This window comes from Natrinema pallidum DSM 3751 (genome assembly GCF_000337615.1).
Classification (GTDB): Archaea; Halobacteriota; Halobacteria; order Halobacteriales; family Natrialbaceae; genus Natrinema; species Natrinema pallidum.
This window is the reverse complement of record NZ_AOII01000032.1, coordinates 57165-114835: the sequence shown is the minus strand read 5'-3', so window position 1 is coordinate 114835 and position 57671 is coordinate 57165. Positions and strand designations below refer to the sequence as shown.

The following is a 57671-nucleotide window of genomic DNA, read 5'->3' as shown; positions in this document are numbered from 1 at the left end:
ACGAGCGAGCGCCGCACTCGGTTGCGCGAGTACGCGATGGTCGCCGTCCTCGCTCACTCGACGGTCCGCGGCGCGGAGCTGTTCCGGGTCCCGGAGGACGACCGTCGTACGGGTGCGACCTGGGACGACGTCGACTTCTACACCGGGACGATCCGCGTGCTGGGGAAGTCCCAGCGCCTCGAAGACGTACCGCTTCCCGCCCGTGCGCGGACGCCGTTGCGGCGCTATCGAGTCGTGCTCGATCCGCCGTCGAACGACTGGCCGCTGTTTCCGACGGGGCATGCGCCGTCGATCGCCGCGCGAGTCCGGTCGGTGCTGGACGATCGCGGCCACGACGAGCGCGAGATCGAGGCGCTGCTCGAGGACGCGACGGCGATGGAACTCGCACGCGAGCGGTCGATCGCCCCGCCGGCGATCACTACCGAGGGCGCGCGGTCGATCCTGAAGCGACTCTGCGAGGCAGCCGTCGTCGATGTCGACGGGAACTACCTGACGCCGCGGGGTGTCCGCCGAGAGCACGACGACGTGTACCGACGCGAAGCGACGGCGTCGAAACCGACCTTGCGGGCGTCGGTCCTCGAGCAATCGATCGTGGTACAGGAAACGCAGCGGTCGCCCGAGACGGACGCGAAGCGGCGCGACGAGCAGTCGAAGACGGAGTAAACGCGCGGGCTGTCCAGGTGACGGTCGATCCTCCGACGACGCTCAGACGACGAGGAGCCACAGGACCACCGTCAGGACGAGCGTCAACAGCAGGACGGTGGTCCCGATGCCGGTCCGGAGGTGGATCGTCGACGGGCGGCCGCCGTCGGTCGGCTGCCGTTCGTCGACGGCGACCAGCCAGTCGGGCAACTGCCCCGCCGCCGCGTCGACGGCGAGAACGGGGTTGTTCCCGATCCAGTAACAGCGTTTGACCGCACCGACGACGGTCCGGTCGACGGCGGCGTAGGTTCCGGTGACGCCGAGCATCGTCCAGCGACTGACGGCGTAGGTCGCAGGGTAGACGACCATCGCCGGATCGCCGAGGTCGAGTTTCGAGAGCGGCTTCCGGACGACGACGAAGGTGGCGGCCGCGACGCCGGTCAGTACCCCCGCCGTCTGCAGGTGGCCCGAACTGTAGGGGTGGAGATGGCTGTGCCCGCCGTAATACTCGAACTCGAGGCCGTGGATCGTCGGCGCGAGGTCGGCCAGTCCCTGCCACCAGACGCCGAAGAGGAGACAGGCCCCGCCTAGCCCGAGCATCGCGACGGTCTGGCCGGGTTTGGCGTCCGCGACCTCGAGATCGCTCTCGCCGTGGAAGAAGACGTAGTAGCCGAGCTTGATAAAGGACAGCAGCGTCCCGATCGCGCCGAGCCAGAGCAGCCAGTACAGCGCCTGATACTCAGGCTGGCCGTAGTAGTGGGGGTCGGCTGCATCGAAGAGCATCCCTTTGCTGACGTACCCGTTGAAGCCCGGAATCGCGGTGATCGAGAGTGCGCCGAACCCGAACCCGATCGCGGTCAGTGGCATCTCGCGCCAGAGGCCGCCCAACTTGTACAAGTCCTCCTCGCCGGTGCGATAGATGACGACGCCGACGGCCATGAACAGCAGGCTCTTGAACAGCACGTTGTTGAACAGGTGGCTCATCGCGCCGGCGGCGGCGAGATCCGACCCCATCGTGGCCATACCGATCCCGGCGACGATATAGCCCAGTTGGGCCTGAATGTGATAGGAGAGGAGCGCCCGCATGTCGTGTTGCAACAGGGCAAAGGTCGCGCCGTAGACGGCCATCAGCCCGCCCATGTACGCGATGTAAATGCCCAGATCGCTCCCGGCATCGACCGGGAACGCCCGGTAGAGGACGAACGCGCTCGTCTTCGTCGTGTACACCGAGAGGAAGACGGAGGCCGCGATGTGGGGTCGCGGGTAGGTGTCGGGGAGCCAGGTGTGGACCCCGATAAATGCGACGTTGACCCCCATCCCCAGCACCGCGAGCAGCGCCGGAATCCCGTTTGCGATCCCGGCCCCGTCGTAGACGAAGGTACCGGTCTGGACGTAGTGAACCGCGACCGCCATCATCACGAGCACGCCGCCGGTGCCGTGGAACAGCGCGTATCGGAAGCCAGCCCGAACCGCCTCGCCGCCGTAGTGCCAGACCACGAGCGTGCTGGTGACGGCCATCAACTCCCACATGAACAGGAGCACGAGCCAGTCGCCGGCGAAGGCCGCCCCGATCGACGAGGAGACGTAGACGAGCGCGAACGCGACCAGCGTCTTACTGGCCTCGCTCGAGTAGGCGTAGATGACGCTACAGACCCCGAGGAAGCCGAGGCCCAGCCCGACCATTCGGGAGAAGTCGTCGACGTAGAACGGGACGACATCGAACCCGAGAAAGGTCCCGGCCAGATGCTGGCCCTCGGGTGCGACCAGCGAGATCGCAAGCACGGCTGCGAGACTGAGCGCGCCGACGGCGAAGCCGGCGATCCGCGGCAGGACGAGCACGAGCAGCGCCGCAGCGAAGACGATGAGCGGCGGGTAGACCATCGACAGGAACTCGAGTGCCATCAGGTGGACACCTCCGTCACGAGTCGGTCGAACGGAACGGCAGTCAACTCCTCGAAGGGCAGTCCGAAGACGCCCCCGACGATCTGTCTCGCCAGGTCGAGGAAGACGGCGTAGTCGGGGCCGACACCGAGGACGACCGCGCCGGTCGCGATCACGGCGATGGGCGCGAGCATCAGCCACGTGGTCTCGGTACTCGGCGACCGACGCGGCCAGCCGTCGGCCGGCGGCCCGCCGGTCAGGTGATCGTCGAAATCGCCGTGGTGGTCGACGGAACTGACTTGCTCTCCGCCGGGAACCTCGGCGTCACTCGGGTATTCGTCGACGGCGTACTCGTCGGTCCCGTCCTCGTCCGCGTCGGCTCGCTCCGGATCGGATCGGTCGGCTTCGCCATCGGTCGGCTGCCCGCCGTCGGCGGCGACGTCCGCGTCGGACCGGTCGGCGTACGATTCGACCAGCCCGCCCCGCGGGAACTCGAGGAGGGGTTTGGCGTCGTGGCGATCCTCGCTCTCGAAGAACGCGGTGTAGACGACCGGCCAGAAGTACGCGACGTTGAGGACGGCCGAGAGCAACAGTGCGGCGGCGAACAGCCAGTATTCGCCGCCCATGGAGCCGGCACCGAGCAGCATGTAGAACTTGCTGACGAAGCCGGCGACCGGCGGGAGACCGGCCATGCCGGCCGCACCGACCGTGAAAGCGGTCATCGTTAGCGGCATCCGCTTGCCGATGCCGGCCATCTCGCTGATGTAGTCGGTGTGGGTCTCGACGTGGATCGATCCCGCACAGAAGAACAGCGTGAGCTTCGCGAACGCGTGGGCGGGAATGTGAAACAGCGCGCCGACCATCGCGTACGGATGCAGCATCGAGAGCCCGAGCACGATGTAGGACAGCTGTGCCGTCGTCGAGTACGCCAGCCGGCGCTTGAGGTGGTCCTTCCGCATCGCGATGATGCTCGCCGCGGTCAGCGTGAACGCGGCGACGATGGCAACGGGGATGTTCAATCCGACGGTGCCGATGCCGGGAACGTCAAGCGGTAGGTCGTGAATCAGCCCGGGACCGTAGACCTCGAGAATGACCCGGGCGATGCCGAACGCACCGGATTTGACGACCGCCACGGCGTGGAGCAATCCGGAAACGGGCGTCGGGGCGACCATCGCGTCGGCGAGCCAGGAGTGAAGCGGCATCAAGGCGGCCTTGACGCCGAAGCCGGCGATGAGCAGGAAGAAGGCGGCCTGCGCGTAGACCGGCTCGGCCTGTGCGGCCGCGGCGAGCGCGTCCATCCCGCCCGCTTCGAAGGCGAGCGTCGGCCCGCTGCGGACCAGACTCGTCAACCAGTAGATCATGGCGGTCCCGGCGAGCAGAAAGACGCCGCCGCCGAAGAAGGTGTACGTGATGTACTTTCGGCCGGCGATTCGCGCCTCGGAGTCCTCGTTGTGGGCGACTAGCGGGTACGTGACAAGCGAGAGCAGTTCGTAGAAGACGAAGATCGTCACCAGATTCGCCGCAAAGGCGATCCCGACGGCGGCTGAAAGGCTGGCCGCGAAGGAGGCGAAAAAGCGCGTCTGGGAGTGCTCGTCGAGCCCGCGCATGTAGCCGATGGCGTAAAAGGACGTGAAGATCCAGAGGAAACTCGCGAGGAGGGCAAAGAAGATTCCCAGGGGATCGGCTCGAAGGGCGAAATCGATACCCGAGAGGAACTGAATCCCGGTGCTCTCTCGGAGGCTCCACGCGAAGACGGTCCCGTCCATAACCGCGGGAAGCATGCTGACGATGATTCCGAACTTCGCGAGGGCGGCGACGACCGACCAGCCTTCGCGGAGGTTCGGACGACGATGCGACGCGACGATCAGGACGATGGCGACCGCTGACACCAACACGGCGGCGAGCGGTCGAATATCTGCAACCATTAGTTGATCACCTCGGTGAGGAACGGATCGAGTAGTTCGGCGATCGTTCCCCCCGCGAAGCCGAGGGCAACGGCGCCGAGCGCGGCGAGGACGACGATCGCGACCATGCCGGTCGAAACGGGAGCCTCCGATCGGTCGCCGCGAATGGCGGCGATGGCGGCTCCGGGTTCGTCACGTGCGGGTTCGGCAGCGGAATCGTCGGGTCCGGCATCACCGCCGTCCGTCGCGACCGGGGCCGGCGCGTGTGGCCGTTCGGCCGTCGCGGACGGCGTGAAGTACATCTTCTCGAGCAGGCGAGCGGCGTAGGCGAGGGTGAGCATGGTACTGAGGAAGATCACGGCGGCGACGGGCCACAGTTCGGACTGGACGGCACCGAGCGCGATGTACCACTTGCCGACGAAACCGACGCCCGGCGGGACGCCGACGAGCGAGAGCAAGAGCACGGCGATCGCGCCGGCGGCGATCGGTCGCGATTTGGCGAGGCCGGCATACTCGTCGACGGTGCGGGCGTCGTAACTCCGCGCGACGAGTGCAACCCCCAGGAAGAGACCGGCCTTCACCAGACCGTGACCGACGAGATGGATCGCGGCACCGATGAAAGCCGTTTCGGAGCGCCCGGCGATGACGACGCCGTAGGCGGCGATCACGAGTCCGAACTGCGAGACCGACGAGTACGCGAGCATCCGCTTGACCTCGGTCTGGATGACAGCCAGTATCGTTCCTGCGAGGACGCTCACGCAGCCGATGGTGAGGACGACCGCAGCCGCGTTCGGCATCGCGGTGAGGTACTCGACGCCGAAGACGGTCACGATCAGCCGGCCGAACGCGTACGCGGAGGCAGTTGAGACGAGCGCGGCGATCAGCGGCGTCACGCCGTCGGGAGCCTGCTGGTAGGCGCTCGGTTGCCAGGTGTGCAGCGGCCACTGAGCGACCTTCACGGCGAAGCCGACGACGATGAACGCGACGCCGGTATGGATCAGCGTCTGACTCTCCGCGGCGGGAATCGCGTCGGCGAGTTCGAGCATGTTCAGCGTCCCCGTCGCCATGAAGACGAACGCGACGCCGATCAGGTACATCGACGCGGCGATCGTGCCCAGGATCAGGTACTTCAGGGAGGCGACCGCCGCTTCGGGACCGTCGCCGCTGGCGACCAGCGCGTAGGTCGCCAGGCTCGTGATCTCGAGGAAGACGAACAGGTTGAACACGTCGCCGGTCAGCGAGATGCCGAGCAGCCCGGCGGTCAGCAGCAGGTAGGCGGTGTAGAACGTGTTTCCGCGCGGGCCGCCCCGGCGCGTGTACGCGAGGACGCCGGTGGCGACGGCGGTCACGAGCAGGACGATCAGCATCGAGAACTGATCGGCGACGAGTTCGATCCCAAACTCGCGGGAGTAGCCGCCGAGCGTGTGGGTGACGTCCGCGCCGCGAGTGTAGACGATGCTCGCGAGAGCGGTCGCCCCGATGAAGAGCGCGCTCGTCGTGAGTGTGGCGACAGTCCAGCCCGTTCGGTCGAGCCACAGGCCCAGCGCGATCGGGAGCGTCGCCGCGAGGATCGGTACGGCGATCAGCAGCGGAAGGAGCAGATCGACGCTACTCATCGGCACGCACCTCCCGAAGCGTGTCCTCGCGGAGCGTCCCGTACTCCGCGTAGATGCGGATGATCAGCGCCAGTCCGACCGCCGTCAGCGCGATCCCGACGACGATAGCGGTCAGCACGATCACCTGGGGCAGCGGGCTCGCAACCATGACGTTCAGGGGAACGCCGCCTTCGGGGACGATCGGTGCCGACGCACCCTCGGTGTCGATATAGGCCATCGAGATAAAAAACAGGAAGATAGCCGTCTGGAAGAGGTTCACCCCGATCAGTTTCTTCACGAGGTTCTCGCTGGCGATCACCATGTAGATCCCGATACCCAGCAGAACGAACACCAGCACGTACGTATAGTGGCTAAAGAGGTACTCAATCATCGTCACTCACCCCCTCATCCGCCGACTCGCCGCGCTCGTTGCGCTCGTTGCGGCCGCCGGTCCCGCTCGGTCGCTCGGGCGAGAACCCGGCCGCCATCGTAAAGAAGAGACTAATGATGGTTCCCGTGACGATCAGCGAGATGCCGCCGATCTCGATGGCCTCGAGTCCCCACTTCGGCTTGATGTGGAACACCTCCTTGAGCATGGTGAACTCGAGGAAGTGCCCGCCCAGTGCGATCATCGCGAGGCCGATAGCCCCGAAGATGACGACGCCGCCGGTGATGATACCGACGAGGAAGGAATTACGGAGCCACCGGCGGGTCGGCTCGATGCCGAACGCGAAGGCGAGCATGAGGACGGTGACGCCGACGACGGTCCCTCCCTGGAACCCCCCGCCGGGGGCGTCGCCCCCATGGAAGGTCATGAACAGCCCGTACGTGAGCGTAAACGGTGCGATTATCTTGACGGCGGTCATGATCACCTGACTCTCGGTGTAGGTATCGTCGACGGATTGCGACATTAGGCGAACACCTCGCGTTTCAGGACGAGCAGGGTCGAGACGCCGGCGGCGAAGACGACAACCGCCTCGCCGAAGGTGTCGAACCCACGGTAGGCGGCGAGCACGGCTGTGACCGCGTTCTTGACGCCAGTTTCGTGATACGTCTCTGTGATGTAGTGTTGGGTGACCTCGAGATTCGACCAGACGGGCGTGTCCGTGCCACCGACTGCGTACATTTCGGGCAGAACGACGCTACAGAGCAGGAGTACGAACGCACCGACGACGACGACCGCCGGGACGTGAATCCGTTCGCTAAGCCGGTCGGTCGACGGGCGCGTCGTCCGTGCGATCGTCAGCAACAGCAACAGCGTCGTGACGCCGGCCCCGATGGCGGCCTCGGTCATCGCCACGTCGGGAGCCAACAGGAACGTATAGAGGATCGCCATGCCGAGGCTGTAGGCCCCGAAGACGATGATCACGGACAGAATATCGCGAAACAGCACCGTCGCGAGGGCCGTCGCGAGAATAAACGCCACGAGGGTGTACGCGAACAGACTCATCGCGACTCACCGTCCGTTTCGGCGTCGCGATCGGTTTCGTCCCCGTCTTCGCCCTCCTCGGCGAGGACCGGCGCGACCCCCGTCTCGGCCGCCGATCGGGAGATCGCGTGGGCCGCCGTCGGATTCGTGATGAACACGAAAAACAGCAGGAGGACAGTGTAGACCGCCGCGTGCTGCCAGCCGAACGCGACCGCGACGCCGGCGAGCGCAAAGCCCGCCCCGAGCGTGTCGGTCTGGGAGGCGGTGTGGGCCCGCGAGTAGACGTCCGGCAGACGGATAACGCCGACCGTCGAGACGAACGTAAAGAGCACGCCCAACCCCAGCAGGGCGACGATCACCCAAAAGCGGAGCGTCTCGATCACAGCACACCACCTCGCTCGACGGTGAACTTCGAGATGGCGATCGACATCAGGAAGTTCAACAGGGCATAGATCAGCGCCACGTCGAGGAACCACGACTGGTCGAGCCCCGCCGCGAGCAGGGCGAGGATGACGACCGTGTTCGTCCCCAGTACGTTGACTGCCAGCAGGCGGTCCTGCGTCGTCGGCCCGACGACGGCGCGATAGAACATCATGATCGCGAGAATGACGAACAGCGCCGCCGCAGCGAGGAACACGTCCTTGAGCGGGACCGGCATCACAGCTCGTCACCCCCGACGATTTCGGCGTCGTCGCGTTCGCGCGGCGAGGCGATCGCCGCCGACTTGCGGCCGTAAAAGACGAAGCGAATCCCTCGCTCGAGGCCGCCGTCGAAGAGGTCGTCGCGGGCACCCGGGATCAGCGTGTGGACGAGCAGTTGCTGGTTGTTGGCTCGGACTGTTAGCGTCCCCGGCGTGAGCGTGATGCTGTTCGCCAGCGCGGTCAGCGGCAGGCCGCTTCGGACGCGGGAGTTGACCCGCGTTAGCGTCGGCTCGATCGGCATCGACGGCCGGAGGATGACGAGCGAGACCGCGATATTGGCCTTGACGATCTCCCAGAGTAGATACGGGATGTAGAGGGCAAACCGGACGACTCGGAGCGGCGACTGCACGCGATCGAGCGGGACGGTAAACGTCACCTGCGCGAGCGAGACGGCGACGATACCGGCGACCGCCGCGCCGGTAACGAGATCGAACCAGTAGGTCGGATCCCCGAGGAGGAGATAGAATCCGTAGGAGATCAGAAAGGTCGCGAACAGGCGGTCGAAGCCCTCCGCACCACCGTCGAGACGGCCGCGTCGGGCCGGCCGATCGACGGGCGCTTCGTCGTAGGCCAGCCCGATGCGATCGAGTTCGCGCTCGAGGGGCTGGAGCAGCTGTGCGGTGACGCCGGGCTGATACTCGGGATCGAGGACGACGCGATCGATCCCGTGTTCGTCGGCGTAGGCGTCGAAGATTTCGGCGTAGTCGCGGGGGCCGAACAGGTACTCGTCGGCACCGAGCGTTGTCGTCTCGATCGTCACGTCGGCCCCGCCGGCGTCTTCTTCGACCCAGTTTTGTGCCCGCGAGAGCAGCCTCTCGGCGTCATCGCTGTACCGATCGCTCTCCGGGACATCGGCGTCGTATGGCATCGCGACGACGAGATGACACTCGAGCGAGTCGGCTGCCTCGAGACCGGACTGGACGGCGTAGCCAACCGTCTGTCGAACGGTCACCGTGTCCGACAGCGGAACGAGCAGGCGTTCAACCGCCACGGCGTCTCCCCCCTGGCGACCGTCGTTGGATACTCATGACTCTCGTTGTTAGTCGAACCAAGCGGTAGCCGTAGGAAAACGATTTCGTTATTCAGTAGCAACCGTCCGTTCCGACGGGTATATCCCAGTTATTCGTGATATTTATCCTGCGTGCTTCCCGAGCCGTCGGGAGGAGTGGCGCTCGTGGCCGCCGCGGGACGATCGGTAGTTTTACAATTGCAGTTTCAGTAGGGAAAACTGACTTGCATGACGACGACTGAAACCGTTCACGATCGGATCGGGACCGCACGCGACGAGCTCACAACTGGCCAGTTGCTGGCCGTCTTCGCGTTCGTCGCAGCACTGACGTTCGTGCTGCTGTTCCTCCAGGAGCCGCTGGCCCACGACTCGATGCACAACTTCCGACACGCCGTCGGCGTCACCTGTCACTGATGCTCGTCGACTATCTCGAGCGGGGCGTGCTCGCCGGGGTAATCGCGGGACTCGCGTACGGCCTTTACATGGCGCTGGTCGCGAACCCGTTGCTCGGCTACATGGAGACGGTCGCCGAGGGTGGCGAGCACGGTGACCACGCTTCCGCCGGCGAGCACGCCCATGCCGCCGGCGAGCACGCACACGAGGCGGGTGAGCACGCCCACGCCGTCAGCGAAGCGACGACCGCCGCCGTGAGCATCGGCGGCGGCGTCCTCTGGGGAATCCTCCTCGGTGGCGTCTTCGCGCTCGCCTTCTACTTCCTCGAGCCGGCGCTGCCCGGCCGCGGGCGGGTCAAGACCTACGTGCTTGCCGGAGCCGGCTTTCTCGCCGTTTCCCTCGCCCCGTGGCTGGTGCTGCCGCCGACGACGCCGGGTGCCGAACAGGCGTTCGATCCCACGTTCCGGAGCGCACTCTACGCAGGCATGATGGCCGTCGGCGCGGTCGTCGCCGCCGGATCGATCTACGGCTACCGGCGCGTTTCGGCTCGGAGCCGGCCGATCGGAGTCGTGACGGCTGCAGTCCCGATCGTGGCGCTCGTCGCGATCACCGCGGTCGCAGCGCCGACGATCGTCGAGATCGGCGCGATGCCGGCGGAGTTAGTCGCCGCGTTCCGCGGGATAACCGTGCTGAGTCAGGCCGCGCTCTGGGCGCTCGTCGCCGGCTGTTTCGGCTGGCTCCAGACGCGAGCCGGCGTACGACCGGCCGCGGAGCGACGCGACGACCTACTCACGAGTCCATGAAGGATCGAACCGAAGAACACCGCGACCGCCTCGACGCGCACGTTTTCGTCTGTACCAACGACCGCGACGGCGAGTACGCGAGCTGTGGCGCGGTCGGTGCCGAGGAGACGGTCACGGCGGTTAAAGACTGGCTGCGGGAGCGCGACGCCTTCTGGACCGCGGTCTCCGTCAGCGAAACCTCGTGTCTCGGGTTGTGCAGCGAGGGTGGAACCGCGATTTCGATCCAGCCGCGAAACACGTGGTACTCGGACGTGACACCCGAGACCGTTCCCGACCTGCTCGAGTCGGAGTTCGGTCCGGACGCGGACCGAGTTCGCGACGAGGGGTAACCGGCGGCGAGGGGCGGCGGTGGCCGGTCGGACCCGGCCTCGAGCGCTTCGGGACGTTTACCTGTCGCCCGCCCCCATGTCCCGGCAATGACGCTGTACTCGCGGGTTCGCCCCCTCGCGTTCAAGCTGCCGGCCGAGACGGCCCACGAGCTGGGCAAACGGACGCTCCGGGCGGCCCAGTCGACGTGGCCGACGCGAACGGCATTAGCCTACGCCTACGGATACGACGATCCGGCCCTCGAAGTCGACCTGTTCGGCACGACGTTTCCGAACCCGGTCGGCGTCGCCGCCGGTTTCGATAAGAACGCCGAAGTGACCCACGCGCTCGCGGCGCTTGGCTTCGGCTTCGTCGAGATCGGCACCGTCACGCCGTATCCGCAGGCGGGCAACGATCGCCCTCGACTCTTCCGGCTGCGCGAGGATGAGGCGATGATCAACCGAATGGGGTTCAACGGCCAGGGGATGGACCGCGTCAAATCCCGGCTCGAAGCCGACGGCACGCCAACTATGCCGCTCGGAGTCAACGTCGGGAAGATGAACTCCTCGAGCGAGCGGGAGGCGATCGAGGACTACCGGCGTGTTTTCGATCGGCTCTCGCCGTTCGCCGACTACGTCGTCGTGAACGTCTCCTGCCCGAACACGCCCGACGAGTTCGACGAGGGATCGCCCGAGCATCTGCGGGCGATCTTCGAGACGCTCGAGGCGGAAAACGACCGAAACGTGCCGATCCTGGTCAAGATCGGCCCCGACGAACCCGCGGAATCCGTATTCGATCTCGTGGACATCGTCCAGGAGTTCGACCTCGACGGCATCGTCGCGACGAACACCTCGACGAGCCGCGAGGGGCTCACGTCCCCCCGACGGGAGGAATGGGGCGGACTCAGCGGAAAGCCACTCGCGGACCCCTCGACGGCCGTTATTCGGTCGCTCGCGGACTACACCGACGGGGACCTCCCGATTATCGGCGTCGGCGGGGTCGACTCGGCCGAAAGCGCCTACGAAAAGATCCGCGCCGGTGCCTCCCTGGTCCAGTTGTATACCGGGTTCGTCTACCAGGGCCCGTCGACCGCGACGCGGATCAACCGGGGGCTGGCAGCGCTGCTCGAGCGCGACGGCTTCTCGTCGGTCGAGGACGCGGTCGGTGCGGGCCTCGAGTGAGCGGCCCCGCCGTCGAATCTCGTGTCCGCGTAGCGCCGTCAATCGAAGTGGAACTCCTCGACGCGACGGACCGCGTAGGCTGCCGAGAGCAGGCCGACGATCGCTGCGAGCGTACACGACGCCATCGTTCCGCCGATGCGGACGACGGCCTGCGACGGGCCGATGGCCGACGCGATCGCGCCGGCGATGATAGAGCTGTGGGCGGCGAGCGTCGGCATCGCGACGAGGAAGACGACCAGCGAGTAGGCCGAAAACGCCAGCGTGCTCGGGACGATCGCCTCGGTGCTCCGGGAGACGCTGACCTCCTCGAAACGGGGGAATAGCGCGCCGATCCCGGTGGCGATCGGACCCGCGAAAACGGTGAGTACGAGCGCACTCACGGCAAGCGTGACGACTGCCCCCATCGAGTGGGGACTCGCTATCCCGAGTCCGACAACCGTCACGAGAGTCACCGGCCCCACGAGGAGCACACCGGCCACGACGTGTCCGACGACGAGCGCTCTGCCGGGGGCCCTACTCAGGAGCGTCGCCGGGAGGGCGGCCCCTTCGTTCCCGACAACGTTGAGCGCGAAGAGCGCGCCGGCGATCCAGGGACCGAAGCAGACGATCCAGATCGGGAGCCCCCGGCCGATCGTTCCCGTCTGGACGGCGTTCATAATCGGGTTGATCAACAGAAAGAGTGGGTAGAAGGCGAACGTCAGCGTGATCGGGGCCCGCCGCGCCCGCTTCCAATCCGCTGTCGCGACACCCAGTACCGGCTGTGGAAGGAGTCCCGAAAGTCGACTCGCCGTGGACGACGATCCGGGCTCCGCTTTGTGCTCGATGTGAACGCCGTCGGCGTACCAAATCCCGGCCGCGAGTCGCGGCAACGCGGCGGCGTTCACCAACAGGAACGCGCCACTCGCGAGCAGCGCTCCGGCACTCCGACCGATCGACGCCGCCGACACCGAGCCGACGAGCGCGAGGTCGCCGTACCAGCCGATCGGCGTCGACTCGAGGAGCCGAGACAGCGGCTCGAGCACGGACGCGAACGAGTGCGTGAAGATGACGCCGAAGTAGGCGATCACGAGCAGCCCGAACACGACCGACCGGAGTCGGGTCAGCAGTGTCGATCGAACGCCGGCGTTTCTGATGACAAGCGAGACGAGGAAGCCAGTCGTAAGCGCCGTCGCCAGCGTCGTGCAACCGGTGAGAAAGAAGGGTGGTGCCGACAGCACCGATCCGGTCCCCGCAGCGAACAGGAGTGACCCACCCACGGCGATCAGGATGGCAGGAGCTCCCCAGACGACGCATTCTGCCAGCAGCAGGCCGGCAAGCAGCTCCCGGTGAGAGACGGTCGTCAGATAGCCCTCGAGGCGGTCCGGGCGGAGCGCCGTCGCGTACGCCCGATAACCGCCGAAGCCGGCGACGAACAGCCATGCGTAGACGAATCCGAGCCGGGTCAGCGACAGCGGCGTTTCGATCTCTCCGGACGCGACCCGCGAACCGAAGAGGTAGATCCCGAACAGCCCACCGAGTCCCAGCGGGATCAAGAACAGAACCGAAATCCAGATCCCGATCAACTGGGCCGTGTTTCCGGACAGGACCCGCCAGCGGCGACTGAGTTCGAGGCGGCCGATCGTAACGACGTGTTCTCGCGTGCCCATCGTCACTGTACCGCCGCGCCGTGATCAGTCGTGACCGCGAGGAAGACGTCCTCGAGCGTCGAGTCGGACTCGCTCTCGACCTGCCGAGTCAGGGCCTCGGGAGCCCCCTCGGCGACGATTCGGCCGTCGGAGAGCACACCGACCGTATCGGCGAGCTCCTCGACGACAGGGAGGATGTGCGTCGAGAGGAAGACGGTGTGACCCTCGGCGGCCATCTCCGCGATGGCGTCCATGACCGTTCGGGCGGCTCGCGGGTCGAGTCCGCTCGTCGGCTCGTCGAGGAAGAGCACGTCGGGTTCGTGCAACAGCGCCTGGACGAGTCCGATCTTCTGGCGCATCCCCTTGGAGTACTCGTCGATCCGTTTCCCGGCATCGCCGTCCAGGTCGAAGCGCTCGAGCCACGCGTCGATCCGCTGCTTCGCCGACGAAGCGGGGATATCGCGAAGCCGTGCGAAGTACTCGAGCTGTTCGTATCCGGTCAGTTCGTCGAACACGGGCGGGTCCTCGGGCAGGTAGCCGATCGCGTCGCGGACCCCGTCGCGGTCGGTCACGGGGATGCCCACGATCCTCGCCTCGCCCGCGGACGGCCGAGTGAGGGTCGTCAGCATCCGCATCGTGGTCGTCTTGCCCGCTCCGTTCGGGCCGAGAAAGCCGTAGACGGTCCCCCGCTCGACGGCGAAGTCGACGCTCTCGACGGCGAGCGTGTTGCCGAATCGTTTCCGTAAATCGGTTGCCTCGATCGCTAACTGGGTGGCGGACATCGGGTTATCTCCGTCGTGTTATGGAACTCGTTACTCGTCGAATCGGTCCGCATGTCGTCGACGACGATCCGATCAGCCCGGCTCTGGATCGTCGATCGCGTCGTCGAGTCCGTGGTGTTCCGCGGGGCCGACGACCTCGTCGGTCCGCTCCTCGCCTCGCAGTTCTCGCGTGCGCGGTCCCTCTCGTTGGGGTTCGACGACGGAGTCCGCCTCGCCGCCGGTGACCGAAAGAAACACCGACCGGAGCTGTTCGGTCTTGTCCGTTTCGTGCGTTTCGTCGTCCTCGTCGGCCTCGGTTCGTTCGTTACTCATGACTGCCGTTCCCTACTGGGACCGGAGGGTCGGGGTGTGAATATAAACCGGCTGCCACTTTCACGACCTGAAAACGCGCGTGGGCGACGGTTCCCGAACGGGCCGACACCCCGAGACTTGCCGACGGATTCCGTAAACGGAACGCCGTCCGCGGCCGATGAGCAGCGACGAGACGCCCGTTCAGTCGACGTCGACGCGCGTTCCGTACCCGGACTCGCCGACGACCGTCCCGTCCTCGGCCACGACGTCACCGCGGACGACCGTCGCGATCGCTTTGCCGGTAAACGTCTCACCCTCGAACGGCGTCACGCAGTTTTTCGAGTGCAGTTCCGTGCGGTCCGCGAGCGTCCACTCCCGGTCGGGGTCGACGATCGTGAAATCGGCGTCGGTCCCGACCTGGAGCGATCCTTTCTGCGGGTACATCCCCCAGACCTGGGCCGGCCGCGTCGAGTGGCGTCGCACCCACTCCTCGAGCGTGAGCCGTCCTTGATCGACGAACGAGAGCATGACCGGAATCTCGGTCTCGAGGCCGACGAACCCCGAGATCGCGTCCCAGGTGTTGCCGAAGGGGTCGTCGACTTTCTTCTCCGTCGGGGTGTGGGGCGCGTGATCGGTCGCGATACAGTCGATCGCACCCTGATCGATGCCGACATCCCAGAGCGTTTCGCGTTCCTCGGCGTCCCGGATCGGCGGCTGAACGCGCGCGACGTTGCCCTTCTCACGCATGACGTCCTCGGTGAACCAGAGGTAGTGGGGGGTCGTCTCGGCGGTGACGTCGACACCCTGGTCCTTGCCGCGGGCGACGGCCTCGGCGGCCGACCCGGAGGAGACGTGGAACATGTGGATTTTCGCGTCCGTCTCCTCGGCAAAGGTGATCATCCGCTCGACGGCCTCCTGCTCGGCGATTACGGGCCGCGAGTGGGAGTGATCGATCGGCTCGTTTCTCCCGTCGGCTTTGAACCGCTTCGTGTAGTGCTCGATGATCTCGCCGTTCTCCTCGTGGAAACCCAGCCGCTTGCCCGTCTCGCCGATTCGCTCCATCGCCTCAAGGATCTCGCCGTCGTTCGGCGGCGGTACGTCGCCGACGGTCGACCCGAGGAAGATTTTGAACCCGAGCGCGCCGGTTTCGTCGATCTCGGGGATCAGATCGAGGTTCTCCGAGGTGACGACGGCGTAGCTCTGGAAGTCGACGTGAGCCGACGCCTCGCCGCGCTCGAATTTGAGCTCGAGATGGTCGGGCCGGTCGATCACCGGGTCCGTGTTCGGCATCCCGACGACGGTCGTCACACCGCCGGCCGCCGCCGCGCGCGTCGCGGACTCCCAGTCTTCCTTGTACTCGAGACCGGGTTCGCGGTTGTGAATGTGACAGTCGACGATGCCGGGAACCAGCACGTTCCCCTCGGCGTCGAGGACGCGGTCGGCCTCGGGAAGCCGATCGCTCCGACCGACGGCGACGATGGTGTCGTCCTCGACGGCGACGCCCGCGTCGGGTGTCCGTCCCGCGGGCGTGACGACGGTACAGTTGCGTACGACGAGGTCCACGGTCATTACCGTGGGGTTGCCGAGGACCGCGCATATAGCTTCCCCAAACGGACCGCTCCATGGTAGCCCTCGCAGCCGGAACGTGTCCGCGTGGTCCGCGTCCGGTTTGCGAGTGTCGGATGTGAGACCGCTCCGAGTTCCCTCAGTCGGTCGATTCGGACGGCAACTGCTCCCGATAGGCGGCTCTGACCGACGCCGGGGCGCGATAGTCACGCCGTTCCGCGAGGGCCGTCGCAACGATCAACAACGCGAGTAACACGGCGGCTATCGACTTCGAATCGGTCGGATCGACCCGGTCCCACGTGCGGTGGAGCCAGAAGAGATCCGTCAGTACGGACGTTCGATGGAGTTCGGACAGTCGCTCCGCAGCTATCGGACTGATCCAGTGAACGTCGGGGAGCATCGCCCACCCTCCCCCTAGTAGAATCACCGTTCGCGGATACCGGTCGGTCGGAACGAGATACGTGACGACCAGCGTCGTCATCGCCGCTCCGAACGCGAAATGGCCGATGGCGATCGACATCTATCGGAGGTGTCGGCCGTCGGACGGATACGTTTTGCCGATCGGCGTCGACATCGGGGCCGTAAGCGATCATTTCTCCTCGAGCAAGCACCCGCACGACGGCGGTACGAGTGCGATACTAAACAGCGGGGGACTGGTCGTGAGTGGCAATGGACTCGAACGCGATCCGTGACAGCACGGTCCTCGTGACTGGCGGTGCGGGCTTCATCGGGAGTCACCTCGTCGAGGCTCTGGTCCCCCACAACGAAGTCAGAGTGCTCGACGACTTCACGACCGGCGATCGCGCCCACCTGCCCGACGACGTAACCGTCGTCGAAGGCGACGTTCGTGACCCGATCGCCCTCCAGAAGGCAGCCCGCGGCGTCGAGGTGATCTTCCATCACGCCGCGCTCGTCAGCGTCACCCAAAGCGTCGACGACCCCCGCCGGAGCAACCGGACGAACCTCGAGGCGAGCCTGTTAGTCCTCGAGCAGGCCCGCCAGGAGGACGCGCGGGTCGTCGTCGCCTCGAGCGCGGCCGTGTACGGCCACCCCGAAACGCTGCCGGTGCCGGAGACGGCATCGACGACGCCGACATCACCGTACGGCGTCCAGAAGCTCGCGGTCGACCAGTACGCTCGCCTCTACGAGGACCTGTACGGGCTCGAGACCGTCGCGCTGCGGTATTTCAACGTCTACGGACCGCGACAGCGCGGGCCCTACAGCGGGGTGATTTCGACGTTCCTCGAGCAGGCGCGGGCGGACGAGCCGATCACGGTCGAGGGCGACGGTCGACAGAGTCGCGATTTCGTCCACGTCAGCGACGTCGTCCGAGCGAACCTGCGGGCGGCCACGACCGACGCGATCGGTGAGGCGTACAACATCGGGACGGGGCAGCGAACGACGATTCTGGACCTCGCCGAGACGATACGGACGGTCACGGGCTCCGACTCGACGATCGTTCACCGCGAGCCCCGCTCCGGCGATATCAGACACAGTGGCGCGGATACGTCGAAAGCGACCCACCAACTCGGGTTCGACGCCACGGTCGGTATCGAATCGGGTATCCGGTCGCTGGTCGGCGACGATCGATCCGACCCGGCCGACGCGGCGACCGAAATCGCCCTCGAGTCAAACCGAAGCGACGGGTCGTATCGCTGACACGGGCGACCGGTACGCTCGTGGCCGGCGGTCGCGCTCGACTGGGTCGCAGTACTTACGCGTCTCGTCCGTTGCCGACGGGCGACGCGCAAACACCGACGCAAGCGGCACCGGACCGGCGAGTCGCTCGGTCGTGTCCAATCGGGAGAGAATCACGCCAACGTTTTTTTACCGGCTAAATCCGGAGTGAATCCGCGCTAACCGTTCCAAACGTCCGGTTGCGTTTATTCAGTCTGTCGAGCAAAGGCCGCCTATACCATGCCCGGCGAGTGTTACAGCAGTCGGTCCTTGCATCGTGCCGGCGTTCCGCCGCCGCGCGAGGCTGCCCGTTTCGGATCGACGGCGGAAACCGACACGTTGGTTGCGTTGAACTCACGGGTGTCGTGAGATACCGGAAACACGCTAACAGAATATGTATTATAAAAAACAATTTGTGGACCGATCACGACGGTACAGGACATGAATCACGTGACGATAGACTGTTCACAGCCATGAGCAGCCGACGACGGGGTTCCATGCTCCGCGACGCATACTGGTCGTCGTGCGGTGGTGCAGTCGCGTCCACGATCGCCGCGAGTTCGTGGGCCGGGGTTCTCCCGGGAGTGGGTCGGCCGCTCCAACTGGATGGGGATGCCCATCTCGCGGCCATAGCCGGTATGATCGCGCTCGCAGTGCTCGGGGGAATACTCGTCGCTCGCAACCGATACGAGGAGCCGACCTCGGCGGCGGCGGACTCGGAGCCGAGCCGCGAGGAGTTCGTAACCGACCGGGAGCGGGTACAGCAACTCCTTCGGGAAAACGGGGGGCGGATGAAACAGTCGCAGATCGTCGATTCGGTCGACTGGTCGAAAGCCAAGGTCAGCCGCCTGCTCGCCGATCTCGAGGACGACGGCCGGATTACGAAACTGCGGCTCGGACGGGAGAACCTGGTCTGTCTCCCGGATCACGAACCGACGGCGTCGAAGTCACCCGAACAGGTGAACGACTAGCGTCGGCACCGGTCCGACTACCCTTGGGGCGAGATCGACCGACGGCGGTCCGGCATCCGGCGGTCGGCAGGAGGCGAAAACGAGGGCGCGGCCGTTCCTATCAGCAATCGTTGGTTTCCGCTCGCGAAGAGGCCGATGGTGGGCCGTAGTATTCGATTTCGGAGCGTAATGGTTCTGCTGGTTTATCCGCCGAAGGAACGACGGGATGGATGCCTTCACGGCAACTATGAACGCACGCAATCAGTTACTCGTCGTACTTACCGCGCTGATGGTCGTCAGCTCTGGCGGGGCGATGGTGGCAGCCGCAACGGGCGGTGACACCGTCGAACAGGGCGACAACGTCAGCGAGGACGAGTACGAGGAGACAGACATCGAATCGGCGGACGAATCAGTAGCCGAGAGCGAGAACCGATCGGACACGGCGATCGGACTGCAGGACAACGCGTCCGAGGACGGTGAGATCGAGCCGGATACCGAATCCGACGATCAGCAGGCCGCGTACGTGACGTTTAACGACCAGGAGATCGACAACGATACGGTCGTCGTCGAGAACGCCACGCTCGCGAGCGGCGGCTTCGTGGCGATCCACGACAGCAGCCTCCTCGTCGGCAACGTCGTCGATAGCGTGATCGGCGTCTCGACGTACCTCGAGGCAGGCACGCACGAGAACATCGAAATCACGCTCGACGAGCCGCTCGAGGAAGACGAGACCCTGATCGCGATGCCGCATCGCGACACGAACGACAACGAGACGTACGACTTCGTCGAGACCGAAGGACAGGCAGACGGGCCATACCTCACGGCCGATAACGAACCGGTGACCGACGATGCGGAGATCACCGTCGATGGCGTGGAGGACGAAGCGCCCGTCGACGAGGAACCAGTCGACAACGAGACCGACGAGGAACCGGTCGAAGAAGAGCCGGTTGACGAGGAGCCGGTCGACAACGAGACCGATGACGAACTCCCCGTCGAAGAGGAGCCAGTCGACGAGGAGCCGATCGACAACGAGACCGATGACGAACTCCCCGTCGAAGAGGAGCCAGTCGACGAGGAGCCGATCGACAACGAGACCGACGACGAGCCGGTCATAGAAGAGCCGGTTGACGAGGAGCCGATCGACAACGAGACCGACGAGGAACCGGTCGAAGAAGAGCCGGTTGACGAGGAGCCGGTCGACAACGAGACCGACGACGAGCCGGTCATAGAAGAGCCGGTTGACGAGGAGCCGATGGATCAGCTGCCCGTCGATGCCGATGACCGTCCGGTCTTCGTCACGGTCGAGAACCTCACGGTCGAGGACCTAAACGCCGAGAACACGTCCGTTTATGTTCTCGTCCTAAGTGACGATATCGATACCGACAACCTGCCGGACGAGATCGACAACATCACCGAGGAGCCAATCGATAACGAGACCGACGACGAAATTGACGAGGAGGAAGCTGACGACGAACTGCTCGACAACGAGACCGACGACGAAGCTGATGACGAAACCGACGACGGACTATTCGACAACGAGACCGACGACGAAGCTGATGACGAAACCGACGACGACGAAACTGACGACGGACTGTTCGACGACGAGACTGACAACGAAACTGATGACGACGAAGCTGATGACGACGACGTGACGGCCGAGTCCTTCGAGGTGAGTGATCTCGAGGCCCCCGAGAGTGCCACGGTCGGTGAGACCATCACGGTGACGGCGACCGTCGAGAACCCGAGCGACGAGGAACGCACCGAGACCGTCCAGTTCCGGCTCGAGGGTGACCTGGTCGCCGAGCAGAACGTGACCCTCGACAGCGGCGAGAGTGACGATGTCGAGTTCGAGGTCGAGACGAGCGCGCTGCAGGCAGGGTCGTACATCCACATGATCCTCGCCGATCAGTCCGGTGAAGTCGCGATACTCGAACTGACTGAAGAGATCGACACTGACGAGGATGACGTGGACAGTATCGATGACGAAACCGACGACGAACTCAACGAGACGGACGAGACCGATGAGGACGATCTCGACGACACGGACGAGATCGATGACGACAACGAGACGAACGACACCGACGACGGCTTGACGGCCTAACCGAGGAGACTCCAACGGACAGCGCGTCTTTTCGCGCCGTCGCAGGCGATACGGCGGCGGTGTGCGTCGACCGGTAGTCTATTTCTTCGCCGCTCGTGCTGCTCCTCGAGTGCCGCGGCAGTTCTCACGGGACGCGAACACAGCTGTGAGGCTCACCCGAGCAATCGGTAGAGACTGCTCGCGGCGACGGCAAGGAAGACGAGTACGCTCGAGAGCACGGGATCGACGCTCGAGATGACGGGGAGATCGAGTCCTGCCAGCGCGATGATGGCGAGGCCGAACACGCAGAGTCCGAGGTGGAACTGTAAGACCCGCGAGTGATCGGTGGTGTGGCCGTCGACGTACCGCAGGACTCCCTCGAAGTGACGGCCGGACTGAATCGTCTTCGCGTCGGAATCGTACTCGATGACGGCGTCCTCCTCGAGTTGGGGCAGATGCGTTTGTTGGAGGGAAACGTAGACGCTCTTGTAGAGGTTGTTCGGCACGGGCGTCGTATCGGATTCGGTGGCGGCGATCTCGGTTGCGACATCGGAGACATCGATCTGCCCACCCTCTTCCGCAAGCAGTTGTACGATCGCGCGTCGTCTGTCGTTGCCGAGGATGTGAAACACGTCGCTCTCCTCGAGCGGATCAGTTCTGTCCGTTTGGACTGACATCGATCAGGGAAAAGGGACGGGTGTGTTCGAGGGGCAATCCACCGCCTGTGACCATGTCTCCCCAGTTCACTCACCACTAACTTTAACTTTTGCAGGTTACGTAGTCGGTCGGTGCGAGCCGCGAGCACGAGTGGCGCGGCCGTCCGGGTAGGGAGCGGATACAGTCCGCGACGGCGCTCTCTCGAGAGCGGTGTCTCCCGCGGCTGGAGACGGACGTCGCTGGAACGAGCGAGGAGCGTGGACGATCGAGACCAGCAGCCGTGCTACCGGGTCAGTGTCGATGAGATGGAGCAAAAGACCGGATCAATCGGCGTCGGAACGTCGGCACCAAACGGCCGATAGCGGTGGTCAATCACCCGGGAGGTGCCCGCCGGACTGCATCTCCCGATACGTCGTACAGGACGGACAGCCGTGAACGATGTCGCCGTTGTCACCGAAAACGCGAGCGAACTGCTGTGTGACGTGTGTCCCGCAGTTTCGACAGCGGGCACCGGCTGTCGACGATTCCATGGGCTTCCAGTCGTGTTGTGTGGCGTTCATGGGTTGTGGGGGTGTGTACTCGGACGAGTCGCGCTCGAGCGGGCTGCCGGTCGGGACCGATCCGTGTCGCCCGTGGTCCCGGCGGCCGGCGCTGTCGCCGATCCGTCGCGATACCCGTCCGGGCATCATCGAACCAAGGGGAGCAAACGCGAATAAAGGACACAGACCGTTCACCCTGAACGCGGGCTCGAGAACCGAGAAAGCACTTCTTTATGCCCGGTACAAGGGCTCATACCCCTCGAAACGCGCGTTCGAGAAATCGATCGACAAGTCGTATCAACCCCAGTTCAGCCGTGTTAGGCGGCAGTCGGCTCTCAAACAGGGATTGATCCGTCCAGGGACCGGCCGAAAGTCGTAGTTTCCCGATCGAAATACGATTTTACGTCGTGCAGCCGAATGGCGACAGGGGATAAGGTACATCGTTATAAAATACCACTATCGCTTACCGATTTTCGTGCCGGAATGTAATGGTGGAATCCCCGACAGTGGTGGCCCGACCGCCGCCCGTCTCGTATCGTCACCTCTCGCGCAGAGCGAACGGACCCTGCCCGTCCTGGACGGGTGACCACGACTATGTCAACGCAAGCGAGTAACACGCGATCGGAGTCGACTGCCGACCACGCGGCCCAGCTCGACGTCCTCGGGGACGACTGTGCCCGGACGATCCTCATCGCGACGAGCGAGGGCCCGAAGACGGCGAAGGAACTGACCAAACGAACGGATAGCTCCTCGGCGACCGTCTACCGACGAATCAACAATCTCCTCGAGAGCGACCTCATTGCGGAGTGCGTGCGGTTCGATGACGACGGCTCACATACGACCGCCTACGAGGCGACCGTCGATGTCCTCCGCGTCCGGATCGACGCCGACGGGATCGATGTTGCAGTGTCGGACGCCGACGAGTAATCCGCGACGGATCGAGGTGACGTCGCTCGGCCCGTAAACGTACGCCGGTCGATCACGCTACGGTGTCGCTCGAGCGCGGCGACGATCCGATGGACAACACAGCGCGAACGGTCGTCGAACGAGTACTTTCGCTCGAGTAAGCCCGTTTAAATCCAAACGGTGACGCCTGTATGATACGGATAACAAATATCTACTCAGTAGAACGGTCAGTGTGATTGAGCAATGCACGATCTGACCGGCTTCCAGCGCGATCTGTTGTACGTGATCGCAGGTGCTGACCGACCGTCGGGCCAGACCGTTAAAGACGAAGTCGAGAAGTACTACAGTTCGGAGATCAATCACGGGCGGCTGTATCCGAACCTGGACACGCTCGTCAACAAGGAGTTGGTCGAGAAGGGACAACTCGACAGACGAACGAACTACTACGCGATCACCGAATCCGGTCGACAGCGGATTCAGGAGCGCCGGGAGTGGGAATCACAGTACGTCGACTTCTAGGTGCTCGAGTGCGATCGGAGCGGTCCAGCGCCGGCCCGACGGAGCGCCCTGCTCGTCGTCCAACCTCGAGCCGAGCAGCAGCCGGTTGCGATCGGTAGCACGGCCATAACAAAGAACCGGAAAGTGGTTGGATCCGACGAGAATGCCACGCGTACTGTTCGTGCGGAGATCAAACGCCAACCAGCGGCCGGTGGATCGTCGATGAGCCACGAAACGAGTCCCTGGACTCGGTTCGGAGTCGTTCGTCGCTATCCCGTCGACCTCGCGGTCGTCTCGATCGGTGCGGTCATCGCCTACGTGCTGGTGACGGTGGTGGCGAGCGAGAGCAGCCTCCGGCTGTTCGTAACCGTTCCGCTCGCCCTGTTTCTCCCGGGCTATGCGCTCGTCTCGGTCCTCTTTCCGGCCGACAAGCGGGAGGCACGCGAGACAGCAGCGACGGCCGCCGAGCGCCGACCACGTGGGATCGACGGGACCGAACGCGTGGGGCTGGCGTTCGTCCTTTCGCTAGCGGTCGTGCCCCTGATCATCTTGCTGCTGCCGCTCCTTGGACTCGGACTGACGACGACATCGATCGCCGCAGCTCTCGGGTTCGGAACGGTCGCCGTCGCACAGATCGGCGTCGTCCGGCGACTTCGGGTGCCGGACGGCGACCGGTTTACCGTGTCACCGCTCGCGAGTTTCGTGACGAGTCGTGGCGACGGACCGACCGCGACGGCGTCGTCGATACTGCTCGTGCTGGCGATCGGGACGGCGGTCAGCGCATTGCTCGTCGCGTTCCTGCTTCCCGTAGCGGCGGGCGGGTTCACCGAACTCGCGCTCTACAGCGAGGACGAGGACGGCGAAGTCGTCGCCGGCGAACTCCCCGACGAGATCGAGCCCGGCGAGTCGATTCCGCTGACGATCGCCATCGAGAACCAGGAGGGTGCCGAGCGGGACTACACGGCCGTCGTTCAGCAACAGACCCTCGAGGACGGGACGGTCGTCGACCGGACGGAGGTACGCCGGATCGACGCGACCGTCTCGGACGGGGCGACGGGGACCGGGGAGCGGACGATAACGCCGACGGCGGCGGCGGGCGAAACGGTTCGAATCAGCGTCTTGCTCTACGAGGGCGAACCGCCGGCGACGACGACGAACGGGAACGCCGACGAAGAGACCCACTTCTGGGTCACGGTGACCGAGGAGTGAACCGCGTTTCGGGATTGGCACCCGTAGCGGAGCCGCGAGCGTCCCGTCGGAACCGGGTCCGGACTCGAGGGGGGATGAGTGGGTCGCCGGTCCTCGGCTCGAGCGCGGGGACAGTGACTGAGGGGGAAAAGCAGGTCACGACGAGCGGGGACGACGGTATCGTCCCGACAACGAGAGGGTGACGGCTACCGCGTGGAGAGCGGACACTGACGTTGGTTAACGGCTCGGACGCCCGATCGGGAGATCGAGTCCCGGGCGACGCGAGACGTACTGTGCTGCCGAGAGCCCGAGAACGACGACGCAGACTCCCAGTGCGACGACCGGTGCGATGGACGTCGTTAGCGGGCCGATCGCGAGCGCGGAGAGCGCGAACGCGACGAGGCCGACCGTCGCGACGGCCGCGTAGAGCCGGTGCCACGACCGCCGGTCCTCGAGATGCCGGTCGAGGTAGGGTTCGAAACGGTCCCCGCTCGGCAGGAGTTCGATCTCGTGGCCGTCCGGGTCCCAGTCGACGATGCCGTGATCCTCGAGCATCGGCAGGTGGGTCTGGTACAGCGAAATGTAGACCCGCCGGCGCTGTGTACGGGTCACGTCGTCGGGGTCGGCGTCGTTCTCCCAGGCAGCCACCTGCTCGACGAGCGGTGCGAGATCGCAGGTCCCGCCCTGTCGGTTCAGGTACTGGACCGTTCGCCGTCTGCGCGCATTGCTGAACACGTCGAACAGTTTCGCTTGCGTGAGTTCGCTGTCAGCCATGTGTACCCTCCTCGTATCGGATCGGATCCCGGTCCCGTCTGACGGGTGGAGTCGGATTCCTCACAGCACACGATGCCAGACTGTGCCACTTTACTATCGCTCTGCTACCCGCCCGAAATGGTATTGTACCAGTTAGCGGCCGTGACTGACGCCTTATTCGACGGTTCGCGGATCGACGCCGGTTCGAGCGGCCGGTCGCGATCCCACGGAGCCGGGGTCCGCCGACCGTCGATTGGCCGTCTCGTCGACGCTGTAGTTCAGGGCTACGAGGCCTGCAGGCCGGGGATAACAAAGCCTCGTTACCGGCTGTTTGAGCACGATTGCCCACGCGGGTATCGATTCACTATGACAGGAATACGCGACCGATCACGATCTCGAGTAGCGGATCGAACGGACACGGCGCTGCGCTGCCGTCACGTTCGCTCGAGCGACGGCTGGGGCGGCCCCCGTTCGAACGGAGGGGAGCAGCGATGAGCGAAGCAGTACACGACATCGTCAGCGGGGACGGGTGTACGATCGACGACGGGGCAACGGTCGGCTACGGTGAGTTCGAGGAGCCGACACGGTTCGGTGACGGGGCGACGGTCAGAACGGGCTCGATCGTCTACGGCGACGTGACGATCGGCGACGAGTTCGCGACGGGCCACGACGTCCTGATTCGCGAAGGGACGACGATCGGCGACGACGTACTCGTCGGGACCAAGACGGTCATCGACGGACGGACGACGATCGGCTCACACGTCAGACTGCAGACGAACGTCTACGTGCCGACCGAGACGACGATCGGCGACAACGTCTTCGTCGGCCCGGGAGCCGTGCTGACCAACGACGAGTACCCCGTTCGAACCGACGACGGGCTCGAGGGACCGACGATCGAGGACGGCGCGTCGATTGGCGCGAACGCGACGGTGTTGCCGGGCGTGACGATCGGCGAGAACGCCTTCGTCGCGGCCGGGGCCGTCGTCACGGCTGACGTGCCGGCGGAGTGCCTGGCCGTCGGGACGCCGGCGAGCGTTCGGGAACTACCGGCACCGCTCGAGGGGGGCAACCGGCTCGCATGACCGACACCGAACCCAACCCCGAGGGCGATGCGAGCGTCGAAGCGGCCACCAGCGTCGGCGCGGGGACGGAAGCGGTCGATGCCGAGCCCGAACTCGACCGCGACGGCGCGTCGACGCCGGTTCCGATCGCCGACCCCGAACTCAGCGCCGACGCCATCGAGCGCGTCGCGTCGATCCTCGAAGCGGGGCGACTCGCCGACGGCCCCGAAGTCAGGGCCTTCGAGGAGGAGTTCGCGGACTACTGCGGGACCGCTGCTGCGGTCGCGACCGCCAACGGAACCACCGCCCTCCACGCGGCGCTCGAGGCGATCGGACTCGAAGCGGGCGACGCGGTGATCACCTCGCCGTTTTCCTTCGTGGCGAGCGCAAACGCGATTCGGCTGGCGGGCGGGACGCCCGTTTTCGCCGATATCGATCCCGAGACGTACACCCTGGACCCGGCGGACGTGGAACGCGTCCTCAACGAGCGGAACGATATCGTCGGGCTCCTTCCCGTTCACCTCTACGGGCTCCCCGCGGACATGCCGGCGCTGTGCGAGCTGGCCGCTGCACACGACCTGTTCGTCGTCGAGGATGCCTGTCAGGCCCACGGGGCGAAGATCGACGGCCGGCGCGTCGGCGAGTTCGGCGATGCCGCGTGTTTCTCGTTTTATCCGACGAAGAACATGACTACCGGCGAGGGTGGCATGATCGTCACCGACCGCGACGACATCGCCGCGCGGGCGGCGAGCTACGTCAACCACGGTCGGGAGACGGACGGGACCGGCGGCTACGAACACGTCGCCCTCGGCCACAACTACCGGCTGACGAGCGTGGCGGCGGCGATCGGTCGCACCCAACTCGAGCGCCTCCCGGCATGTAACCGCGCCAGACGCGAACACGCGGCGTACTACGACGACCGGCTCGCCGATCTCCCCCTCCAGACGCCGACGGAACCGGCGAACGCCCGGCACGTCTACCACCAGTATACGGTTCGGACCGACGATCGGGACGCCCTCGAGTCGACCCTCAGCGATCGGGAGGTCCAGACCGGCGTCTACTACGAGACGCCCATCCACCGCCAGCCGGCCTACGAAACGGTCAGCACGGCCGCCGCGTCGTTACCGCAGGCGGAACGGGCCGCCGCCGATGTCCTGTCCCTGCCCGTCCATCCCGGGCTGACCGAGCGCGACCGACGGACCGTCGCTGAAGCAGTACGCGATCACTTCACCACCCAATGAGTACGGACCACCGAACGAACGCGACGAGGGAGGAACCGATCCGGGCCGGCGTCGTCGGCGTCGGCTCCATGGGCGAAAACCACGCGCGCGTCTACGGCGAACTCGCCGGCGTCGAACTCGCCGGCGTCACCGACCGCGACGACGACATCGCTGCGGAAATGGCAACGCGATACGGAACCGAGGCGCTCGCGCTCGAGACGCTGTGTGACCGCTGCGATGTCGTGACGGTCGCCGTCCCGACGCCCGCCCATTACGAGACGGTGTCGACCTGTCTCGAGGCGGGTGTCCACGTGCTGGTCGAGAAGCCGATCGCGGAGACCGTCGAGCAGGGCTACGCGCTGGCCGAGCAGGCCCGCGAGGCGGGGTTGGTCCTCCAGGTCGGCCACATCGAACGGTTCAACCCGGCAGTGCAGACGGTCGCGGAACTGATCAACGATCTGGACGTGATCAGCGTCGAGGCCGAACGCCTCGGACCGCCGATCGATCGGACGGCCCCGGGCAACGTGGTCTTCGACCTGATGGTCCACGACGTCGATATCGTCGGCTCGCTGCTCGACGACACACCACACTCGCTGGCCGCGATGGGGACCGACAACGGGCAGTACGCCACCGCGACCATCGAGTACGACGACGTCATCGCGACGGTGACGGCGAGCCGCCTCACGCAGAAGAAGGTCCGAGCGCTTACCGTCACCGCCCGCGAGTGTCTCGTCGAGGTCGACTACCTCGAGCAGTCGGTGTTGATCCACCGCGATTCCTATCCCGAGTACGTCGCGGACGACGGCCAGCCCCGCTACCGCCACGAGAGCGTCGTCGAGCGACCCCACGTCGACAGCGGCGAACCGCTTCGCAACGAACTCGAGTCGTTCATCGAGGCCGTTCGCACCGGGTCGACGCCGACAGTCACCGCCGAAGACGGGATCGCGGCCCTCGAGACGGTCAAAGTGATCGATCGGCTCGCGACGGGACCGTCGGAAGGGACGGACGACACCCCGCCGAAAGAACGTGAGGTGGAGGTCTGATGGCGGAGCGGTCGATCGACGGGGAGCCGACGCGCCGAGCCGGGAGTCCTGGCGGGCGGGCGACCGGCGGGCTCTACGGCTCGAGTCACCCGCCGGAGCGACAGCGCGATCGGGTGACCAGCGGCGAGGTACCGGTCGCCGTCTACGGGCTCGGCAAGATGGGGCTCCCGCTCGCGGCGGTGTTCGCCGAGACGACGGGCAACGTGACCGGTGTCGATGTCGACCCCGCAGTCGTCGACACGATCGCCGGCGGCGGGAACCACGTCGTCGGCGAACCCGGTCTCGACGACCTCGTCGCCGCCCAGGTCGACGCCGGCCGGCTCGAGGCGACGACCGACGGCGAGGCGGCGGCCGCCGCGGCGCGGATTCACGTCGTCATCGTCCCGACGCTGCTGGACGACGAGAACGAGCCGGACCTGACGACCGTCGAGTCGGTCGCCGACGATATCGCGGCTGGACTCGCCCCTGGAGACCTGGTGATCGCCGAGTCGACGCTGCCGCCGGGGACCTGCCGCGACGTCCTCCAGCCCCACCTCGCGAGCGAGAGCGGGCTTGCGCCCGACGAGTTCGGACTCGCGTTCTGTCCGGAACGCACGTCCTCGGGGACGGCGCTGCGGGACATCCGCGGCCAGTACCCCAAGGTCGTCGGCGGCGTCGACGCCGAGAGCACTCGGGCCGCAGCGATCGTCTACGACGAACTCTCGGACAACGACGTCCACCCGGTTTCGGACGCGACGACCGCGGAAGCGGTCAAAGTGTTCGAAGGACTCTACCGTGACGTAAACGTCGGCCTGGCGAACGAACTCGGCCGTCTCGCGGACGAGTTCGGGATTTCCGTTCGCGAGGCGATCGACACGGCAAACGACTTGCCCATGTGTCAGTTGCACGATCCCGGTCCGGGCGTCGGCGGGCACTGTATTCCGTACTATCCGCACTTCCTGCTCGGCCGAACCGACGAGCCGCTGGCCGTGACTGGAACTGCTCGCCGCGTCAACGACGAGATGCCGTCGGTCGTCGCCGACCGCCTCGAGCGGGAACTCGAGCGGGCCGGGACGGCCCTCGCGGACGCGTCGGTCGTCGTCCTCGGGCTCACGTACCGCCCCGGCGTCGAGGAGACCCGTGCCTCGCCCGCGCTGGGTCTCATCGACGCCCTCGACGAGCGCGGTGCGGACGTTGCCGGCGTCGACCCGCTCGTCGATCCGGCCGACTACGGCGCGCGACCGGTCGCGATCGACGGGCTGGCCGCGGAGTCGTTCGACGCCGCCGTGATCGTCACGCCCCACGCGGCGTTCGATCGGATCGACTGGGATGCACTCGAGCCGATGACGGTCGTCGACGGCCGGGACGCGGTCGACCTCTCGGAGACGGCTCATCGGGAGTACGACCTGGCTGGCTCGAGCGACGGACGGCCGCCGAGCGGAGCGCGCGGCGACTCGGGGAGCCACCGTGAAGCGTCGCGGGCGACGCCGGGCGGAGAGAACGATGTATAAGGGGCACCGGATCGGCGTCGTCGTCACGGCATACGACGAGGCGTCGTTCGTCGGCCGCGTCATCGAGACGGTGCCCGACTTCGTCGACCGGATCTACGCCGTCGACGACCGATCGCCCGACGACAGTTGGGCGGTCATCAGGCGGGTCGCCGAGCGGGTCAACGAGGACGCCGAGGGCGAACCACTGCCGGACGTCGCGGTGGCCGACGGCGGCGACGACCGGCGCGTCGTCCCGATCCGCCACGAGGAGAACCGCGGTTACGGCGCGGCGGTCAAGACGGGCTACCGCCGCGCCGCCGAGGACGGGATGGACGTCGTCGCCGTGATGAACGGCGACGGGCAGATGGACCCCGCCATCCTCGATCGGATCGTCGACCCAGTCGTCACCGGCGAGGTCGAGTACGCCAAGGGCAACCGGCTGCTCCGGCCCGAGGATCGCGATGGCATGTCGACGTTTCGCTTCGTCGGCAACGCCATGCTCACCGGCCTCTCGAAGTTCGCCTCGGGCTACTGGTCGATCGGCGACCCCCAGAACGGCTACACCGCTATCTCGCGGACCGCGATCGAGGACCTCGATCTCGAGGCGATCACCGATCAGTACGGGTTCCTCAATCACCTGTTGACACACCTCAACGTGGCCGGCTTCCGCGTCGCGGACGTCCCCATGTCGGCCGTCTACGGCGAGGAGGAGAGCAGCATCGAGTACGTGTCGTTCGTGCGGTTCGTCTCCCTCCTCTTGCTCCGGAGCTTCTGCTGGCGGCTCGCGAACCGGTACGTGATCCGGTCGTTCAATCCGGCCGTCGTCTACTACGGTGCCGGCACGATCGGCCTGGCCGGCGGCCTGACCGGGCTCGTCGGCTCGGCCGTTCGGACGGCTCGAGGCAAGGACGGCGTCACGGGGGCGATCGCCGCGAGCATCGCCGCGCTACTCGGACTCCTCGCGCTCGGTACCGCCATCCGACTCGACGCCGAGGCGAACGCGGACCTCGAGCGCCCGTGTCCCGAGCGGGCGATGGCGAACCGGGAGCGGGAGCGAGACGGGCGAGCGCCGGCACGGGACGGCTCGAGGTAACCGCGCCGGGCGACGCGGCTTTCGATGCGGAACGCGGGCGCGCTCGTGGTCGGCTCTCGGGGCGAGACCCGCGGGCCGACCACGAACCGGCCGGCAGCTACTCGATCGAATACGTCACGATGTCCTCGCTCTCACAGGCGGGACAACGGGTCGTTCCGTCCGAGACGTTCGTCCCGCAGTCGCGGCACTCGTGGACGACCGTAACCGACGGGGCGTTGTCGCCGCTCTCGCGGGGAGCATCGGGGGAGTCAGTCGCGGACTCAGTCCCGGAGAGCAGGTGATCGAGGAGTGTGGAGAGGCTCATAGAACAGGGAGCGTATCGGCTCTTTTCCGGAGATGAATAAAAGTGTTTTGTGTAACCTTATAGGACACTATCGTTCGTGAAGAACCAGGACTGAGAGTCGAGACACGTCACATCGACCGCGAACGAGGCTGCAGGACGCGCTTGGTCGACCGGTCGAGTCGCTTCAGTTCCCCGCGGGACTGCGCTACGTCGACGAGCAGTTCGGTGAGGTTGACGAGGTCGGCCGTGTACTCGCGTCGCCGCGCTCGCCAGCGGTCGCTCGCACCGTCGTCGGCGAGGATCTCGAGGGAACGCGTCCGAACCGCGTCGTACTCGTCGAACTGTTCGGCCAGGCCGGCGCGCTCGAGTTCCCGGAACTCGCCGTACTCGTGGTCGTCGGTCCCACGGTAGCGAAAGGCGGGCGTTCCGAGCAGGGCGGCTTCGTTGACCATCGTTCCGGTGTCGGCGACCAGCAGCGAGGCCTCGGCCATGGCGTCGTGGATCAACGCGGGGTGGAGGTCATAGGACCGAGCGGGGAGGTCCCGGAGGGTCATCTCGTCGCCCTCGTCGGAGACGAAGACGGTCGCCACCTCGCTCAGCCGTTCGACTAGATCCCGTCGCTGTTCGGGACGGAACCCCTCGAGATCGGCGTCGTGGAGCGCGTCGAGCGCGTTGAATCGGACGATGACGTACGGTTCGTCCGGATCGACGTCGAGGTACTCGCGAACGTCGTCGTTCGCCTCGAAAACGTCGGGGTGGAGATAGGCACATTCCTTGAAGCCGTCGAAGGTATAGTGTGCGTCGCCGAGATCGCGACGCGTCACGGCCGGGGAGATGATACAGTCGGCGAACGGTCGCGACACGGTGTGGTTGAAATCGCCGGGTTCGTCGTCGAGGACGAGAACGACCGGTGTCCGCGAAACCGTGCCGGCGTAGGCGGCGTAGGGACCCCGACCGAAGACGACATCCGGATCGAACCGGATCGCTTCGATCCCGATCGTCAGGAACTGGCCACCCAGTTCGCGGGCGAACCCTACCCGCGAGTAGCCTTCGGTTTCGTGGTCGCCGTACACTCGGTAGGGCATGTCGAAATAGTCGAGTAGATCGGTCGTACAGGCGTACTCCCGAGTCAACACGAGCACGTCGTGTCCCGCCCGCTCGAGGCGGTCGACGGCGTGTCGATACAGGTGCACGTGTGCGGGCGTATTGGCCAAGACGAGGAGCCGCATCGACGCCGACTACCGGGCCTCGACCCTTTGTAATAGCATCGCTACGGGGACAGTCGGTCCGAAGTCACCGTCTACGGACGGTTCGTCTAGCTGTACGTGAAGAAAACTCGCGTGCCTGCACGGATAACAAAGCGGCCCCGCTGCGTCGAGTCGGCCACCGAGATGCACGTCCTCACGCTCACCACGAACGCCGACGCTCCCTTCATGACCCAGCAGCTGGCGGCGCTTGAGGAGCGGGGCGTTTCCGGGACCACGATATCGGTGGCCGGCGAGGTCGATGCCGACACCGATCGGTCGCCGGCGGATTACGTGCGGACCGTTCCGCGGGTCCTCCGAGAGGCCCGAAACGGCTACGACCTGATCCACGCCCACTACGGGCTGACGGCACCGATGGCGCTCGCACAGTTCCGGCAGCCGGTCGTCCTCTCGCTGTGGGGATCGGACGTGTACGGACCCGCCGCCCCCGTCAGCCGGCTCTCCGCGCCGTTCTGCGACGCGGTCGTCGTCATGTCCGAGGGGATGCGCACCGCCCTGGGCCGCGAGTGTACGGTGATCCCCGACGGGGTCGACCTCGAGAAGTTCCGGCCGGAGCCACAGGACCGAGCGAAAAAACGGGTCGGCTGGGACGACGACGCGGACGCGTATGAGATATTGTTTCCGTACTCGCCCGCACGCGGAGTGAAAAATTATTCTCGCGCAGAGCGCGTCGTGACCGTCGTCGACAACCTCCTCGAGCGCCGGGTGCGGCTCCGAACCGTCTACGGCGTCGACCACGACGCCGTGTCGGACTACATGAACGCCGCCGACGCGCTCCTGTTGACCTCCGACAGCGAGGGGTCACCGAACTCGGTGAAGGAGGCCCTGGCCTGCAACCTCCCCGTCGTCGCCGTCGATGTCGGCGACGTTCGGGAGCGCCTGGCCGGCGTCACCCCCTCGCACGTCGCAGCGACCGACGAGGACCTGATCCGCGGGTTGATCGACGTCCTCGAGCGCGGGGAGCGATCGAACGGCCGCGAGGCCGCCCGCGAGGTGAGCATCGACCGGACCGCGGACCGACTGCTCGCGGTCTACGAGCGGGTCGCCGGCACGACGAGCGAGACCGAGGCCGGCGGCGAGACGCGACACACGGGGGGAGCCGCGGGCCGAATCGAGTGAGTGCCCGAACGGGATCGCGTGGTACGGACGGTCGAAAGCGTCTGCCGAGACCGATCGGCCGACCCGCACTTCGATCGAACGCGATCGACTACCCGACTGCCGTTCGATACCACGCCATGGTCTCGGGCAGGTGGGCCTCGAGCGGCCGGTACTCGTACCCCAGTTCCTCGCTGGCTTTCTTCGAACTGTAGAACAGCCGCCGGGTTGCGAGGCGGGCCATGTCCCGATCGAACGGAAACACGCGCCGATCGGCGACGGCGTCGACGACCTCGGCGACGGGGCCAGCGGCGTGGATCGCCGTCGCAGGAACGCGGATTCGAGCGGGCGAGCCGTCGACGGCGTTGGCGATCCGGGAGACGGCGCTGTCGTAGGTGAGGTTCTCGCCGCCGAGGATGTAGTGATCGCCGCTGGTTCCGCGGTCGTACGCGGCCAGGAGGCCGTCGACGACGTCCGAGACGCCGACGATGCTCAGGCCCCCGGGGAGGTAGACGGGCATCGTCATATCGACGCCCATCGAAAGCAGTTGAGCGGTGAACGCCTCGTCCCCGGGGCCGAAGATCGAGGTCGGGTGAACGGTCACGGCATCCCCGTCAGCGTCAGCATACCGATCGACCAGGGCCGCCGCCTCGGCTTTCGCGGCCTGATAGGCCCCGATCGGCTCGGCCACGTCCGTCTCGTCCGCAACGCTGTCGTCTCCCTGCGGACGGCGCGTCCCGGCAGTACTGGTGAACACCACCCGTCCCACGTCGCCGTCACGACAGGCCTCGAGCACCCGTTCCGTCCCGTCACGGTTGACCGCCCAGACGGTCTCGGGGTCGGCGCTCCAGAGGCCGACCCCGGCGAGGTGGAAGACGGCGTCGGCCCCGTCGACGAGTTCCCGCAGCGTCTCGCCGTCGAAGATATCGCCGACGAACCAGTCGACGCCACAGCGGTCGCCCCGATCCGAGGTCGGCCGGCTGAGTCCGCGAACCGTCCAGCCCTCCTCGAGCAGGCGCTCACAGAGCCGCGAGCCGAGGAACCCGGTCGCTCCGGTGACCGCCGCCGTCCCCGGTTCGATCCCCCCGGTCATCGGTCGCCCTCGAGTTGCGGCGGGACGGCGTCGCCGGCCACCGCCGCGTAGACGCGGTAGGCAGTCGACACGGCAGGATGGGTGTCGTCCGCCGGGGGGAGCTCGCCGTCGGGGATTCGCGCTCGCAGCGCCTCGAAGTCGGCGTCGCCCGTGACGGAGATCGGCCCGCGGTCGCCGCGTGCGGTCTCGAGCGCCCCGTCGGCCGCGAGCGAGCGGCCGAGCAAGGTGGTCGCGACGGCGTCGACGGCAGGGGCCGAGCCCGCGAACAGCGCGTTCCCCGCGACGGGGTCGCCGCCGTAGGCGGTCGTCGCATCGAGGACGGCGACCGCGGGATCGATCGCCCGCGTCGCCGCGACAGGGGCTCGATCGGGTCCCGTGTCACAGTCGACGAGAGCAGCGAGCGTCCGCATCGCACCCGCGACCGGCCCGTTCTCGGTCGGCCGGAGCGACGGAACCACGACCACGGCCCCCTCGGCGAGGCGGTTGGGGACCGAGAGCGCGATCGGCTCGTCCGCGACCGCACAGACGTCACCAGTGTGCGAATCGTCGGCGAGATCGACGAGCGACGCCTCGAACCGCTCGAGAAGACTCTCGTAGCCGAGGTACCGCGCCGTCCGGTCGAACGAGATGCGGTCGTCGCTCGCGCCGGCGACCGCGACGTCGGCACCCGTCTCCCGCTCGAGACGGGCGACGACCGCGCCGACGACGGCGGGATCGGTGACCATGCCCGACGACGGGTGGAAGGGGTAATGTGCGTCGGGAACGAGCGTCACCCGGTCGGCCTCGGCGAGCGTCTCGAAGGCGGGCTCCAGAACGGTTCGAACCGGCGACTGGAGCGCGGCCATGCGGGCGTCGACATCGGGAATCCAACCGCCGCGGCGTTCGGCGGCGTCGACGGCGGCCGCGCGGACCGGTGCGGTGCTCACGGGGACACCTCCGGGGTTTCGAGGCCGTCGATATCGCCTGCGTCGTCGCCCTCTGCGGCGAGGTCGTAGGCCGTTTCCGCGAGTGCGATCGCTCGCCGGCCGTCCGTACCGTCGACCGGCGGCCGCTGGCCCTCCCGAATCGCGTCACAGAAAGCAGCCAGGGCGTCGTAGTGGGCCTGCAGGTAGAAGGTCGGACCGAAGACGTCCGGCTCGTCGCTCGTGAGCCGGCTCGCGACGTTCGACAGCGCGGCCGTCGCCGCGCCGGCGTAGAAGTTCGCCGGCAGGTGCTCCCGATTGCTGATCGTCCCCGTCACGCCCTCGAGACGCAGCCGGGTGTTGACTTCCGGGAGCTGTTCCCACTGATAGGTACCACAGTGGAGCGTGATCGTCGTGCCCGTCTCCGGCGCGTCCATGAGCACGGTGGCGGCGTCCTCGGCCTCGGTCTCGAGCGTCCGCCCCATCGAGGCGTCCCTGACCTCGAGGTCGCCGAACAGCCACTCGAGGACGTCGAAGCAGTGGACGCCGAGTTCGACGAGGGAGCCGCCGCCGGCGGCGTCGGGGTCCATGGGCCACTCCGGTGGCGCGTCACCGGCCGGGGGCCGACCGAGTGGATGGTCGTTGAGCCGCGTGATCGAGGCGTATGGAACGTGCCCCACGCTGCCCTCGTCGTAGGCCTCCTTGACACCCATCATATCCGGCTGGTAGCGCAGCGTGTGGTCGACGCCGACGGCGATCCCGGCCTCGCGGGCGATCTCGAGCAGCCGATCGGCCTCCGCCGTCGAGCGCGCGAGCGGTTTCTCGACGAAGACGTCGACACCGGCCTCGGCGGCCCGCTCGACGGCGTCGGCGTGGAGGAAAGGCGGCAAGGCGACGACGGCCGCGTCGAGGGCTTCCGCGTCGAGCAACGCCTCGTAGTCGTCGTAGGTGCGGGAAACGCCGGCGCTCCGGGCTCGAGCGCGATTCTCCGGCCGTACGTCGGCGGCCGCGACGACCTCGACGGCCGGCATCGCGACCGCCGATTTCAGGTGTACCATGCCGATGTTGCCGACCCCGAGGAGGCCCAGCGAGAGGGCATCCGAATCGGTCCATCGATGTAAAAACGGTCGTGCCATCTGCCCGCATTCGGCGGGCTGCGGGCTTTGTTATCGTCGCCGTACCCGCCCGAGCGGACGAGTAGCGGACGCATTCGGCCGCCTGCGGGCACCGTCGACTGGGCCGCGATTACCGTCGGCTCGCCGTCGCCCGTTCGGCGCTACTCCGGGGACCCGCGACGCGACTGGCGACATCGGCCATCGTCTCGACGGTGAGGTCGGTCGCCGACCGCTGGCGATCGAGGTACGACAGGATCGCCCGCATGCGGCGGTCGTCCCGCTCGTGGGTCAGGTTGTTCGGATGGAGCCACATGTGAAAGAGCCCGTCAGTGCGCGCCGCCTCGTCGATTCCGCGGCGAGCCAGGGCGACCATCGGGTCCGCCCAGATCGACTCGGCGACGGTCCGCGCCGGCCCCTCGAACCCGAAGAGGAACATCGAGGCTGGCACGTTGACCAGGCCGTACTCGTCGACGGTCGGTTCGACCAGCATCGAACGGTCGCGAATCGTCGAGTCGAAGACGCCCCGAACGCCGTCCCTGGTCGGCGACCGCCCACGGTAGGCCGTCACACCGTGGTCGGCCAACACGTCTCGGTGTCCCACGTCGTTGCGCGGATAGACGAACGAGTCGATCGACTGGTTCCAGTCGGCCGCGAGGTCGCGGCTGCGCTCGAGTTCGGCGTCGGCGAGTTCGCGGTCCGTCTCCGGGTGGCCGAACAAGACGTGCGAAAAGGAGTGGCTGGCGAACTCGTGGCCGGCGTCGGACGCGAGTACGTCGGCGACGAGGGCAGGACCGAACCGGAGGTCTTCGCGGTCGGCCCACGCGTTCCGTTCGCGCTCGAACCAGCCGTCGGGGGCCGGATGATCGGCGTGGGTCCCGTCACAGGACTCGAGCATGAGGTGGCCGACGACGGCCCACGTCGCCGGGACGTCGAATTCCTCGAGCAAGTCAATCATGACCGACCAGCCGCGGCGGCCGGCTTCGACGCGGTCCGCCGGCGGCGTGGCAAAATCGTGAAAGCCCCAGCCGAGTTCCGCGTCGAGCGACATTACGACGCTACCCACGGATCCCACCACGATTGCATGCGTCTCATATCCGGACCGTCGTGGGCGGGTGGCTTTGTTATGGATGTCCTGTTTGGCCGGCGGCTGACGACCGCGAGCCGTGCGAGGCGAGCGAGGGTCAACGAGACCGCCTCGCACACGAACCGACGAGTTAACGCCACCGAACAGCGACGGCTCGAGGCGGCCGTTGGCTGAAACCGCTCTATAACAAAGCGCTCACTCGGCAACCGCCCGGACAACAGGCGTCTTCGACGTCTCATACAACAAGCATGAGCGGATCTACGACTTCCTCCGAGCGAGCGTTCGTGCTCGGACTCGACGGCGTGCCGTGGAGACTCATCGAGCAATGGAGCGACGAGGGTATCCTCCCGAACTTCGCTCGGATGCGCGAAGCGGGTGCATCCGGAACGCTCGACAGCACTCGTCCGCCGACGACGCCGCTCGCGTGGCCGTCGATCGCCACGGGCGTGTGGCCGGACAAACACGGAATTTACGGCTTCCAGAACCTCTCGTCCGAATACAGCCACGAGATGTATACGAGCCGCGATCTCGCACAGCCGGCCCTCTGGGATCAACTCGGGCCGGCCCACGTCGGAAACGTCCCGATGACGTATCCGGCCCGCGAGATCGACGGCACCATGGTCACGGGGATGATGACGCCCTCGACGGACCGGGAGTTTACCCATCCGCCGGAGCTGCAAGCCGAGATCGACTCCCGGATCCCGAACTACGAGATCAGCCTCGACTATCCCGAGTACGCCGACCGGCCGGACGACTTCGAGGACGCCGTCGACGATGTCCTCGCGAAACGCCGCGACCTCATGGAGATCCAGATGGACCGCGCCGGCGACGACTGGCAGCTGTTCTTCTTCGTCTACACCGCGCCCGACCGGTTCCAGCACCTCATCTGGGACATGGACCGACTGCGCGCCCACTACGCGCAACTCGACGAGATACTCGGCGATGTGATGGCGTACACGGACGACCACGACGCGGACCTCTACGTCGTCTCCGACCACGGTTTCGGCCCGATCGAGGGACTCGTCTACGTCAACCGCATCCTGGAGCAGGAGGGGTACCTGTTCCGGCGCGAGGACGAGGGCACCCGCGGAGCGCTCGCGAGCCTCGGCATCTCTCGCGACGCCATCACCGGGGCGCTCAACCGGGTCGGCATCACCGAGGAGACCCTCGTCCAGTCGCTGCCCCGGCGGCTGGTCGACTCCGTCGCCGAGCAGATTCCCGGCGATCACGCCCTCTACGACGTCGACTACGACCGTACCGTCGCCTTCGTCCACGACACGGGCAACTGCTATATCAACGACACGGAGCGTTTCGACAGCGGCATCGTCTCGCCGAGCGAAGTGCCGGAGATAAAGGCCGATCTCAGGGCCGCGTTCGAGTCGGCCACCGACGACGACGGCGATCCGCTGCTGGTCGTCCACGACGGGGACGATCTGTTCCCGACGGACGAGGGATCGCCGGATCTGGTGGTCTGTGGCCGCGGTGTTTACGAATCCCGCAGCGGGATGGCAACCGAGGTCCGTGGCGAGACGGGGACCTACGACGCGAGCCATCGCAACGACGGGATCGTCCTCTGTCGCGGCCCGTCGATCGCGTCCGGCGCGACCCTGCGCGGGGCTCGAGTGGTCGACATCGCGCCGACGCTGCTACACGGGATCGGCGAGCCAGTACCGGACAACGCGGACGGGCGGGTGCTCTTCGACGCCTTCGACGACGAGAGCGCGCCGGCCGCGACCAAGGTCGAGCGGACGACGGTGGGTCGGATCGAGAGCGACGAGGCGGTCGACGAGGACTTCGACGACGTGGCGGACCGGCTGAAGGGACTTGGCTATATGGAGTGATCAGGACCGACTGCGCGGCACCGTCACGGTGATCGTGTTGCCGTTCTCGGCTCGGTCGAAGGCGATACGGCCCCCGGAGAGATCGACGGTCCAGTAGACGAGCCACAGCCCCAGTCCGGACGTGTGATAGACGTCGTTCATCTTCCAGTCGCCAGTCAGGACGCGAAACTCGACCTCCGGAATCGGCGGGCAGTTGTCTCGAACGACGATATCGACCGTTTCCGGGGTGGAGCGGACGGTAACGGACAGCTCCGGCTGACCGTCGGGTTCGTGCCGGGCGGCGTTCTCGAGGAGTTCCGCCACGGCCAACTCGATCTCGTGGAGGGTGGTCGCGGTCGCCGACGCCGGCAGCGTCGTTTCGATCGTCGCGGACGGATACCGCTCCCGGGTCGTCTCGACCGCGTCAGTGACGACCGCGACGAGATCGATCGGCTCCGGCACGGCCCGGTCGGTGAGTAGTTCGATGATGTCGCGTTGTTTGTCCGCGCTCTCGAGGAGATTCCGGCCCTGGGTGCGGATGATCTCCGCCCGCCCACGAGACGCCGTATCGCCCTCCCGGGCGATACACTCGGCGTTGCCGAGGATGACGGCCATGTCGTTGCGCAGGTTGTGCCGGAGCAGGTTGTCCATGACCGCGAGCTGGCGTTCCCGTCGCCGCCGGTCGGTGATGTCTCGAGAAAAGCCGACGATGCGGACGACCTCGCCGTCCTCGATGATCGGTTCGGAGCGGACCCAGACCCAGTGGCTGTACTCCGCATCCGGGTTGACGCGATACTCCACGTCGACGGATTCGCCGGCCGAGGCGCGATCCATCGCCTCTCGGACGCACGGGATGTCGTCGGGATGAACGACCTCGAGGAACTGCCGGGGGTCGGCCTTGAGGTCGGCGACCGGCTGACCGAAGATGTCCTCGTAGGCCGGGTTGACGAACAGCAGTTCCGACCAGTCGCCGTTGAACATCCACAGCACGTCGCCGACGGTGCCGGCGATCGTTCGCAGTCTGCTCTCGGCGTCGCGGCGTTCCTGCTCCGCGGTCACCTGATCGGAGATATCCCGCGAACTGACGACGTAGCCGTCGAGCGCCGCATCCGGCAGGTTCGTCACGCGACTCTCCAGCCACACCCACTCGCCGTCCGCGGTCGCGTGGCGATAGCGGACCGTCGCCGACGCGCCCGTCGCACTGACCTGCTCGAGCCGATCCGCGACGGCCCGCCGGTCGTCGGGGTGGATGTACGCCGCGGACTGCTCGCCGACGAGGTCCGCCGGCTCGTAGCCGAGGATCGGGTCGCTCGCCGCGTTGAGGTAGACGTAGGTGCCGTCCGTATCGACGATGGCGAGTTTGTCTTGGGCGTGCTCGAGCAGGACGGAAGCCATATCGCCGAGTTCGACGGTCATCGCGATACTGTGGGACAGTTTCCCGTAGCGAAGCAAAAGCGTGGTGGGAGTGCGACCGGACGCAGGCGGAACGACGCGGCTCGAGCGGGTGCCCGATCGAGGCGGCGGAGCCGACGCTATCGATCCGAACGGACGCGTTGCAGGCCGGTTTTCGCCGCCACCCAGGCCGGGTACACGGTGTTGTAGACGGGTGCGGGGGCGTTTCTCGCGCCAGCACGGAGGAGCCGATGGGTGAGCGGCGGTTCGGAGGCCGAAATCAGGTCGTCCAGATCGACGCCAGCGAGCCACTCGAAGAAGGCCCGTTCGGCCGGCGTGGCCGGGTCCGTGTCGCGGGCACGCTCGCGGATGTCCGCCCACATGTGACGCTCGTCCTGGCCGAGCACCCACTCGCCACGCTCGAGCGACCGCCGGAGCCGACGGTAGTCCCCCTCGGCGAACGGATAGCCGTGATCGGCCGGCTCGAGGCCCGAAAGGCGAAGTCCGACAGCGGTGCGGTAACACTTTTCACACTCGCCGCAGTTTCCGTCCATGCGGTCGTTACAGGTCTGGAGTCGCAGCGTCGGCTCCTCGCTGCGGACGTAGTCGGCGATGGCATCGAGGCGCTCCTGTCGGGTGAGTTCGTAGCCGTCGTGGTGACACCGTGTCCCGGTCCACCGGACGCGCTCGTCGATATCGGGGCGCGAGCCCCATTCGAGGTCGATGCCGTCCCAGTGAGTCGCGGCGACGTAGAGATCCGTCAGCCCACGCGCGTAGGCCATCGGGGCACAGAGACCGAGCAGCCCCAACCCGTGGCCGACGGAACTGTACCAGCCGCCGTCGACGTGCCGTTTGTAATGGGCCAACAGCATCGCATGGTCGAGAAACGAAAGCATGTTCGACTCGACGAACGCGGTCTCACAGTCGTGATCGTCGGCGAACCGCGAAACGCGCGTTCGCAGCGCGTCCCACTTCTCGTCGTCGTCGGGGCTGGGGGTAATCGTCCAGCCCCGAATGCTGATCAACGTCGGCGACTCCTCGCGGTGGCGGACGTACGAACACGTCGAGTCGACGCCGCCGGTAAAGAGCAGTCCGCTCCCGTCGCTCGGCTCCGGTTCCGGGTCGATGGTCCGCCGCGCGTAGAGGGTCCCACCGTCGAGGAAGTCGTGCATCTCACACAGGGTCGTCTTCACGTCCGCGAGGGCGCGCGCGAACGTCGCGTCGACCTCGTCGACGTAGATATCGGCCCCGTTGGCCCACGCGACGGGACAGACCTGCGCGAGGACCGGGATCGCGAGCACGCCGTCCGGAACGGCCGCGATCGGGACGTCGTAGTCGGTTCGGAACGATTCGTCGGTGAAGAACCGCTCGAGGTCTGACGTGGCTCGAATCGAGCACTCGAGGGTTCCACTGTCGGCCGTCAGTCGGTCGATAAGGATCGATGACATAGTGAAGACATCTCGCGCTCGAGTGAGCGGACCACGACCGACTACAAAAACGACCGGAACCGTTGATCGATCAGCGCTCGAGAAATGCATCCATAGCTGACTGTCCCGACTCGATAGGGACGGAATACTTCGGCTGCGGCGGTCCCCGCTCGCCCCGTTTGCAGCCGAACGAACGCGGCGCACGCGCTCGAGAGGGGTCTGCAGGGCAAACGTCCGGGCGGGACGCCGGCCGTACGGCGTGGAGCTCGCCTCCCGATATGGTTTCGAGGGTAGGTGCCGGATAACAAACCCCGACAGCGTCGACGACTGGCTCGAGAGATGCGTACCGAGACTGGCCCGGACGAGCGCGGTGGGATGAAATGAGACGATCGACGCTCAACGTGACGGTCGCGGTCGGGTTTCTCGCAGTCGCGGTCGGCACCCTGATCGCGAGAGCGAACCCGGCGACGGCCTACGAATCCTCGGTTTACGTGGGCTCGCCGACGATCACCTGGGTCGTGTTCGCGTTCGCGCTCGCAATCGCAGTCGGGACGACCCTGTCCTGTCGGGGTCGCCGACAGGGGTACGGGATCGTGCTGGGCGGGACGACGGTGATCGCCATCGTGAGTCTCCCGGTGATCCGGAACTATCGCTTCGCCGGGATGGGCGACGCGATGACGCATCTGGGCTGGACCCGAGACATCGTGTCCGGGGGAACCGCGCCCCACGAACTGTTCTATCCGGGGTTACACGCCATTGCAACGGTGTTTCACGTCGTCGGCGGCGTCCCGATCGAACGCGGGCTCCTGATCGCGATGGTCGTGCTCTTCGTTCCGTTCGTCGTCTTCGTTCCGCTCGCCGTCCGCGATATTGCGGGCAGCGGACTGGCGGTCGGACTGTCCGCGATCGTCTCCTGGATGGTCCTCCCAGTTAACAACATCGCGACGTTCATGGGCGTTCATACCAACTCGAACGCACTCTTTCTGGTTCCGCCCGTCGTCTTCGCGCTCGTCGCCTACCTCCGGCGTCGGTCGATGGTCGAACGACTCCCGCTCGGGCTATCGCCGTTCAGCGTCCTCGTCTATCTGACCGGCCTCACGCTCCTGTTGGTCCACCCCCAGCAGATGTTCAATATCATCGTCCTCGTCGCCGCGATCAGCGGCGTTCAGTTCCTCGCTCGCCGACGGTTCGACGAGCACCCGATGCTCGAGCACCCGACGACGTACACACACACGATCGTCCTCGGTGGAATGTTCGGGCTCTGGGCGCTCGGGAACGAACGGTTTAGAAGCGCCGCGTCCGGGCTAGTGTACGGGCTGCTCTCGCAGGACGTCGGTGCCGGGGCCGAGGTCGACCAGCGAGGATCGTCGCTGACCGACATCGGCGGGAGCCTCGCCGAGCTCTTCGTGAAGATGTTCCTCGATGCCGCGATCATCGGACTTCTCGTCGGCCTATTCATCCTGGCCGTCTGGCTCGGTCGGACGAGCCTCGACGCCGAGAACAGATCCTTCGTCAACTACGTCAGCTTCGGACTCATTCCCTTGGGTGGCCTGTTCGGGGTGTACTTCGTCGGAACGCCCACGATGGCGTTCCGACAGGTCGGCTTCATCTACGTCCTCCTGACGATCCTTGCCGGAATCGCGCTGGCACAGGTTACCGGCGGGCTCTCGAGCGTGCTCACGAGACCGGGAGCAAACGCGGTCACCGCGCTGGTGCTCGGCTGCTGTCTGGTGCTCGGGTTGCTCACGGTGTTCGCGTCGCCGCTGATCTACAACCCGGGCCAGCACGTGACTCCCGAAATGATGAGCGGCTACGAGGACGGTCTGGATCACGGGGCCGAGGGCGTTCCCTACGCGGGTATGGGGTACGACCCCTACCGGTACGATCACGCGATCAACGGTATCCCGGGCGGCGGCGAGACCGTTGGTGGCGCGTCGGCGGCCACGGGAACTGTCAACGCGACCGTGTTCTCGGCGGGCAACTACAGCGGGGCCTATCCGACCGACGAGTACTACTTCGTCTTCACGGAGTGGGACAGAACGAAAGAGATCGACGTCTATCAGGAACTCAACTACCGCGAAGCCGCACTCGAGGGGCTCGACACCGACCCGGCCGCGAACAAGGTCGTCTCGAACGACGAGTTCGAGATGTACGCTATCAGTAGCAGGCCGTAGCGACGCTCCCGTTCCGCAGGCCGCTGCTGCCACTGTTGATCGGGGCGGGCGAGTTTCGGCCGCCGCCAGCTCCCGGCCCCACGATGAATGAGATGTGCCGATTCCTCCTCGCGCACGCGAGCACGTTCGAGTCCTCACCGTGACGGGACGCGCCGTCGACTCGAGACCGCTGTCGGCACTCCTCGCTGGTGGTCTCCGCTCCGTCGGGACTGACGCATCTCGTCCGAGCCCCCGAGACCGGTCGAAGCGGCCGGTAAGAACTGCTTACGACTCGAGAAAGACGATGCTGTCCGTCCGAAACGGTGTCGGCGATACCGAACGCCGCTTTCGTCTTCCCCGTCGGGTTCGAGGTCGAGAGCGCCTCTCCGCTCGACACGCGCTCGTTTCTTCGACAAAGAGTCGATTACGGCCACGGAAACTGTCATCAATTCGTTCATAAGTTCGTGGATAAATATCGATAGATTGTGACCCTATACCCAGTGTTAGAAATATATTCTGTAAATTTAAGCCATAGCTCCAAGAAAAAGTTTATGTGTGTAAGCCGGAGTTACGGACATGTATGGCGCAGAACCCCCGTACGTCCGAGACGGAATCCACTCCGACTGCAGGCCGTAACAGCGGATTAAGCCGCCGTAACTACGTTCGCTCGCTCGCCGCCGTGGCGACCGCAGCGACCGCGATCGGCGGGGCCGGCACGGCCGCCGCTCAGGACGACTACGAGGTCATCGAAGCCGAGGGACAGACGATCACCATCGACGCCGGTGAGACCTGGGAGAACAAACTCATCGATATGACGACCGGCCAGGACATCATCATTACCGCTCACAGCAGCGACTGGACGATCCGGAACGTCGGCTTCAAAGGCAAGAACACCTCCGGCACCGGGACCGCCACGTTCGGCATCTCCGATACGAGCGGCGGCACCTGTACCGTCGAGAACGTCTATCTCGGCGACGGCTCGAGCACCGGGAACGGGAACCCGAACGGCCACGGACAGACGGCCTTCTGGGTCGCGCCGGACCACAACGGCCACATCGACTTCGAGAACGTCAACATCCAAAAGTTCGCGGACAACGCGATCTACGGTTCCGCACCCGGCACCAAGGGTGGCGGAACGATCCACATCGACAGCAGTTTCGCCGCGAACTGTTACGTCTCGCACTTCCGACTGGCGACCGAAGGGAGCAAGGTCACGAACTCGAGCGTCTACGTCGACGGTAGTCACGGGTACGTCGGCCGCGGTATCTGGGGCTGGGCCCCGGGGACGATCGAGGTCGAGGACTGCCAGATCGAGATGAACGGACAGAACACCGCCATCGACGCCGGTGCGAACGGGAACCCGACCGAGATCGCCGTCACGAACACCGATTACGACGACGGGGCCGGCATCGCCGAACACGCCGGCTCGAACGTCCAACTCGGCGACGGCGTCGGGACCGACCCCGAGGCGTTCATCCCGCAGGGCGTCCCGACGAGCCCCGAAGAAGCCGCGGCCGGTTCACAGAAGTAACGAGGCTGCCCGTTTTCGCGGAGCATCGACCCGCTGACGCGACCGATCCCGCCCTCCGACGCGTGTACGTCCCCCCTCACACGCCGTTTCGGTCCCCGCTGACGTGACGCTCTCCGCCACGTGACGCTCGGTGCGCGGACGCTATCCCCGCGACCGGTTTTCCAGTCTCGTTTTTCGGACCTGATTCGAGCGACACACTGACTAGCCGCGTCTCCCCACGGTCTCGCGGGACGACCGCGACAGCACGACGGGACATCCGACGCTCCAACGGCAGTGAGCCGTCGGCGTGCAGAGAGCGGACTCGAGAACGGATCGCTTCCGCACCGGTCGTGGCCGCTGCCGTCGGGTGCGGTCGGCAGCGACCGACGGACTGTGGCGATGTGGACCGAGCGACGGAGAACGACGATCCGGAGGGAGGACCGGCAGTAATACTGTGTTACCCGTGAGTGCGTACCGATCCGCGACGGCGACCGCGCGCCGGTTACGGCGGAGGGCCGTGGCTGGCGGGTTCTTGCGGCCCGAGAATCGAACCGGAACGAGCAAAACAAGTAGATCGCGCCGATCACAGGTGCCGCATCGCGACTCACTGACGCTGCGTCAGTGACCGATGCCGACTACTGTTCGCGCGCGTTGTACTGTACGTCGACCGTCGCGTCGCCGAGGATCCGGAAGTCCTCGATATCGCCGTCGAACCAGTAGGCGTCGAGCCAGTTGCCGACGCCGCCGCGGACCGTCGTGTCCTCGACGATATCGTTCTCGTCGACCGACGCGTCGCGGTACTCGGCCTGAATGACCTTCCCGTCGACGCGGAACGAATACGTGCTCGGCTCGGCCGTTTCGGTTCCGTCGAAGACGACCGCGTGGGGGAGCAGTTCGGGGTCGCCGTACTCCTCGAGATCGATCTCGTCACCGTCAACGGTGATGGTGGGTGTCCCGTTGATCAGCGAAACGTCGGTTAGCGTCCCGGAGAAACGAAAGCGGAGGCTGCCGTCGGTGACGGTGCTCTGGACCGTCGAGCCGGAGATCGTCGTCGCCACGTCTTCCGGCGCTTCGTCGGAAGCGAGTTCGATGTTGCCGTCGACCGTGATCTCGAAGCCGACCGGGGTTCCCGTCCCCTCTACCTCGAGGACGTGAGGGAGGTCGGACCCGTAGTCGGCGGGATCGATACGATCGCCGTTGATGGAAACGGTACCCGGTCCATCGACGGTCAGTTGGTCGACCTCGCCGCTGTACCGGAAGGCGTCCTTCCAGTCGGCGACGACACCGTAGACGGTGCCGTCCTCGATGGCGTCCTCGTCGTCGATCGAGGCACCCTCGTACCCGCTCCGTTCGGCCTCGCCGCTGACGGTGAACTCGTAGCGAGTCACGTCCTCGTCGCTCCCGTCGATGACGATGATGTCGTCCAGAACGTCGTCGATATCCGCAGGGTCGATCTCGACGCCGTTGACCCGAACGGTCGCGTCGCCGTCAACGGACAGGCGCTCGATTTCCCCGTCGAAGCGGAACGCGTCGAGGTAGTCGGCGACGGTACCGCTGGCGCGGGTGCCGTCGACCGAGGCCGCCGCGTCGATCGTCGCGTTCTCGTCAGTGCTGGGCTCGACCGCCTCGCTGACGACGAATTCGTAGCTCGTCGTGTCCGACGTGCCGTTCCCGTCGAAGACGACCGTGTTCGCCAGCGACGAGCCGTCGGAGTCGTCGGTCGACGGCTCGGTGCCGGACTGATCGCCGGACGAACTGCCGCTTGCGGCCTCCTCAGCCGAGGTCGGCACCCCGTCGGGCATCGAGAGGTCGGGGTTCGAGCCGAGTCCGTCCCCGCGAGTGAGACGAACGTCACCGCGCTGGCTGATGCCGTCGAACTGCGTGTCCGCGATGCGGATTCGCGTCGTCTCACCGTTTCGACCGAGGTGGATCGCGTCGTTGTAGGAACCGGAGCTGAAGTCACAGCCCGTGACCTCCATCCGGCCGGGGTTCCAGCCCCAGAAACACCGACCGTTGTAGCGGCCGTTGCCGTCGTTGTACGCGACGGAGTCCGTACACTTCGAGCCGTCGGAGCTGAGACGGAAGCTCGAGACGTAGTTGTTCGCCGCGTAGCAACGATCGATGTGGACCGTGCCGCCGTTGCCGTTGTATCCGGGCGCGGACGCGTAAATCCCGTTGTTGGGCCAGTCCTGAACGTTACAGTGCCGAATGTCGATATGCCCGCTGTGTTCCGGCGCGACCCAGATCCCACACTGTCCGTGGGAACTGTAGCTGCTCGGGCGCACACAGCCGTCGCCCATATAGACGTTTTCGATCGTCGACGTGTTGCCGTCGACGTCGGCGACCGCGATCGCGTGTCTGTCGTAGCGGTGGGTCCCGACGAAGCCGACGTTCCGGATCGTCCAGTTCGTCGACTCTCGAGCGTAAAGCCCGAACCAGTTGCCGTTCGAAAAGTCGATGATCTTGTTCTCGAAGACCTCGCCGTCGTCGATGGTGTACCACTCGTTGGACGCCTCGATGACTTCGTAGTCGTCCTGGGCGGCCGCGGTACCGGTCGCGAACCCGCCGCCGATCACGGACGCCGCACCAGTCAGCTTCAGATACGAGCGACGGTCGAGTAATTCGTTGTTACCGCTCGTATCACTGCTTTCGAGGGCGTTATCCGCGGAATCGCCATCATCCAATACCGAATTGTCGCGTGCCATGCGTTCGGTTAAGGAGAATATGCCCCCATAAACTTTCCGCTTAAATCTGTATAAAATAAACAGAAGTTCAGATATTCATCGATGTTTGTTGGTTAGTATATCGTATTATAAGCTGTATGTTTTATAGTGGGACCGCAACACGGCGTCGCGGTAATCGTATATTACCGCCGTTTCGTCCGAACGCGCTGACACTCTCGCCTGTCGATCAGTCAAGTATTGCTGGTATCGAATACGTTGGGGTTTTCGAGCCGGTCATCGAGCGCCGACTCCCTCGGAGTCGACCGAGTCCGGGAGAAGCGCGCACGAACGGTGTCCTTCGTCGGCGGGGCGCGTCAGATGTAGGCTCGAATCTCGTAGATGTCGACGAGACCGCTCGCGACGGAGAGCACCGCCCAGACTGCGACGCCGACGGCGATGACCGCCAGCAGCGTGATGAGTCCGGTAACGAGCGGCTGTAACGCCACGACGGCGGCGGCCATCGCGACCGTCACGCCGCCGGCCGTCGCGATCGACGTCGCGAGCCGCCGCCAGCGCAAGGCGAGTTCCCGATCGATCAGATAGACGTTGTAACACACCATGAGCGCGTAACAGAGCGCCGTCGACATCGCCGCGCCGACGACGCCGATCGCCGGGATCAATACGAGGTTCAGTCCGAAGTTCAACGCGCCGGTGAGCCCCTTCCCGACCGCGCGCTCGGTCGCCCGACCCAGGTAATCGAGACTGTCGTTGGTGATCTTATCGATCGCCTGAAACAGGACGAAGACGCTGAACACCTGCAAGACGGGCGCGGCACCGGTGTACGCGTCGCCGAAGACGAACCGGACCCCGGGTTCCGCCAGGAGGACGATGCCGGCGACCGCCGGCAAATACACCAGGAGGACGTACTCGAGCGACTGCTCGTACACCCGAGCGGCGCGCTCGAGTCGTTCGGACGACTTGTGCTCGCCGAACGTCGGTGCGACGGTAAAGCCGAGCGAGTCGGCGGGCGCGATCACGAACGTAGAGATCTGTTTGGCGAGTTCGTAGAAGCCGACTGCGACCGGCGTCAAAAAGAACCCGACCATCAGCGTGTCGACGCGCTTGTACAGCACGTTCGCACCCTGTGAGGCTGTCAGCGGGAGACTGTACCTGCCGATCCGCGTCGAGAGCCCGGGCTCTGGGGATTCGGTCGCGGGGTACGACGCGAGGATTCGGTAGAGGAAGTACCCGCCGACGGCGACGGACACCAGGTACCCGGCGACGAAGCCGGCCAGCGCGCCGTACGCGCCGAAGCCGGCGACAAGGAGGAGCACGATGCAGCCGAGTCGGCTGACGCTCGAGACCGTACTGGTCGCTGCGGTCAGGGTGACTTCGCCAAAGCCTTGGAACGCGATCAGCAGGTAGCCGTGGGCGACCTTGACGACGATGAACGCGATGCCGAGCGCCAGCAACGGCTCTAACCGCGGTTCACCGTACGCGGCCGCGATCGCGCCGCGACAGAGGAAGAACAGGACGCAGACGAGTCCGACGGTAACGACGTTGAACGCGATCGAGGACCGGACGATGTGGCGGATCTGGGTGTCGTCCGTTTCCCGGTACTCCGTGACGAACCTCGCCATCGACTTCGGAATCCCGAGGGTCCCGAAGAGGGTCGCGATCGAGAAGACCGCGATGGCGAGGAAAATGAGGCCGTACTCGTCGGGCGAGAGGAACACCCGCGTGAGCAACAGGGTGATGGCTCCTTGCGCGCCGAGTCGAAGTAGTTCAGCGCCGAACGTGGCCGTGACTCCGCGGACGATGCGCTGTGACAGTGACATTGGAAAGCGAGGAGGGCTGGGCTACCGGCAGTTCTAGAGGTCGGTCGAGACGGACTCGGCGTCGGAGGTTTCCTCGGCCGCGTCGTCGTCCGCCGCGTCCGCCGTCTCCGCTCCGTCCGCCTCGGGACGGGGCTTTGCGGCGTCGCGGATGGTCTCCATGATGCGGATCGTCCACTTCGACTGCTTGAGGGGCACCGGCACGTCGGCGTCGCCTTCGATCGCATCGACGAATCCGTCGAAGATCGCACAGTGGGAGTTCGTCTCCGTCTCGGTCTCCCAGCTATCGTCGAACCGAGAGGTGGCGACCGATCTCGCGTTCTCGAGCGTGCTGGTGACCTGGGCCAGCGAGACGTCGAGGCTCTTCTTCGAGCGGGCGATGACCGAGGACGTGTAGTCCTCGTCGACCTCGTAGAGCGACTGGTTGATCTCGTCGACCACGAGGGACTTCTCGGAGCCGGTGATCACGTGGAGGCGCTGGGGGAGCGTTCCCGAGAGCATCGTCACGGTACAGAGCGCGCCGTCCTCGGAGACGTACTGGACTTGCGCCTGATCGTACTCGAAGTCCTCCTCGTAGCGGTCCGAGAGGACGGTCTGTGCGGAGATGTCGTCGTCGCGTTCCGGCCAGCCGCCGATGCCGAGGACCGAGTAGATCGGGTGTGGCAGTCCCTCCTCGAACTCGCCCCCGGGCAGTTCGAACACCCACGAGCCGCGGTTGACCTGATCGGGCGGCGTCAGTCCCGCATAGAGGGTGTCAACGGACTTGATGTGGCCGAGTTCGCCGGCGTCGATCAGCTCCCGGGCCGTGCGAACGGCCGGATAGAACAGGTGGTTGTGGATGACCGTTGCGGGCGTTTCGTGCTCGCGAGAGAGCGCCTGCAACTGCTCGACCTCCTCGGCGGTGACGGTAGCGGGTTTCTCGATGATGACGGCGACGCCGGCTTCGATCGCCTGCCGAGCGATATCGAAATGCGTCTGAACCGGTGTACACACGTGCAGACAGTCGAGTTCGTCGAGCAGTTCGGTGACGTCCGTGACGGCCATCGTCCCGAACTCCCGAGCCCGCTCCCTGGCCAGGTCCTCGTCGAGGTCACAGACCGCGACCAGTTCCATCTCGGGGTTGTTCCGCGCTCCCGCGAGGTGGGCCCGCGAGACCGTTCCTGCGCCGACGACTGCGGTTCGAACGACCATGAGCGGACGGACAGGACGCCGGTCATTAGTTTTAGTCCGATTACTTCACGAACCCTAACTCGCCCTCGAGACGGCGACCGGGTATGGGCCTGCTACCGACAACGAGGGTCGACCCGCTGAGATCGACCGCTCCCTCGGCCCGGGGCCGGAAGCGCGAAAGCGGTCCCTCATCGAGTCGCGACTCGAGGTCGGGTCACTCCGAGGACGAGTTTCGGCGGCCGAGGTGGCACGAGTTGAAAGACGGCTCCCGCGCCGGGAACAGCTGCTGGCACGCGACTGCTCCGGTATTGGATGACGGTCGTCGGGAGCCGGTCGAACATACGTAATCGTGTGATAAAAACCTTCTCAGCGATCCGAGACGAAGGTGGCCGAATCGACAGCCGGCGACACGCCGATGGCGTCGAGCGGTGGCCGCGCCGACCGTGGTCGCGGCACTCGAGCGAGTGGCGGCAGGAGCGCAGCGACTCACCGACCGAGACGCCCATCACTCGAGCGGACGGACTGACAGGAGAGTCGTCGCGGATTCGGGACACGGGAGCGCCGTCACGAACGTCGGGTCACTCGATCCGGGACAGTTTGCCGTCGACGGTGCGTTCTTGCGAGCGGTTCCGAACGACGTGAGCGACCGAGAGGCAAAAGAAGGTGACGACGACGGCACCAGCGAGGCCGAGCATCGGGAGTGTCGATAGCAGCGGTGCGCCGAGCGCCGCCGCGCCGAGAAGGGCGGCACCGACGACGCTGAGAGCGGCATACCATCGATCCCACCGGTCCTGTCGGTGGCTGTCCGTATCGAGGTACATCATCAGCAGGTCCGCGTTGTCAGCGAGCGAGATCAGGCCCCGGTCCTGGTCGTATTCGACGATGCCGGCGTCGTCCATCTTCGGCAGGTGGGTCTGGTAGAGGGCGACGTAGACACGTTTCCGCTGATCGGAACTGAGCGCGTTGACCTCGGTATCGTTCTCCCAGGCGGCGATCTGTTCGGCGAGTTCACCGAGCGTAACTGTTTCGTCGGCTTCGAGCAAGTACGCGAGGACTTCCCGGCGACGGCGATTCTTTAAAAGCTCGAAAATGACGTCCTTCGAGAGGCGTTCGTCCTCGTCGGCCTCGGCAACCGAGGCGATTTCGTCGGGCAACGACGTATCGATCGAGGACATTACGACGACCCTCCGGTTGTAGAGACACCATTCGAGTTCGGCACCGGTCGGACCTGCTTCCCGTCACTGGAACGTCGTCCCGACGGCGACCGCTGTACGTTCGAACGGCGAGTCGAAATCACGATTGACACACCAGGTTGTACACCAACAGAGATACTCTTAAGCACGGCCACGTTTCGCACCGTCTGCAAAGGAGGTACGGAACGACTTCTCGACGGCACTCCCGCGACGCTCGGCCGCCGCCATGGCGGGCGATTTCGAACGCCCGCGTCGCCGCGTCGTATCTGGCGATTGCACCCGTATATCGGCGGCGTACGAGCGGTCGGCTCGGCGAACGGCCACCGACGAGCACGGTCCGGGGGACTACGTACTAACACAGCACTGGGTCCGAAGGTTCGAACCAACCAACCTAAAGGCGAGCGACAGTTCACAACCGAACGACGGATTTACGTCATGAATGGGCGATTTATGTCGACAGGGCAGAACAACGATCGCCACGATTCATGTATTATGTGTGCATTGCCCACGGTGGGTCGAAGCGACCGATCCATGGTCGTTTCACCCGGACACGACCGATGGGACACGGTCTCGATACGGCTGCCGCTCTGTTTGCTCGAGGCAGTTGGCGGCCGTATCGATCATCTGCCGTTCTCTCTTCGAGCGGTGGCGGTCATCGCCCGCCGTCGCGCGAACGACACCCCGCCGTAACCGGGTATGTAATTCGCCGCGTTCGCTCGGGCGAACCCTCACGCAGACTGACAGCCGGCGGCATCGTAAGTCGGTGTTTCCCGCGAAACCATGTGAACCCATTACAGTGCCGGCAGGGTTTCCTCCGGCTACTGATGACGCGGTCTATCATCGATCAACGCAGCACCGAATCAGAGTCGACGGAGGTCGAGACCGGTCTGTGTCCCGACTGCGAGACCGACACGATCATCCACGACCCGGATCGCGGTGAGCAAGTCTGTGCGGAGTGTGGACTCGTCCTCACCGAAGACCCGATCGACTACGGGCCGGAGTGGCGCGCGTTCAACGCACAGGAACACGACGAACTGTCGCGCGTCGGCGCGCCGCTGACCCAGTCGATGCACGACCGCGGGCTCACGACGACCATCGACTGGCGCAACAAGGACGCCAACGGCCACTCGATGTCGGCGGACAAACACGGCCAACTCCATCGACTCCGGGTCTGGCAGGAACGCATCCGAACGAAGAACGCGGGCGAACGGAACCTCAAGTACGCCCTCTCGGAAATCGACCGCATGGTGAGCGCGCTCGGGGTTCCCAAGCCCGTCAAGGAGACCGCGAGCGTCATCTACCGACAGGCACTCGAGCAGGACCTCATCCGGGGCCGATCGATCGAAGGCGTCGCGACCAGCGCGCTCTACACCGCGTGTCGAAAGGAGGACATTCCGCGCAGTCTCGAGGAGGTCACCTCGGTCGCACGCGTCGAGCAACGCGAGATCGGTCGAACCTACCGGTACATCGCGGACGAACTCGACATCAACCTCGAACCGACGAACCCCAGACAGTTCGTCCCGCGGTTTTGTTCGGAACTCGACGTCGATACCGACGTCGAGACCAAAGCAATCGAGATCATCGACCGGACGACCGAGCAGGGGCTCCACTCGGGCAAATCACCGACAGGGTTCGCCGCCGCGGCCATCTACGCCGCCGGGCTCCTCTGTGACGAGACCATCCCCCAGCGAGCGGTCGCCGAAACCGCCCAAACGACGGTCGTCACCGTCCGCAACCGATATCGGGAGCAACTCGAGGCGATCGATCAGCAGCCGGCTACATGATCGACCGCTCGCCCTCGCTGGTGCTCTCGGTGTAGAGCCGTTCGTCGGCCAGCGCGTGGAGGTTCGCGTACGGGATGAAGGCGATGAAGGTGCCGTCCTCGTCGTACAGTTCGACGCCGTTCTCGGCGTGGTCGTACCGATCGCATTCGATCTGTCCTTCGGGAAGGATCGCGCGGTACATACCGGAACGAAACGCCGTCCAGCCAAATATAGCTATCCTGGTTCGGGCGTCCGATCACCACGGATAGGGACGCTCGACGACCCACCGTCGGCGAGCGAAATCGGTTTATCCGCACCGACGTTACGACTCGCCAGTGACCGACGACCGTTCTTCGACGCCCGCCGACGAGCAGCGAAGCGACCCCGCAGCGTCGGGTGACACGGAGCCGATCGACGCCGGCGACGAGAACGAGCCGGGCGACGCCGAGTTCACGATCGCCGACTTCCACGACGCCAGTCAACGGGAGGGACGACCCGTACTTACCGCCGCGGCCGTCTCCCGTGCGCTCGAGATTCCCCACGAGGAAGCGACCGCACGACTCGAGGCCCTCGCCGACACGGGCGACATCGAGCGCCACGCCGTCTCGACGGACCCCGTGGTCTGGTATCCGAGCGAACTCGAGGATTTGACCGACCGCGAGCGGGTCGTCGTCTTTCCGAAACGACGGGAGATCATCGTCGACCGCCCCGAGCAGTTCACCCGCGCGCAACTCTCGCAGTTCGCCCACCTCGCGGACGGGAACGGCGAGCAGGGCTATCGCTACGTCGTCCGGCCCGAGGATATCTGGGGGACGCCCCACGACTCCTTCGACGAACTCGCGCGGACGATGCGACAGGCGCTCGGCCAGCGGGCCGACCAACTCGAGGACTGGGTCGAGAGCCAGTGGGACCGTGCCCACCAGTTCCGCCTGACAACCCACGAGGACGGCTACACCGTGCTCGAGGCCCAGAGCCCCGAGATCATGGGCAACGTCGCCCGCCAGAAGCTCGACGAGGAACACGTCCACGCGCCGATCTCCGAGACGGAAGACTGGGTCCGGGAAGGGGCGGAGGCCGCGATCAAGCGCATCCTCTATGAAGCCGGCTATCCAGTTCAGGACCACCGCAAACTCGAGTCCGGCGAGGAACTGGCGACCGACCTGCAGGTGTCGCTGCGGGACTACCAGCGGACGTGGGTGGATCGCTTTACAGAGGCCGGCGAGGGTGTCTTCGTCGGTCCGCCAGGCAGCGGGAAGACGGTAGCTGCGATGGGCGCGATGGCCCACGTCGAGGGCGAGACCCTCGTCCTCGTGCCGAGCCGCGACCTCGCCCAGCAGTGGGCCGAGACGATCGTCGAGTACACCTCGCTCGAGCCCCATCAGATCGGCCAGTACCACGGCGGCCGCAAGGAGGTGCGGCCGGTGACGATCGCTACCTACCAGATCGCGGGGATGGATCGGCACCGCTCGCTGTTCGACGACCGCGAGTGGGGGCTGGTGATCTTCGACGAGTGCCAGCACGTCCCCTCGGACGTCTACCGGCGGAGCACGCACCTCCAGTCCAAACACCGGCTCGGGCTGTCGGCCAGCCCGATCCGGGAGGACGACCGCCAGACGGAGATTTTCACCCTCGTCGGACCGCCGATCGGCACCGACTGGGAGGCGCTGTTCGACGCGGGCCACGTCGCCGAACCCGAACTCGAGATCCGGTACGTGCCGTGGGGCGACGACGAGCAGGCGAACGCCTACGGCTCGGCCGACGGCCGTGAGAAGTATCGGATCGCCGCCCGCAATCGGGGCAAGATCGACGAGGTCCGCTACCTGCTGTCGGCCCACCCCGACGCGAAGGCCATCGTCTTCGTCGACTACTTGGAGCAAGGCGGGGAGCTCTCCGAGGCGCTCGACGTACCCTTCCTCAGCGGCGAGACGCCACACCACGAGCGTCGGCGGCTGCTCGAGGAGTTCCGACGGAACGAGCGCGATCTGTTGCTCATCTCGCGGGTCGGCGACGAGGGGATCGACCTGCCGACGGCCGATCTGGCGATCGTCGCCTCGGGGCTGGGCGGCTCGCGCCGGCAGGGGACCCAACGTGCCGGCCGGACGATGCGGCCCGCCGGCGGCGCGCTCGTCTACGTCCTCGCGACCCGCGGGACCCGCGAGGAGGACTTCGCCCGGAAGCAACTCCAGCATCTGGGTCGCAAGGGGATGACGGTCCGCGAGCGGACGGTCGAGCGCGACGCGGATTGATCGGACTCGAGAACGCCCGTCGGCCGCACCCACCGCGGCGCAGGCGGCGGTTGCCGGCCGACGGCGACGGCGGACGCGAGGCCAATATTGAAGGTTGCGTGTTCGGACTGTACAGATAGTATGAACGAACCGCGCACGACCGGGGTGGTCGATCGGTGAGCGACGGCTCCAGGCAGCGCCTGATCCACGTCGGCGAGACGGCCGACGGAGCCGATCTGCAGCTGCCCGTCGTCGAACTCCTCACCGGTCGCGGGTTCGTCACCGGCAAGTCCGGCTCGGGGAAGTCAAACACCGCGTCGGTGATCGCCGAAGAACTGCTCGAGGCCGGGTATCCCCTGCTCATCGTCGACACGGACGGGGAGTACTACGGGCTCAAAGAGGAGTACGAGATGCTCCACGCGGGGGCCGACGAGGAGTGTG

53 protein-coding genes (2 of these 53 cut by a window edge) are annotated in these 57671 nt (G+C 65.9%); 23 read left to right on the top strand and 30 right to left on the bottom strand.

Annotated elements, in window-relative coordinates:
* A protein-coding gene (locus C487_RS04420; RefSeq protein ID WP_006184485.1) for a tyrosine-type recombinase/integrase crosses the window boundary here: on the top strand, positions 1-663 show its 3' portion. 456 nt of this gene lie to the left of the window's left edge; only the last 663 of its 1119 coding nucleotides appear in the window; its start codon lies off the left edge, out of view; the stop codon is at positions 661-663.
* Positions 664-705: 42 nt separating this feature from the next.
* Here C487_RS04420 and C487_RS04415 read toward each other — a convergent pair whose 3' ends face one another.
* Genes C487_RS04415 through C487_RS04375 form a run of 9 tightly spaced genes read right to left on the bottom strand, consistent with a single transcriptional unit; the run spans position 706 to position 9143 of the window.
* Positions 706-2544: a Na(+)/H(+) antiporter subunit D gene (locus C487_RS04415; protein WP_006184484.1), complete on the bottom strand. Its 1839-nt coding sequence runs from the start codon at positions 2542-2544 to the stop codon at positions 706-708.
* Entirely contained in the window at positions 2544-4448 is a 1905-nt protein-coding gene (locus tag C487_RS04410; RefSeq protein ID WP_006184483.1) for a proton-conducting transporter transmembrane domain-containing protein, read from the bottom strand. Before C487_RS04410 ends, C487_RS04415 begins: the two co-directional genes overlap by 1 nt.
* Complete coding sequence (locus C487_RS04405) at positions 4448-6043, bottom strand: proton-conducting transporter transmembrane domain-containing protein (protein WP_006184482.1); 1596 nt, start codon at positions 6041-6043, stop codon at positions 4448-4450. The genes C487_RS04410 and C487_RS04405 overlap by 1 nt, the downstream gene beginning before the upstream one ends.
* Positions 6036-6413 (bottom strand): cation:proton antiporter subunit C, encoded by a 378-nt coding sequence (locus tag C487_RS04400; protein WP_006184481.1) that lies wholly within the window; start codon positions 6411-6413, stop codon positions 6036-6038. Before C487_RS04400 ends, C487_RS04405 begins: the two co-directional genes overlap by 8 nt.
* Complete coding sequence (locus C487_RS04395) at positions 6406-6933, bottom strand: MnhB domain-containing protein (RefSeq protein WP_006184480.1); 528 nt, start codon at positions 6931-6933, stop codon at positions 6406-6408. The genes C487_RS04400 and C487_RS04395 overlap by 8 nt, the downstream gene beginning before the upstream one ends.
* Entirely contained in the window at positions 6933-7472 is a 540-nt protein-coding gene (locus tag C487_RS04390; protein ID WP_006184479.1) for a DUF4040 domain-containing protein, read from the bottom strand. The genes C487_RS04395 and C487_RS04390 overlap by 1 nt, the downstream gene beginning before the upstream one ends.
* On the bottom strand, positions 7469-7834 hold the full coding sequence (gene mnhG / locus C487_RS04385) for a monovalent cation/H(+) antiporter subunit G (RefSeq protein WP_006184478.1): 366 nt from the start codon (positions 7832-7834) through the stop codon (positions 7469-7471). The genes C487_RS04390 and mnhG overlap by 4 nt, the downstream gene beginning before the upstream one ends.
* Complete coding sequence (locus C487_RS04380; RefSeq protein WP_006184477.1) at positions 7831-8109, bottom strand: cation:proton antiporter; 279 nt, start codon at positions 8107-8109, stop codon at positions 7831-7833. The genes mnhG and C487_RS04380 overlap by 4 nt, the downstream gene beginning before the upstream one ends.
* Positions 8109-9143 carry a monovalent cation/H+ antiporter subunit E gene (locus C487_RS04375; protein ID WP_006184476.1) on the bottom strand — a complete coding sequence of 345 codons (1035 nt, stop codon included), beginning with the start codon at positions 9141-9143 and terminating at the stop codon, positions 8109-8111. The genes C487_RS04380 and C487_RS04375 overlap by 1 nt, the downstream gene beginning before the upstream one ends.
* Positions 9144-9389: 246 nt before the next feature.
* Here C487_RS04375 and C487_RS04370 point away from each other — a divergent pair, with 246 nt between their 5' ends.
* The 4 genes from C487_RS04370 (at position 9390) to C487_RS04355 (ending at position 11844) form a co-directional block, all read left to right on the top strand.
* Complete coding sequence (locus C487_RS04370; protein WP_006184475.1) at positions 9390-9575, top strand: CbtB domain-containing protein; 186 nt, start codon at positions 9390-9392, stop codon at positions 9573-9575.
* Positions 9575-10357, top strand: a complete 783-nt coding sequence (locus C487_RS04365) for a CbtA family protein (RefSeq protein ID WP_006184474.1) — start codon at positions 9575-9577, stop codon at positions 10355-10357. Before C487_RS04370 ends, C487_RS04365 begins: the two co-directional genes overlap by 1 nt.
* A complete protein-coding gene (locus tag C487_RS04360; protein ID WP_006184473.1) occupies positions 10354-10686 on the top strand; it encodes a (2Fe-2S) ferredoxin domain-containing protein in 333 nt (110 codons plus the stop codon). Before C487_RS04365 ends, C487_RS04360 begins: the two co-directional genes overlap by 4 nt.
* 87 nt (positions 10687-10773) lie before the next feature.
* Positions 10774-11844 (top strand): quinone-dependent dihydroorotate dehydrogenase, encoded by a 1071-nt coding sequence (locus C487_RS04355; protein ID WP_006184472.1) that lies wholly within the window; start codon positions 10774-10776, stop codon positions 11842-11844.
* Positions 11845-11882: 38 nt separating this feature from the next.
* Here C487_RS04355 and C487_RS04350 read toward each other — a convergent pair whose 3' ends face one another.
* From C487_RS04350 to C487_RS04330, 5 genes are all read right to left on the bottom strand, one after another.
* Positions 11883-13490 (bottom strand): hypothetical protein, encoded by a 1608-nt coding sequence (locus C487_RS04350; protein ID WP_049907908.1) that lies wholly within the window; start codon positions 13488-13490, stop codon positions 11883-11885.
* A gap of 2 nt (positions 13491-13492) precedes the next feature.
* Positions 13493-14251, bottom strand: a complete 759-nt coding sequence (locus C487_RS04345) for an ABC transporter ATP-binding protein (protein WP_006184469.1) — start codon at positions 14249-14251, stop codon at positions 13493-13495.
* Positions 14252-14323: 72 nt separating this feature from the next.
* Positions 14324-14563: a hypothetical protein gene (locus C487_RS04340; RefSeq protein WP_006184468.1), complete on the bottom strand. Its 240-nt coding sequence runs from the start codon at positions 14561-14563 to the stop codon at positions 14324-14326.
* 180 nt (positions 14564-14743) lie between these two features.
* Positions 14744-16111, bottom strand: coding sequence for an allantoinase AllB (gene allB, locus C487_RS04335; protein ID WP_006184467.1), 1368 nt, complete (start codon positions 16109-16111; stop codon positions 14744-14746).
* Between the two features lie 136 nt (positions 16112-16247).
* Positions 16248-16628, bottom strand: a complete 381-nt coding sequence (locus tag C487_RS04330) for a hypothetical protein (protein ID WP_049907907.1) — start codon at positions 16626-16628, stop codon at positions 16248-16250.
* 149 nt (positions 16629-16777) lie between these two features.
* Between C487_RS04330 and C487_RS04325 the strand changes: the two genes are divergently transcribed.
* The 3 genes from C487_RS04325 to C487_RS04315 all read left to right on the top strand — a co-directional run bounded on the left by C487_RS04325 (position 16778) and on the right by C487_RS04315 (position 20836).
* Positions 16778-17767 carry an NAD-dependent epimerase/dehydratase family protein gene (locus C487_RS04325; protein ID WP_006184464.1) on the top strand — a complete coding sequence of 330 codons (990 nt, stop codon included), beginning with the start codon at positions 16778-16780 and terminating at the stop codon, positions 17765-17767.
* 491 nt (positions 17768-18258) lie between these two features.
* Positions 18259-18756 carry a helix-turn-helix transcriptional regulator gene (locus tag C487_RS04320; protein WP_049907905.1) on the top strand — a complete coding sequence of 166 codons (498 nt, stop codon included), beginning with the start codon at positions 18259-18261 and terminating at the stop codon, positions 18754-18756.
* 226 nt (positions 18757-18982) lie between these two features.
* The gene (locus tag C487_RS04315) at positions 18983-20836 is read left to right on the top strand and encodes a DUF7282 domain-containing protein (protein WP_049907903.1); all 1854 of its coding nucleotides are present in this window, start codon (positions 18983-18985) and stop codon (positions 20834-20836) included.
* A gap of 152 nt (positions 20837-20988) precedes the next feature.
* Here C487_RS04315 and C487_RS04310 read toward each other — a convergent pair whose 3' ends face one another.
* Positions 20989-21492, bottom strand: coding sequence for a DUF7344 domain-containing protein (locus tag C487_RS04310; protein ID WP_006184461.1), 504 nt, complete (start codon positions 21490-21492; stop codon positions 20989-20991).
* A gap of 348 nt (positions 21493-21840) precedes the next feature.
* Positions 21841-22002, bottom strand: a complete 162-nt coding sequence (locus tag C487_RS22180) for a DUF7563 family protein (protein ID WP_007109247.1) — start codon at positions 22000-22002, stop codon at positions 21841-21843.
* A 603-nt stretch (positions 22003-22605) separates the two neighbouring features.
* Between C487_RS22180 and C487_RS04300 the strand changes: the two genes are divergently transcribed.
* The 3 genes from C487_RS04300 to C487_RS04290 all read left to right on the top strand — a co-directional run bounded on the left by C487_RS04300 (position 22606) and on the right by C487_RS04290 (position 24624).
* On the top strand, positions 22606-22938 hold the full coding sequence (locus C487_RS04300) for a winged helix-turn-helix domain-containing protein (RefSeq protein ID WP_006184459.1): 333 nt from the start codon (positions 22606-22608) through the stop codon (positions 22936-22938).
* Between the two features lie 222 nt (positions 22939-23160).
* On the top strand, positions 23161-23436 hold the full coding sequence (locus C487_RS04295; RefSeq protein WP_006184458.1) for a PadR family transcriptional regulator: 276 nt from the start codon (positions 23161-23163) through the stop codon (positions 23434-23436).
* Entirely contained in the window at positions 23437-24624 is a 1188-nt protein-coding gene (locus C487_RS04290; protein ID WP_006184457.1) for a DUF1616 domain-containing protein, read from the top strand. It begins immediately after the preceding gene.
* Positions 24625-24840: 216 nt separating this feature from the next.
* On the opposite strand, the gene C487_RS04285 is transcribed toward C487_RS04290, so the two are convergent.
* Positions 24841-25377 (bottom strand): DUF7344 domain-containing protein, encoded by a 537-nt coding sequence (locus tag C487_RS04285; RefSeq protein WP_006184456.1) that lies wholly within the window; start codon positions 25375-25377, stop codon positions 24841-24843.
* A 470-nt stretch (positions 25378-25847) separates the two neighbouring features.
* Between C487_RS04285 and C487_RS04280 the strand changes: the two genes are divergently transcribed.
* From C487_RS04280 to C487_RS04260, 5 genes are read left to right on the top strand one after another with little or no spacing between them, the layout of a single operon-like run.
* The gene (locus tag C487_RS04280; RefSeq protein WP_006184455.1) at positions 25848-26438 is read left to right on the top strand and encodes an acyltransferase; all 591 of its coding nucleotides are present in this window, start codon (positions 25848-25850) and stop codon (positions 26436-26438) included.
* The gene (locus tag C487_RS04275) at positions 26435-27658 is read left to right on the top strand and encodes a DegT/DnrJ/EryC1/StrS family aminotransferase (protein ID WP_006184454.1); all 1224 of its coding nucleotides are present in this window, start codon (positions 26435-26437) and stop codon (positions 27656-27658) included. The genes C487_RS04280 and C487_RS04275 overlap by 4 nt, the downstream gene beginning before the upstream one ends.
* Entirely contained in the window at positions 27655-28680 is a 1026-nt protein-coding gene (locus C487_RS04270) for a Gfo/Idh/MocA family protein (RefSeq protein WP_006184453.1), read from the top strand. The genes C487_RS04275 and C487_RS04270 overlap by 4 nt, the downstream gene beginning before the upstream one ends.
* On the top strand, positions 28680-30170 hold the full coding sequence (locus tag C487_RS04265; protein ID WP_006184452.1) for a nucleotide sugar dehydrogenase: 1491 nt from the start codon (positions 28680-28682) through the stop codon (positions 30168-30170). Before C487_RS04270 ends, C487_RS04265 begins: the two co-directional genes overlap by 1 nt.
* Complete coding sequence (locus C487_RS04260) at positions 30163-31242, top strand: glycosyltransferase family 2 protein (RefSeq protein WP_006184451.1); 1080 nt, start codon at positions 30163-30165, stop codon at positions 31240-31242. The genes C487_RS04265 and C487_RS04260 overlap by 8 nt, the downstream gene beginning before the upstream one ends.
* 97 nt (positions 31243-31339) lie before the next feature.
* Here C487_RS04260 and C487_RS04255 read toward each other — a convergent pair whose 3' ends face one another.
* Positions 31340-31546, bottom strand: a complete 207-nt coding sequence (locus C487_RS04255) for a hypothetical protein (protein ID WP_006184450.1) — start codon at positions 31544-31546, stop codon at positions 31340-31342.
* A gap of 107 nt (positions 31547-31653) precedes the next feature.
* Complete coding sequence (locus C487_RS04250; protein WP_006184449.1) at positions 31654-32754, bottom strand: DUF354 domain-containing protein; 1101 nt, start codon at positions 32752-32754, stop codon at positions 31654-31656.
* 162 nt (positions 32755-32916) lie between these two features.
* On the opposite strand from C487_RS04250, the gene C487_RS04245 reads away from it, so the two are divergent.
* Positions 32917-33909, top strand: a complete 993-nt coding sequence (locus C487_RS04245; protein WP_006184448.1) for a glycosyltransferase — start codon at positions 32917-32919, stop codon at positions 33907-33909.
* 88 nt (positions 33910-33997) lie between these two features.
* Here C487_RS04245 and C487_RS04240 read toward each other — a convergent pair whose 3' ends face one another.
* From C487_RS04240 to C487_RS04225, 4 genes are all read right to left on the bottom strand, one after another.
* Positions 33998-34978, bottom strand: a complete 981-nt coding sequence (locus C487_RS04240; protein ID WP_006184447.1) for an NAD-dependent epimerase/dehydratase family protein — start codon at positions 34976-34978, stop codon at positions 33998-34000.
* Positions 34975-35904, bottom strand: a complete 930-nt coding sequence (locus tag C487_RS04235) for a DUF362 domain-containing protein (protein WP_006184446.1) — start codon at positions 35902-35904, stop codon at positions 34975-34977. The genes C487_RS04240 and C487_RS04235 overlap by 4 nt, the downstream gene beginning before the upstream one ends.
* On the bottom strand, positions 35901-37016 hold the full coding sequence (locus C487_RS04230) for a Gfo/Idh/MocA family protein (RefSeq protein WP_006184445.1): 1116 nt from the start codon (positions 37014-37016) through the stop codon (positions 35901-35903). The genes C487_RS04235 and C487_RS04230 overlap by 4 nt, the downstream gene beginning before the upstream one ends.
* Positions 37017-37125: 109 nt before the next feature.
* Positions 37126-38058 (bottom strand): polysaccharide deacetylase family protein, encoded by a 933-nt coding sequence (locus tag C487_RS04225; protein WP_049907900.1) that lies wholly within the window; start codon positions 38056-38058, stop codon positions 37126-37128.
* A 269-nt stretch (positions 38059-38327) separates the two neighbouring features.
* Between C487_RS04225 and C487_RS04220 the strand changes: the two genes are divergently transcribed.
* Positions 38328-39920: an alkaline phosphatase family protein gene (locus C487_RS04220; RefSeq protein ID WP_006184443.1), complete on the top strand. Its 1593-nt coding sequence runs from the start codon at positions 38328-38330 to the stop codon at positions 39918-39920.
* On the opposite strand, the gene C487_RS04215 is transcribed toward C487_RS04220, so the two are convergent.
* Complete coding sequence (locus C487_RS04215; protein ID WP_049907922.1) at positions 39921-41315, bottom strand: PAS domain-containing sensor histidine kinase; 1395 nt, start codon at positions 41313-41315, stop codon at positions 39921-39923.
* Between the two features lie 116 nt (positions 41316-41431).
* Positions 41432-42739 (bottom strand): hypothetical protein, encoded by a 1308-nt coding sequence (locus tag C487_RS04210; protein ID WP_006184441.1) that lies wholly within the window; start codon positions 42737-42739, stop codon positions 41432-41434.
* A gap of 359 nt (positions 42740-43098) precedes the next feature.
* Between C487_RS04210 and C487_RS04205 the strand changes: the two genes are divergently transcribed.
* Together C487_RS04205 and C487_RS04200 are read left to right on the top strand one after the other, a co-directional pair.
* Positions 43099-44892 (top strand): hypothetical protein, encoded by a 1794-nt coding sequence (locus tag C487_RS04205; RefSeq protein ID WP_006184440.1) that lies wholly within the window; start codon positions 43099-43101, stop codon positions 44890-44892.
* A 559-nt stretch (positions 44893-45451) separates the two neighbouring features.
* A complete protein-coding gene (locus tag C487_RS04200) occupies positions 45452-46402 on the top strand; it encodes a hypothetical protein (protein ID WP_049907899.1) in 951 nt (316 codons plus the stop codon).
* Between the two features lie 614 nt (positions 46403-47016).
* On the opposite strand, the gene C487_RS04195 is transcribed toward C487_RS04200, so the two are convergent.
* From C487_RS04195 to C487_RS04180, 4 genes are all read right to left on the bottom strand, one after another.
* Positions 47017-49086 (bottom strand): right-handed parallel beta-helix repeat-containing protein, encoded by a 2070-nt coding sequence (locus C487_RS04195; protein ID WP_006184437.1) that lies wholly within the window; start codon positions 49084-49086, stop codon positions 47017-47019.
* Between the two features lie 332 nt (positions 49087-49418).
* Positions 49419-50882, bottom strand: a complete 1464-nt coding sequence (locus tag C487_RS04190) for a flippase (RefSeq protein WP_006184436.1) — start codon at positions 50880-50882, stop codon at positions 49419-49421.
* 33 nt (positions 50883-50915) lie between these two features.
* The gene (locus tag C487_RS04185) at positions 50916-52070 is read right to left on the bottom strand and encodes a Gfo/Idh/MocA family protein (RefSeq protein ID WP_006184435.1); all 1155 of its coding nucleotides are present in this window, start codon (positions 52068-52070) and stop codon (positions 50916-50918) included.
* A 557-nt stretch (positions 52071-52627) separates the two neighbouring features.
* A complete protein-coding gene (locus C487_RS04180) occupies positions 52628-53224 on the bottom strand; it encodes a DUF7344 domain-containing protein (RefSeq protein WP_006184434.1) in 597 nt (198 codons plus the stop codon).
* 842 nt (positions 53225-54066) lie between these two features.
* Between C487_RS04180 and C487_RS04175 the strand changes: the two genes are divergently transcribed.
* Positions 54067-55026, top strand: coding sequence for a transcription initiation factor IIB (locus C487_RS04175; protein WP_006184432.1), 960 nt, complete (start codon positions 54067-54069; stop codon positions 55024-55026).
* On the opposite strand, the gene C487_RS04170 is transcribed toward C487_RS04175, so the two are convergent.
* Positions 55019-55207 carry a hypothetical protein gene (locus C487_RS04170; protein WP_006184431.1) on the bottom strand — a complete coding sequence of 63 codons (189 nt, stop codon included), beginning with the start codon at positions 55205-55207 and terminating at the stop codon, positions 55019-55021. The genes C487_RS04175 and C487_RS04170 overlap by 8 nt on opposite strands.
* Positions 55208-55340: 133 nt before the next feature.
* On the opposite strand from C487_RS04170, the gene C487_RS04165 reads away from it, so the two are divergent.
* Positions 55341-57251, top strand: coding sequence for a DEAD/DEAH box helicase (locus C487_RS04165; RefSeq protein ID WP_006184430.1), 1911 nt, complete (start codon positions 55341-55343; stop codon positions 57249-57251).
* 155 nt (positions 57252-57406) lie between these two features.
* On the top strand, positions 57407-57671 hold the 5' portion of the coding sequence (locus tag C487_RS04160; protein ID WP_006184429.1) for a helicase HerA domain-containing protein. It continues 1475 nt past the right edge of the window; 265 of the gene's 1740 nt are visible here — the first part of the coding sequence; the start codon lies at positions 57407-57409; its stop codon lies beyond the right edge, outside the window.

Coding starts and splice junctions, on each gene's coding strand:
- C487_RS04280 (WP_006184455.1), top strand. CDS start 25,848: ATGAGCGAAGCAGTACACGACATCGTCAGCGGGGACGGGTGTACGATC.
- C487_RS04345 (WP_006184469.1), bottom strand. CDS start 14,251: ATGTCCGCCACCCAGTTAGCGATCGAGGCAACCGATTTACGGAAACGA.
- C487_RS04315 (WP_049907903.1), top strand. CDS start 18,983: ATGAACGCACGCAATCAGTTACTCGTCGTACTTACCGCGCTGATGGTC.
- C487_RS04180 (WP_006184434.1), bottom strand. CDS start 53,224: ATGTCCTCGATCGATACGTCGTTGCCCGACGAAATCGCCTCGGTTGCC.
- C487_RS04260 (WP_006184451.1), top strand. CDS start 30,163: ATGTATAAGGGGCACCGGATCGGCGTCGTCGTCACGGCATACGACGAG.
- C487_RS04310 (WP_006184461.1), bottom strand. CDS start 21,492: ATGTCAGTCCAAACGGACAGAACTGATCCGCTCGAGGAGAGCGACGTG.
- C487_RS04230 (WP_006184445.1), bottom strand. CDS start 37,016: ATGGCACGACCGTTTTTACATCGATGGACCGATTCGGATGCCCTCTCG.
- C487_RS04330 (WP_049907907.1), bottom strand. CDS start 16,628: ATGTCGATCGCCATCGGCCATTTCGCGTTCGGAGCGGCGATGACGACG.
- C487_RS04265 (WP_006184452.1), top strand. CDS start 28,680: ATGGCGGAGCGGTCGATCGACGGGGAGCCGACGCGCCGAGCCGGGAGT.
- C487_RS22180 (WP_007109247.1), bottom strand. CDS start 22,002: ATGGAATCGTCGACAGCCGGTGCCCGCTGTCGAAACTGCGGGACACAC.
- C487_RS04360 (WP_006184473.1), top strand. CDS start 10,354: ATGAAGGATCGAACCGAAGAACACCGCGACCGCCTCGACGCGCACGTT.
- C487_RS04190 (WP_006184436.1), bottom strand. CDS start 50,882: ATGTCACTGTCACAGCGCATCGTCCGCGGAGTCACGGCCACGTTCGGC.
- C487_RS04395 (WP_006184480.1), bottom strand. CDS start 6,933: ATGTCGCAATCCGTCGACGATACCTACACCGAGAGTCAGGTGATCATG.
- C487_RS04215 (WP_049907922.1), bottom strand. CDS start 41,315: ATGACCGTCGAACTCGGCGATATGGCTTCCGTCCTGCTCGAGCACGCC.
- C487_RS04255 (WP_006184450.1), bottom strand. CDS start 31,546: ATGAGCCTCTCCACACTCCTCGATCACCTGCTCTCCGGGACTGAGTCC.
- C487_RS04240 (WP_006184447.1), bottom strand. CDS start 34,978: ATGACCGGGGGGATCGAACCGGGGACGGCGGCGGTCACCGGAGCGACC.
- C487_RS04405 (WP_006184482.1), bottom strand. CDS start 6,043: ATGAGTAGCGTCGATCTGCTCCTTCCGCTGCTGATCGCCGTACCGATC.
- C487_RS04320 (WP_049907905.1), top strand. CDS start 18,259: ATGAGCAGCCGACGACGGGGTTCCATGCTCCGCGACGCATACTGGTCG.
- C487_RS04195 (WP_006184437.1), bottom strand. CDS start 49,086: ATGGCACGCGACAATTCGGTATTGGATGATGGCGATTCCGCGGATAAC.
- C487_RS04270 (WP_006184453.1), top strand. CDS start 27,655: ATGAGTACGGACCACCGAACGAACGCGACGAGGGAGGAACCGATCCGG.
- C487_RS04175 (WP_006184432.1), top strand. CDS start 54,067: ATGACGCGGTCTATCATCGATCAACGCAGCACCGAATCAGAGTCGACG.
- C487_RS04295 (WP_006184458.1), top strand. CDS start 23,161: ATGCACGATCTGACCGGCTTCCAGCGCGATCTGTTGTACGTGATCGCA.
- C487_RS04275 (WP_006184454.1), top strand. CDS start 26,435: ATGACCGACACCGAACCCAACCCCGAGGGCGATGCGAGCGTCGAAGCG.
- C487_RS04365 (WP_006184474.1), top strand. CDS start 9,575: ATGCTCGTCGACTATCTCGAGCGGGGCGTGCTCGCCGGGGTAATCGCG.
- allB (WP_006184467.1), bottom strand. CDS start 16,111: ATGACCGTGGACCTCGTCGTACGCAACTGTACCGTCGTCACGCCCGCG.
- C487_RS04355 (WP_006184472.1), top strand. CDS start 10,774: ATGACGCTGTACTCGCGGGTTCGCCCCCTCGCGTTCAAGCTGCCGGCC.
- C487_RS04200 (WP_049907899.1), top strand. CDS start 45,452: ATGGCGCAGAACCCCCGTACGTCCGAGACGGAATCCACTCCGACTGCA.
- C487_RS04325 (WP_006184464.1), top strand. CDS start 16,778: ATGGACTCGAACGCGATCCGTGACAGCACGGTCCTCGTGACTGGCGGT.
- C487_RS04415 (WP_006184484.1), bottom strand. CDS start 2,544: ATGGCACTCGAGTTCCTGTCGATGGTCTACCCGCCGCTCATCGTCTTC.
- C487_RS04350 (WP_049907908.1), bottom strand. CDS start 13,490: ATGGGCACGCGAGAACACGTCGTTACGATCGGCCGCCTCGAACTCAGT.
- C487_RS04170 (WP_006184431.1), bottom strand. CDS start 55,207: ATGTACCGCGCGATCCTTCCCGAAGGACAGATCGAATGCGATCGGTAC.
- C487_RS04185 (WP_006184435.1), bottom strand. CDS start 52,070: ATGGTCGTTCGAACCGCAGTCGTCGGCGCAGGAACGGTCTCGCGGGCC.
- C487_RS04245 (WP_006184448.1), top strand. CDS start 32,917: ATGCACGTCCTCACGCTCACCACGAACGCCGACGCTCCCTTCATGACC.
- C487_RS04210 (WP_006184441.1), bottom strand. CDS start 42,739: ATGTCATCGATCCTTATCGACCGACTGACGGCCGACAGTGGAACCCTC.
- C487_RS04390 (WP_006184479.1), bottom strand. CDS start 7,472: ATGAGTCTGTTCGCGTACACCCTCGTGGCGTTTATTCTCGCGACGGCC.
- C487_RS04340 (WP_006184468.1), bottom strand. CDS start 14,563: ATGAGTAACGAACGAACCGAGGCCGACGAGGACGACGAAACGCACGAA.
- C487_RS04400 (WP_006184481.1), bottom strand. CDS start 6,413: ATGATTGAGTACCTCTTTAGCCACTATACGTACGTGCTGGTGTTCGTT.
- C487_RS04285 (WP_006184456.1), bottom strand. CDS start 25,377: ATGGCTGACAGCGAACTCACGCAAGCGAAACTGTTCGACGTGTTCAGC.
- C487_RS04205 (WP_006184440.1), top strand. CDS start 43,099: ATGAGACGATCGACGCTCAACGTGACGGTCGCGGTCGGGTTTCTCGCA.
- C487_RS04370 (WP_006184475.1), top strand. CDS start 9,390: ATGACGACGACTGAAACCGTTCACGATCGGATCGGGACCGCACGCGAC.
- C487_RS04300 (WP_006184459.1), top strand. CDS start 22,606: ATGTCAACGCAAGCGAGTAACACGCGATCGGAGTCGACTGCCGACCAC.
- C487_RS04220 (WP_006184443.1), top strand. CDS start 38,328: ATGAGCGGATCTACGACTTCCTCCGAGCGAGCGTTCGTGCTCGGACTC.
- C487_RS04410 (WP_006184483.1), bottom strand. CDS start 4,448: ATGGTTGCAGATATTCGACCGCTCGCCGCCGTGTTGGTGTCAGCGGTC.
- C487_RS04380 (WP_006184477.1), bottom strand. CDS start 8,109: ATGCCGGTCCCGCTCAAGGACGTGTTCCTCGCTGCGGCGGCGCTGTTC.
- C487_RS04250 (WP_006184449.1), bottom strand. CDS start 32,754: ATGCGGCTCCTCGTCTTGGCCAATACGCCCGCACACGTGCACCTGTAT.